The organism is Caballeronia sordidicola (assembly GCF_001544455.2).
Lineage (GTDB): Bacteria > Pseudomonadota > Gammaproteobacteria > Burkholderiales > Burkholderiaceae > Caballeronia > Caballeronia sordidicola.
In genome coordinates this window covers 1-57,671 of the sequence record NZ_FCOC02000023.1, presented here as the reverse complement: position 1 = coordinate 57,671, position 57,671 = coordinate 1, and the positions used below count along the sequence as shown (strand labels likewise).

Below are 57,671 nucleotides of genomic sequence, written 5' to 3'. Positions count from 1 at the left end.
CTTGATGATCTCGGCACCAAGATCGGCCAGATGCTGGGTGGCGAACGGACCCGCGCCATACTGTTCGACCGCGACAATACGCACGCCTGAGAGAGGCAAAGTCATACCGGATTCCTCGCGATCAGATTTTTGGCGATGATCATTCGCTGCATTTCATTGGTTCCTTCGCCAATACACAACAACGGTGCATCGCGATACAAACGCTCGACGTTGAACTCTTTCGAATAGCCATATGCGCCGTGAATCCGCATTGCTTCAATGCTGTTTTCGAGCGCCGCTTCGGTAGCAAAATATTTCGCCATGCCGGCTTCCATGTCGCAACGCTCGCCCCGGTCGTAAGCCACCGCGGCCGCTTCCGTCAACAGCCGCGCAGCCTGCAAACGCGTCGCCATTTCACCCAGCTTTAAGGCGATCGCCTGATGCTCGCAAATCGGCTTGCCGAAGGTCTTGCGTTGCTGCGAATAGGAAACGGATTCGTCGAGCGCCGCTTGAGCGATACCTACACCGCGCGCCGCCACGTTGATGCGTCCCAGTTCGAGGCCGCCCAGAATCTGCTTGAGCCCGAGTCCTTCCACGCCGCCAATGACTTGCGGCACCGGTACGCGAAAATCCGTGAACGTCAGTTCGCAGGTGTCGATGCCTTTGTAGCCCAGCTTTTCAAGCTTGCGGCTGACTTCGAATCCCGGGCCTTTTTCGACCAGCAACAGCGTCATGCCTTTGTGTCGCGGCTCGGCCTTCGGATCGGTTTTCACCAGCAGCGCAAGCACGTTGCCATGAAGACTGTTCGTGATCCACGTCTTGCTGCCGTTGACTACGTACTCGTCGCCTTCGCGGCGCGCGACCGTGCGGATTGCCTGCAAATCCGTGCCGCAATCCGGTTCCGTCAAGCCGATACCGCCACGCAATTCCCCCGTCGCCATGCGTGGAAGGTAAGTTTGTTTCTGTTCTTCGGTGCCGTTTCGCTGCACCGTCATTGCCATGATCAGGTGTGAGTTGATAATCCCGCTCACCGACATCCACACGGCCGAGATCCGGTCCACGATCTTCGCGTAGGTCGACGTGGAAAGACCCAGACCGCCGTATTCCTGATTGATCAGGCAGCCGAACAACCCCATGTCCTTCATCTTCTCGACGATTTCGTGCGGGTACTCATCCGCAGCTTCGAGCGCGTGGACGTACGGCTTCACCTCCGTCTTAAGAAACCGGTCGAGCATGTCGAGAATCAGTACCTCGTTTGCCTTCGCTTCTTCCGCTGTTTCTGCTGTTTCTGCTTTTTCTACATCGATAGTAGCCATGAAATCTCCTGCCCTGAAGGCGTGCAGCACATTAATTGATGCGGCGATTAAGCGGGACGACGCAATACGCTTCCCAGCGTTGACACCGGTGTCTGTTCGAGGCCAAGAATCGCGTCGCGGATTTGCGTGGCGCGTTCTTGCGTGAGCGCGCGTGCGGCGTTATCGAAGAACTTCGCGACGATGTCGTCGTTGCTCAGCGGCCTGTCCGAGGATCCGCGATTGATCGCTTCACGGTGCGCCAGACGCCGGCCATCGCGTGTAAAGACGATCACCTCGCCGGTGTAATGGCGCGGGAATGTGGACTCGTTATCGACTTCGTAGTCGACGCGTTGTGCCAGCGATAAAACCGCCGGATCGGCAAGCGCAGCGTCGTCCAGGTCGTCGAGCGTAAAACGTCCCTTGAGCAATCCCGTCGCGACGATGTACGGAATGCTGAACTGCGCGTCGTAGCTGTTCGCGGGCCGCTTCTTGTTCGATACCGGCTCGCAGACCACATCCACGGTCGGACCCGGCACGCGCACGATGACGTTCTCGATTTCATCGAGCGTCAGGCCGTGTTGTTTATGCAGCTCGACGGCGGCGTCCGACGACGCATGCGTGAAATGACAGGCGGGTATCGGCTTGAGCGCGACGTGATCGATTTCCCATTGATCGCCAAGTCCGGCCGTCGCGATGGAAAGATCAGGCGAAGCGGCGTCGTTCAGGTGCAGCGAATAGAGCCCGTAGCGGCCTTCATAGGGCGCGCCTGGTCCCACGAAGCCGTGCTTCGCAAGCGACGCCGCGATCGTGCCGCTGACAGCCGCCGAGCCGGGATGCAGCCGCTTGGTCCACGCGCCGTCCTGCAGGAATTCGAGACTCCCCGAGGCCATGGATAAGGCGATTCCTTGCGCGTGGGTCGCGCGTGCTGCGTCGAGGCCGAGCAGGCGAGCGGCCGCCAGCGTGCAGCCGAACGCGCCTGCGAGCCCCGTCGGATGGAAACCTGCCTTGTGAAAACCGCCTTGTGCAACTGCGCTCACCCGGGTGGACACTTCCATCGCGCAAAGATACGCGGTGAGCAGATCGGCGCCGCTTGCGCTCTCGCGCTCGCCGACGCCGAACACGCAAGGCAGCGCGCTTGCGGTCGAGTGGATCACGCCGCGTGCGTGGGTATCGTCGAAATCCAGGCCGTGGATCAGCAAGCCGTTGAAGAGCATTGCGTCGCGCATGGCAAGGCGTTCCGTGTGCGCGAATACCGACGCGTTGCCGCTGTCGAGTTCCTGCATGGCGGCGAGCGTTGCACGCGAATAATTGAATTCCGTGGTCGCGAACGCAAGGCCGATGCTATCCAGCATCAGGTGCTTGGCGCGCTCGCGAACCGCCTGGGGTACATCGGACAATTGCAGGTTTGTCGTGAAGCGCGCAAGCGTCGCGGAGATGGACATGGACATGGAGCTCATCGTGCAATTCCTCCTTGCTTGATATCCAGATGGGTATCGAGCGCGTCTTCGTCAGGCGATGCCGCTTCGAGCGAATATTGATTCGCATCGACCCCGAGTGACAAGACCGCCACGATCAACAGGATCAGGACGCCGGACACCATGCCGAGGACGCCGAACAATCCGAACTGGGCGTAGAGCAGCACGGCAACATATGACGTGGTCATCGATGCAAGCCGGCCGCACACGCCTGCAGCGCCCGTTCCCCGCAAGCGCAATGCCGTGGGAAACAACTCGGGCACGTAGCCAAAGAGGCCGAGCGTGACAATCGCGAAGATGCAACTCACGAGCACGAAGCCGACACACGCGATCGCGGCGTTGGCGACCATCTGCGGATAGATGAAGCCGAGGACAATTGTCATCGCCGAGAAGAAAACCAGACCCTTGGCGCGGCCGAGACGGTCCGCGCTCAGGAAACCGAGCACCGCGCCGAACGGTGCGCCGAACGACATCAGCGTAGTAAAGCCAAGCGAGGTCACCACATCCCGCCCTTCCTTCACGAAGAAGGTCGGCAGCCATGCAACGAAACCGTAGACCGCGACATTCACCGCTATAGCCGTCAGGGCTGCTGTCAGCGTACGGCCGATCATCCCGCGCCGGAACAACGCACTGAACGGCAGTTGCGGCACTTCGAGGTTCTGCGTGCGCGCGCATTCGGGCAACGGACCACGCTGCTTCGCAACCTCGGCCTCGATCGCGCTCACGGTACGTTCAGCTTCATCGAGACGTCCGACCGATTCAAGCCAGCGCGGCGACTCCGGCATGCTGTGGCGCAGCGCCCATACGATCATTGCGCCAATGCCCGCGATGGCGAACATCCAGCGCCATCCGAGCGTCGGAATCACGACATATCCCACGCTCGTTGCAATGACGAGCCCCGAATTGACGATGAGCCCAAGCAGCGCTATCCATCGTCCGCGATACGCCGGCGGGATGAACTCGCACAGCGTTCCGGCAGCAACGACCAGTTCGGCGCCAAGTCCGATGCCCATCAGGAAGCGACACGCGATCAACCAGTAGATGCTCGGCGCAAACGCGGCTGCAATCGACATCACGCCAAACAGCGCGAGGTTGAATTGATATGAAGAACGACGCCCGAAACGATCGCCGAGATAGCCGGACAAGCCCGCGCCGATCACCATCCCGAAGAATCCCGCCGATACGAACAGCGCGTTGAGATGAAGCGTCGAAAATCCTTGCTTCATCATCGCGGCCACGACGCCGCCGGCGAGATACACGTCGAACGCATCGAGGCACGCGCCCGCGCTGATGAGGCCAAGGATCTTCCAGTGGAAGTTCGCCATTGGCAATCTGTCGAGGCGCGCGCCTGAGCTTACGAGTTGGTTCACAGCTGTCTCCTTACTGTGAGGATGGAGTGAAATGCGTTCGTTCTTGGGCCGAATCAGCATTTCCTGCGGCGTGTCGAGCTGTGCTACTCGCGGGTGCCGTGGCCTTTCTTGGCGATCAACGCGGTGCGTACAAAGTCCATGACGGCGGTGCCGTCCTGCTTGAACGCGCGCGTATGGACCGTGACAATGCCTTGCGTGGGACGGGATTTCGATTCACGCGTTTGGAGCACTTCGGATTCCGCATACAGGGTATCGCCGCAAAACACGGGACCGGTGAGCTTGATTTCTTTCCAGCCGAGGTTGGCAATGGCCTTGCCGCTGACATCGTTGACAGACATGCCGAGCACAATTGCCACGGTCAGTCCGCTGTTCACCAGCAATTGCCCGAATTCGCTTTTCGCGGCATGTGCTGCGTCACAGTGCATTGGATGGAAATTCATCGTCAGCAATGAGAAATGGATGTTGTCCGCCTCGGTGATTGTGCGTCCCGGCCGATGCTCGTAGATATCGCCAACCGTGAACTCTTCAAAGTAGCGGCCATAGCTCGCTCGATAACGCTGCTTTCCCACTTCTTCAGCTTGCATGCTCGATACTCCCGTCTCATTTGTTTATTTGTACGGACAAAGTATCGGCCGGACGTTTCTTGTCGTCAATCGAGGGTATGTACCGAGACGTCCGGGAAATTGAGGACATCCGCTCCAGGGGTCGATGACAGCAACTCAAGACCCTTGCGCCGGGCACTCGCAAAGCTTACGGCGATTGCACCGCCCGGCCGATGCGACGTGGCAAGCGCTTCAACGTTTGATTCATTCAAGACATCGTGGCCGCTTTTTTTCGGGGGCTCACACCGCACCATCGCTACAGAAATTGCAGCACCGCTTTGAACGAGCCGCATCTTTGGATGGCACGTAGTCGTGACTTAGTAATGTGCCGGAATATTGGTTTTGACCTGTTAGGATGTCGCCGGACTAATCGCAACGGGTGTACCTGAAAGATCGTTTGCACTCCTTTAAGTGAAAATAGATACAGATGAATTTGTTATGCCGCGAACGCGGGCGAAGCTTCCGATGCGCTCCCGCGCTCAAGGTAGAAAAAACCACCCTCCGGCCTTGGCCGCCTCCGTTGAGAACGTAGCGCTGATATGACAACCGATCCGCAGGCCGACACAGGCACTGTCCAGAATATTTCTGATGCAATTCACGAAAATTTAGACAAGGTTTCTCGATTCGCTCAGCGCGAGGATGAGAAGCGCACTGCCGCGCATAGAGCGATCGAGCGCGTTCGCGTATTTTTTGGTGAGCCCGCTTTTTACCGAGCTTTTTGTGCGCAAGCGTGCCAAAAGCATGATGCTGCTTGAGGAGCTTCGACGCGATCTCCTAACGTACGGGACCGGCACGACGAGCGTGCGGAGACCCTGCAGGCGGCGACATCCAGATGCCGTTCTCGAGGCGATCGAACAACGAAAGGAGCAACCAAAGTAGAAAAAAGCACTTACCGGCTGCGGTCGGTAGCCTGTAGAAGTATAAGTCCCGGCATTCCGCTTTGATCGCGTCCGCTGCTTCCTCGACAAGACGGTTGCCTTGAAAGCGCGTGACTTTGGCGTCGGTGACTGCTTCGACGTGGGCGATGGCTGCTTCGACACTCGCTGGATCGTCCGGATCGAACTCGGCCTGATTACCTCATTCTCCAACGCCTTGAGCCCTTCGCCCGCTTTTTCAAGAATGCGCGCCATCTCGTCCGACAAGGCGGCCATCCGCCCCTCCGCTCATGTGGTAACCGGCATTATTAACCTTCCACCGGCGCTTAGGACCGGCTCCCCTTTCCCGCCCGAACCCACGGCAAACCCAGAAATTCTGTCCACGAAAACCTGGAAGGCGATCACCTTCGCGACTGGGTGGGAATCATCCTGGGTCCGATAATCAACCGCTGGGTTTGGCTGGTTTGTTCGCCGCTTGCATGAGCGGTGTTTAATAAGGCTTAGCCAAAGGCGCATCAAGTGTTGGCGACCGTGGTTTTTCCCCGCTATTGGTGGGGTCGCGGACGGGGGGCGCTGGCATAGGCGAAGAAGTCGCCGCAGCGGTATCACTCGACGCATCAACCGGCGGATGAGCCATGGCGCGCCTCTCCACGCCCCCTTTCGGCGCATTATCCGATTTCGGAGGTGCAGAGGGTTGAGCGATCGCATGCGCTGGGAGCCAAGCCATAGTAGCGATAACTGCCGCGTTGCCGATCGAAGACCGTAGAGTAGTTCTCATTTCGGCATCCATAGCGTAAGTAGATGGGGTGGGAACGTGTTTTGCGAGAAGTGATCCACACGATGCCGGCGAGAACTTATAGCAGTTACTGCGCCAACCGACGTACATACATTCAATGAATAGCAAATAGGGAGCACACACATGCCGTATCTTTTGGGTTGGTTGCTTGGGGTTCCAGTTATCGTGTTGGTGATCCTCTATCTAATTTTCCATTAATGTGACCGGTACGGGTCAATGAGTCTCGCTCAGCGCCAATATCTGTAGCCATGTTGCCAGCGGTGTTGCGCCTCGACTGCAATCCGACGCAGGCTACAGCCACACTGCCGGGCAGCCCTGCTAATAAGTTCGGGTGCCTGCCGTTTCATGCATCGAGCTTCCCGGCGTGGTTTCCACCGCACGGCCGGTGTTAATCGGGTCGCAGACTTCTTCGTCATGCCTGTCCTGTTTCGCGGGCGTCGTGATACGGCCCATACGCAAACATCGTCGACTAGGTGATGAGTCACCAAGCTTAGGTCCTTTGCAAAGGGCTCTTGAAGTCGTTCATGCCCTGCAAAAAATATGTACGCCCGCACGAATCCCGCCTTGCAGATGCTGGCTTGCATCCGCCGCGTGCGCACGGATTGCCTCTGGCATTCGTTTAGGCGGCCTAAAACTTGCATAATTGTCTGCTTGAACTTCACCGCTCTCAGCGTCTCAGCCGGGCATGTCCGAGAAGAAAATAACCTCACGTCGGGGACGGCATCTCAGGAGCCCGTTCTCGAAGCGGACAACTCACGCCGTCCGATTGATGGAAACATCCCTAAATCCCCTGCTTCACGAAATGAGGAATCGGGAGCAGCGGTTTTCGTCGCTCGATTTCCTCATCGCGGGCGGCGTGGCCCTAGTCGGTGCTGCAGCCGTGGTGATGGTCGCGCTGATTTGGGAACTTCGGCCAGCGTGGTGAGGCCGTGACTCGGCAGCGCGGCGGCTCCATCGGGGGCCGCTGACGGCCGCTCGTTACCGCCTTCCCAACCTTGCACGACCCAAAGAGCGCACAAAGGGTTATCACCGAAGCTCGTTAGCATCAAACTTGCTTTCTTTTTGTATACGAATTACGGATTTCGTATGGGCAACAATCGGGGAAGCGATGTTGATCAAGGTCATAGTGATACTCGGCGTCATAGTGCTTGCGACGTTTCTCGCCTGGTTGGTACCCAAACACGGCGCCGAAGCCGACCTCGACGACTACGAGTGGCACCACGATCCGTCGGGTTGGGGCCCCGACAAGCCACCATCGTCCCGCAGCGCTCGCCCCAAGGTGCCCCCTGATATGAGGCACGGCGCCTAAAGCACAAACGTTTTTCGCCGTTATCAACGCTAGAAGTCCAGGCTATTCACCACTTCGCGGCGAAGCCAGACCGCCAAATGAGCTTCATTCTTACAAAGCAGGTGAACAACTGCCATGGACTCCACATTAATTGGCTCTGACGAAGAAGCGAGACTTGCATCGCTTCGCGAATACTCGATCGACGCGACACTCGGCGACCCGGGCTTTGATCGCCTTGTTCACTTGGCCCAAAGCATCTTCCGCGTGCCGGTCGCGCTTGTCTCACTGGTTGATGCCCAGCGCCAGTTGTTCGCCGCGAGTGTGGGACTCAACGTATGCCAGACATCCCGCGACGTCTCGTTCTGCGCCCATGCGATCCTGCGCGACGAGATCATGGTCATCCTCGATGCCCAGAAGGATTCCCGCTTTTGTAATAATGCCCTGGTTACCGGTGAACCGCACATACGGTTTTACGCCGGTGCGCCGCTTCGCAACACGCTCGGCTATGCGCTGGGCACGCTCTGCCTGATCGACACCGAACCGAGAGACGCATTTAGTAATAGCGAGCGTCGCAATCTCTCAGAGCTCGCTGCGCTTGTGCTCGACAAGCTCGAGGTTCGCCGCCTGGAATTTGCCCGCCGCTCAAGTCAGTCCCGCTTTGAGAACATTGCCGCGACGTCTCCGGACGCGATTATCTGTGCGGATCAGCAGGGCTTGGTGACCTTCTGGAACCCCGCAGCCGATCGGTTGCTCGGCTATCGCGCGGAAAATATCCTCGGGCGCAGCATCGATCTCATCGCTCCCCAGGAATTGATTAATCGGGTACACGAATTAGCGACAGCGGGCGCGTCCTTGATCGAGGGACGCACCATCGAACTCAACGTTCATGCTGCGAGCGGCGCCAGTATTCCTGTCGAGTTGTCCGCCTCCATGTGGCGAGAGAACGGACGCCCGAGTTTCGGCGCGATCTTGCGCGACATTACCGAGCGCCGTACCAACGAAGAACGACTATTCCAGCTTGCCCACATCGACTCCTTGACTGGATTGGCCAACCGCACGATGTTCAGGTCTCGCGTGGAACAGACACTAAGCGATCAAAGCGCTGCTTGCGTCATGATGGTCGATCTTGACGGATTCAAGGATGTCAACGACAGCCTGGGCCACTCCGCGGGTGACGCCGTTTTAGTAACCGTGGCTCGTCGTCTGGAATCGTCGGTGCGGGCTCTTGATACGCTCGCGCGCATGGGCGGCGACGAATTCTCCATCCTCATTCCGGGTCTGGTCAGTGCCTCCCGTGCGGCCGAAATCGCCGACACCGTTATCGAATCTCTATCGCGCATCCTTACTGTTGATGGGCAGGCAATCAACATCGGTGCAAGCGTTGGCATTGCGATGTGTCCGGAGCATGGGTCGAGCGTGCGGGAGTTGCTGTCCAGTGCGGACTTGGCCCTCTACCAGGCCAAAGCCGAAGGCCGGCACTGCCACCGTTTCTATAAGACAGGACTGCGCGAAGCGGCGACCGACAAGCGAGCCTATCAGAGTGAGGTACTGAGGGCCTTCGAACACCATGAATTTGAGCTTTATTACCAGCCACAAGTTAGGCTCTCTGATGGCGCGCTAATCGGCGCTGAAGCGTTGCTGCGATGGCGTCACCCTGAAAAGGGGTTGCTCGGTCCCGGCGCGTTTCTTTCCGCCTTGGAGGCCGGGTATCTTGCTCCTCGAATGGGCGACTGGATCATTCGAACCGCGTGCAATCAAGCCGCTCGGTGGCGCGCACACGGCTCGCCTGAATTCCGAATGGGCGTCAATCTTTTTGGCGCCCAGTTTCGCACAGGCGATCTCGCCAGCAGGGTCCGCGCGGCGCTGATCGAAACGGGACTCCCCGCGTCAGCCTTGGAGCTGGAGATTACCGAAAACATCATCCTGCGTCACGACGACCAGATGATCGGACCCCTGCGGGAGCTTCGCGACGACGGGGTGGGGATTGCATTCGATGACTACGGGACGGGCTACGCTTCACTGAGCATGTTGAAGCGCTATCCCCTGACGAAGCTCAAGATCGATCAGACCTTCGTTCGGGGAATGTGCGAGTCGAGCGCCGACGCGGCGATCGTTCGAGCCATCCTTTATCTTGGCCACAGCTTTGGGTTGGAGGTCATCGCCGAGGGCGTGGAAACAGAAGAGCAAAGCGCGCGCTTGCGCAAGAAAGGCTGCGAAACGGCACAAGGCTATTTATTCGGTCGACCAATGCCAGCCTCGGAATTTGCCCGCCAATTCGGCCTTTCGGAATAACCACTTTCTCTCACGTATAAACTTTCGCTACATAACGCTCGACGCCTTTTAGCTCCGACGGTAGCTTTTACAGAAAAGCGTTCGTGATAAGTCCTCGTATTACTGCTTTCGCCACCGGACTAACGAGGACCATTGCGTGTCTGTAATCCACTACCGACCGAGCTGCGTCTCTTTCGGCATCCTGCGCTTTCGGACAAAAAAGATTACGGGTTAACACGTGTTGTGGATCTACCTACGGCAATGGATTTCGTCATTTAAATCATTTATAAATACATGAACTGAACCACACGTCAGATTAATGGAGGACGCCTATTGAAAACATTCAAAGTTACTGCACTCAAGATCTAACCGCAATTAGGCGGAACGATTTACGCATTTAATACCAGCGACAGAGTCGAGAACGGATTGGGACACGTCACTACCGTTAATCGACCAGTGAAATACCACGGCCATCTAAATAGAACATTCGAGGGTGTTATGAAGACCAAAGGCATGCAAAGGGGCGCGCTGCGCCTCACTATTGTAGCAACGAGCGTGGCTGCCCTTCTCGCGCTTGGCGCGTGTGGTGGCTCCGGGTCCACCAGCAGACAGATGGGCAGTTCGGGGGCAATCTCAACCGGTGACGGTACTGACACTGCGTCAGGCCCCTCTTCAAGCTCGGGCGGCACCAGCGGATCAGGCGCCGGCGCTGGGGGCGATACTTCAACGGCAAGCGGCGGCGGTGCTGCGGGTACGGGCAACGCGGGTACTTCGGGTGGAGCATCGGGAACAGGCGGCAGCACGGTCGCCGGGGGAGCGGCCGGAGCGGGTGGCAATGGAAATTCAGGAGGCGGCAGTGGCGGTGCCGCAGGGGGAAGCAACGGGGGCGGCAATACGCCAGGCGGCAGCGTGGTAACGCCTGTTGCCGCAGTCGCGCATTCTGCGGGCGGCATTGTCTCGTCAGTCGGTGACGCCGCAAGTGGCTTGGGCTCCGCGGTAGGCTCGACCACCCTTGCAGGCATTAATCCAACCACCACGCAAGCTGCGGGCGGCATAGTGAGCCACGCGGGCGCCGCTGTCTCGACGCTTGGCGACGGCGTGTCGCAAGGACTGGGTCAAATCGGCTCGACATCGAATCCGCTTGGTACCACCGTGGTAAGCACGAGTGGCGTCGTGCAGGACACGGGCCGTGCGGTGAGCAGCGCGGGGGATCTTGTCAGCAGCGTCGGGACGGGGACGCTTGCTCCTATTGCACCGATCACGACAGACACAGGCGGTGTAGTGAGTCAGCTCGGTCGGACCGTGACGCGTACCGGCGGGGCACTGGACCCGGTCCTATCGACGGGGCTTGTTCAAAATGTCACGCAGGGCGCGAGCAGTGCGATCACACCGATTACCTCGGTCGTCGGTTCCACTACGCAAACCGTTGGCGCTGCGACCGGCATAGGCGCGCCCGCAAACTACTTGTTGACAAGCCTCGGCGGCAGGTTGAATTCGGCCGGACAGACACTGTCGTCTACGGGCAATGGCGCTCTCACGACAGGCTTAGGCGGCGTATTCTCAAGCACCGGCACAACTATCGCCTCAACGGGCGGCCTGGTGAGCGGAACGCCCGGTACGACACCGCTCACGCCCGTCGCCGGCGTCCTTTCTGGCGTAACGAGTACACCGGGGGCAGGACCGCTCGCCCCCATCACAGGAGCGGTCGGAGGCGTTGCCAGCACGCTCGGTTCTGCCGGCGGGACGCAGGGACGTCCAGGACCGCTCGCGCCTGTTACAGGGGCCGTAGGTGGTTTGACAAGCGCAGTTGGCAGTGCGGCGGGCGGACTGTCAGGCACACCTACAAGCGCGGGTGGTGCGGCGCCTGGCGGGCTCACGGTCTTAGCCGGCCTCGGTACGCCGGCGACCGGACCGGTCGGTGTGGGCGTTGGGGCGGGCTCGCCCGGATCGGCGACCGGTGCGAGAACGCCAGTGGCAGGCGTAGGCGTCGGGGTGCCAGGCGTCGTTAGTATTGGCGCGGGCCTTGCCTCTAGCTCGGGGGGAAGCACACCGGGTTCGCAGCCAGGCGTCATTGGCTCGGTACTGGGCGGTGTCGGGTCGCTCCTCGGCGGGCGGGCTCACTAGAGCGCTCTAAGATACGCTCGTGCAGCGGCTGCTCGGAGTGAACGCCGTAAGACTTTCACCTTGCATGGGTGGAGTCTTGCGGATTCACTCTGAGTCGGCGTTTGTTCAAGCACCCGCTTATGCAAACCGACGTCTTTGTGTTGATGAACATTGACGACGAGTGCGGCGCTGCGCTCGCCCGTAGGCGCCCCTGCCGGGCGCAGTTCGTACAAAAAAAGAACCGTCTTCCCGAGGGGCCGTGCTTTGATTCGCAAAGAATTAACATGGGCATTGCTGTTCGCGGCAATGACCTTTCGTCCTGCGCACTCGCAAAATGCACCCCCCGTCCGTCCGCCAAGCGCAGGCAACCCGCTCGAAGCCTTGCCACAGGTGAATGCTCCTCGCGGCGCCCCAAGCGTGACTGTAGACGTGCAACCCCAAGCACCTCAACTTCAAGCTCTCCTTGAGCGTCCGATCACGCCGTCAAGGGTCCAGATCGAAGGCGTGCACGCTATCCCATTTGGTCAAGTTGCGCAGCGGTTCGCCCCCCTGGTTGGTCAAGCGATCAAAATCGTCGATCTGATCAAGGCCGCAGACGGCGTAACGAAACTGTACAAGCAAAAAGGCTACGCCCTCTCCTTTGCTTTCGTACCCGCGCAGACTTTCCAAAACGGCGTGGTGCGTATCACGGTGGTGGAAGGATACGTCGAACGCATTGAGATAAACGGTCAGCCTGGCGCGGCCGAAAAGCGCATTCGCGCGCTCGCCGAACGCATTCGCGCGGACCGCCCGCTTCGCCAGGCGAGCTTTGAACGCTATATCAATGTACTGGGACTCGTGCCTGGTGTAAAAATCGCCGCCACCGTTGCACCACCACAAAACACTGACGGGGCCGCAACACTCGCGCTCGATGTCGAACGCCAGCCCTTCACATTTGCCACCGGCATCGATCTGAACCACCCGGGCGTGCAAGGGATTGTCAGCGCAACGGAGAACGAGATGCTGGGCGTTGGAGAAACGCTTGGCGTCTCGGGACTCTTTCCGAAGGGCCGCGATGACCAGACGTATTACGCGGTGAGCGCCGCATTGCCGATTGGTACCGATGGTTTCATTGCCAAGGTTGATGCATCACATTACTACGGACACCCGTCGGATAACCCGGGCCTGCCATCTTATGTTGAGCGTACCGTTGTCAACGACAGGGCAAGCATATCGGCGTCGTACCCATTCATTCTGAGTAATTCAAGAAGCTTGATCGGCACGGCCAGCGCATATGCCTCGAGCAACGAGGATCGGTTCAAAAACACCATCACCGGTGCGCAAATCGACCAGCGATCCCAAGTACGCGTGAGTGCACTGCAGCTCGATTTCACCAGCGCGGAACCGGGTGTCGTCAGACGCGCAAGCTTAAACGTGGCAAAAGCGTTCAACGTGCTCGGTGCATCGAAGGCAGCTGACACCAACATTGCGGGCGTGCTTACCCAGAATCCGGTTTCGCTCACCTTCTTGCGTACGGGTGCAACGGCGTCGCAAAGCAACGAATGGCCGTTCAAAATCGGTACGGTCGTCGCTGCGACCGGTCAATATAGTGCTGACTCTTTGCCAACGTCGGAGCAGATTGCGTTTGGGGCGCAACGTTTTGCACTCGGATATCAGCCAGGCGAGGTGTCGGGCGACTCGGGCTGGGCTGTCTCGGCAGAGATCAACCGTCCTGTTCCCCTCGCATTCGCCTACCTCAAGACGATCACGCCATATCTCATCATTGATACCGCCCGCGTGTACCTGCATGGCACCACGGCGCAATCGAGCAGACTGGCATCGGTGGGCGCGGGATTTCGCATCTGTGATGCACGATATTACAGCCTGGATTTGTCCGTAGCCAAGCCCGTCGGCGCCGCTCCAATTGAAAGCGCATCGCGCAACCCTCGCATCAACGCAACGTTTTCTTATCAGTTTCAATAGTGGATCGGATGCTAAATTGCGATGCGACCAGCCCACTTCGTTTGATTGACGATCCGGAATGACGTAGGCGGCAACCACGCCAAGCGCGCAATTCGAGAGGAAGAGAAATCCCGATTTATCCATGAAGATGTTGAGGCCGTTAGCGATTCAGCTGGCTCACTCGTACACCAAATTAATAACTTCACCGTTGCGTCGATAATATCTTCACTCGCGACCATATGCGACACAAACTGGTCGCCGACGTCCGCGGCCTCCTTGCAGCAACGGTCACGCTTGCCATAGCCGGAGTACTTGCGATCGTCATGCTGGAAGCTTGGAACCTTCCAGTTACTCTAATCCTCTGTCTTCAGGAAATTATCATCGTAGTCGTGTTTGCGACGTGCACTTGGCTCATGTATGAACGCGGCGAGAAGAAGCTGCGCCTGTATTCATTCGAACCCGCCCAGCATACGATGACCAGCGAAATACATGCGCTCCTAAGCCGCCTGCCAGACGGCGCGGCTTATCAGCAAGCAATCGACGCCGAACAGCGCCCGTACACAACTGGCGAGCTTGAACAGATTCGCTCGCGCGTGAGGGCGTTTTCGCGAGCCGAATAAAACGGATCGTCTGCACCGCGCAAGACGTCCTGTCAAAGGCGCACTCGAAGTCGTGCGAGAGCACCGACGGCATCAGGTCCGCATGGCACGCACCGATAAATCCGCTTCCGGACCGGCCGGGCTGACCGACTAAGCGCCGGTAGTGCGTATTTCGGCGAACGTGATCACGCATTTCGGCGGATCGTGATCACGGATTCCGAATGATCGTGATCATCCGTTTCGGTTGATCGTGATCGCTGATCACAGGTTTCCGAAACGCGTGATCACGATGCCGGAATGAGCGATCACGGGACCGAAACGGGTGATCACGTAACCGGAACGTAATCCGGGTTTGAGTCTGGCGGTGGCGTTGCGCATGTATTCACCGGCGGCGTTAGCCTGCTCCCTTTTTTGCGGGAGAAGCGCTGATGCCGACACCTCGGATGAGCATGCGCAAATTGAAGGAAGTCCTGCGACTGAAGTGGGCGTGTGGTCTGACGCATCGTCAGATCAGCCGGGCCATTGGCATCAGCGTCGGAGCCGTGTCGAAGTTCGCTGCCCAGGCCCGCCAGGCGGGACTCGACTGGGCCGCAGCCGAAGCGCTGTCCGATGATGAACTGGAAGCACGCCTGAAGCCTGCGCCAACCGATGCCACGGCAACGACATCCCGGCGCATTGAGCCCGACTACGCGGCATTGCATCGCGAGCTGCGGCGCAAGGGCGTGACGCTGCAACTGCTGTGGGAAGAATACGCTGAAGCGAACCCCGGCCAGCGGACTTACCGCTACACGCAGTTCTGCCAGAAGTACAAGGACTGGGCGAAGTCGATCAAGCGCTCAATGCGCCAGCAGCACCGCGCCGGCGAGAAGCTGTTCGCCGACTTCGCGGGCCCCACCGTGCCGATCCTCGCACGCGATGGCGGCGTCGAGTTCGAGGCGCATGTGTTTGTGGCCGTCCTCGGTGCATCGAACTACACGTTCGCGTGCGCGACGCGCACCGAGACGATGGCGGACTGGATCGGCAGTCTGTGCGACGCGCTGGAGTTCATCGGCGGTGTGCCCGAACTGCTCGTACCCGACAACCCGAAGGCGCTGATCGCGCGGCCCGACCGTTACGAACCGGGACTCGGCACGACCACGCAGGACTTCGTGAACCACTATGGCACGGCAATGCTGCCAGCGCGTCCGCGCAAACCGCAGGACAAGGCCAAGGTCGAAGTCGGCGTGCAGATCGTCGAGCGCTGGGTGCTGGCCCGGCTGCGCCATTATCGCTTCTACAGTCTGGCCGAACTCAACAAGGCGATTGCAGGACTGGTCGCCGACCTGAACCAGCGCCCGTTCAAGCGGCTCGAAGGCAACCGTCGCGAATGGTTTGAACGGCTGGACCAGCCCGTACTGCGCGCGTTGCCCGTGCGGCGCTACGAGATCGCCACCTTCCAGAAGTGCCGTGTGAACATCGATTACCACGTCGATGTCGGCGGCCACTATTACAGCGTCCCGCACAGCCTCGCACGGCAGGAGGTCTGGGCGCGTATCACACGCCACGGCGTCGAGATCCTGCACGGCGGCAAGCGTGTCGCCGCGCACGCACGCTCGCGCCTCAAAGGCAAACACACAACCATCGCCGAACACATGCCGGCCGCGCATCGTGCGCACATGGAGTGGACTCCGGGCCGACTGCTCAACTGGGGCGCATCCGTCGGCCCCGGCGCCGAAGCTGTCGTGCGGCATCTGCTGACCAACAAACCCCACCCCGAGATGGGCTATCGCGCCTGTCTCGGTCTGCTCTCACTGGCGCGCAAGTACGGCAAACACCGCCTCGAAGCCGCGTGCCAGCGCGCATTAAAGATCGGCTCGCCCACGCGCCGCTCCGTGCTGTCGATCCTGGAGGCGGGGCTCGACCTGCAGCCCTCGCTCCCGACCGTGTCCACGGAATGGCGCTCGCCCGAGCACGAGAACGTACGCGGTCCCGACTACTACCACTGACCAGAAGGAGGTCACGATGTTGATGCAGCACACTCTTACCCAGCTGAAGGCGCTCAAACTGGACGGCATGGCCCGCGCGTTCGAGGAGCAGTCGACGCTCACGGCCAGCACCGGCCTGTCATTCGAGGAGCGCGTGGGCATGCTCGTCGATCGCGAACTGGCATGGCGTGATACGCGACGACTCGAACGGTTGCTGCGCGCCGCGAAGCTCAAGAATCCACAGGCCTGCGTCGAGGACATTGAATACCGGCAAAGCCGTGGGCTGGACCAGCGCATGGTCGCCACGCTCGCCGGCTGCGACTGGGTGCGCAATGCGCAGAACCTGATCCTGACCGGCCCCACGGGCGCGGGCAAGACGTGGCTCGCATGCGCGTTCGGCCAGCAGGCGTGCCGTCAGGGCTTCTCGGTGTTCTATGTGCGCGTCGCCCGGCTGTTCGAAGAACTGAAAATCGCGCACGGCGACGGCAGCTTCACACGCCGGCTCGCGCAACTCGCGAAGATCGATGTGCTGATCCTCGACGACTGGGGCTTGCAGGATCTCGATCAGGCCGCGCGCAACGATCTGCTCGAGGTACTTGATGATCGTGTCGGTACACGCTCGACTGTGATCACCAGCCAGATTTTACGGGCTCGAGCCCGTAACAACTGTAATGCGATGAACAACTTTATGCGGAGTTCGTCCGTACGAACCCCGCTGCCGTCAGCGTCCAGTGGCTTTCCGTCTATGCATAATACGTGCAGTGTTCAGCGACGCAATCAGCTTATCTGTGGCTTTGAAGCGCCCAGAACGCAGCTTCGGCGCCACGACGGATTCGAGCGCTTCCAGTTTCACGGAAGGGTCGATGCGAGTGTACATTTCGGTGGTCTGCATGCTCGCATGGCCAAGCCATAGAGAGACCTTGCGCAAGTCTTTGGTTGCTTGCAAGACCGTGAGCGCACAAGTATGTCTCAGCACATGCGGAGATACACGTTTGCTCAAGATGGATGGACAATCTGTCGAAGCGGCCTTGGTGTGCTTTCGCAATATATATTGGAACCCGGACCGCGTCATGGCCTCTCCGCGGGCATTGACGAACACTTCCGGGGTGGCAACGGCGCCTCTTATGGCTAACCACGCTTTCAATGCCGAAGCCGTCTCTTTCCACAAAGGCAAGCATCGTTGTCTGCGACCCTTGCCGTGAACGACTATGCTCGCATACGGTTGCATATTCAGATCACCAATGCACAATCCGACGAGTTCTGATGCGCGCAATGCACCGGCGAAACAAAGGTGGAGCATGGCACGGTCTCGAATTCCAAACCAGTCAGACGGCACTGGGGCATCCAATATCGCTTGCATTTCCTGCTGAGTCAGATGACTCACCAAACGGCTTTCCGTCCGCTTCATCGGTAGCGCCAAGACCCGACGAACCTGCTCCAGGGCGGAAGGTACCCGATACTCAACGAAGCGCATAAACGATTTGATTGCAGCGAGCCGCGTGTTCCGCGAACTTGCGCCGTTACGACGCGTAGTCTCGAGATGATCGAGAAAGGAGAGGATCATTGGTGCATCCATCTGCTCGAGAAACAACTGGGACGGTTGAGTCTTCAGACGTCGACTGGCAAACTCCAGCAGCAATTTAAAGGCATATGCATACGACTCGCACGTGTTGTCACTGGCTCCGCGCTCCAATGGCAGACGTTGCTGGAGGAATGCCGTGATATGCGGTGCAATCGGGGTCATGATATTGCTCCCACAAAGAACGATTCACAGCAGTCGGCGATACCCTTCAACAGTTCAGGTGTTGCCTCTAGATACCAATACGTATGATTGACGTTACCGTGACCGAGGTATGTGGACAATGCCACCATGTGTTTCGTGATGCGGTCCCGGCTATCCGGGCAGTTCTCGAGTGACCTCACTGCAAATGTGTGTCTCAATGACTGGGGCGTTGGCCGTGGTCGCGCAGGAGCACACGGCAAGCCAGCCGCCTTCGCGGCGGAGTCAAACGCTGTTTCGACTGCCTTTACGCCTAATGGTTTTCTCCACAAGGAAACAAAGATGTGCCTATCGAACGGAGCATAGGAACGCCGTTGCTCGATGTAGCGGTCCAGCGCTGACCGGCACGTTTTGTGGATCGGAATAAGGCGACTTTTTCTGAATTTTGTATTCCTAATCAGTAATCCATCCGGCGTGAGGTCCTCGTAGAGAAGCCGGAGGGCTTCCGAAACGCGAAGTCCCGTGCATGCCAACAGTGCGAACAGGGTACCGTACGTTCTCTGGCGCAAGGGATGCGTGCCTTGCAGGAATGCAGCATGGACAAGTCTTTGAACATCCCCTTCAGACAGGATATAGGGCACCGGTCTCGGCCCCTTTTCGCTCCCGAACACGGCCGCGGGAATCTCGTGACGTGCATCTTCAGCCCGAGCGTAGCGCGCGAAGCGCCTGACGTTGCCAAGCCTGCGCGCACGCTGCTGAACCGATTTCGCTTGCGCCGCCCACGCCAGAGCGGTCTCGTTGCAGACATGGTTCTTGGCCATGGAGTCCGAGAACGCCGCGAAGCTCCGCAGACAGCTGCCTTCTGACTTGAAGGCAAACCCGCACGCGCGACGCATCTCGATATACGAATCTATGAGGTCGGCTAGCATGATTGCACCTCAGGCCACGGCTGTGCGATCCTTTGCAACTCAGGTAGATCGACCTTCGCGTATATCTGCGTCGTGGCCGTCGAACGGTGTCTGAGAACGAGCGCAATGTCTTGCAGCGAAGTGCCATCACGCAGCATCGCGGTAGCCACCGAATGGCGAAGAACGTGAGCTGCACCGCCACTGGGACACGCGACACCTGACCGGCGCATTGCCCGTTCAACTATGGCGGAAACGGCACAGTGGTTCGCGAACTGGTGGAATGGAGCCCGGCAGCCGACGAATACCGCGTCGGTACTACCAGGTGGTCGTGCACGTTGGAAATAGTCTACGATCGCCCGACCGACTTCTCTGGTTAAAGGGAACTTCGTCGGGCGTCCGCTTTTTCCGGTAATGGATATTGACGCGCCTTTCCAGTCAATATCAGTTAGCCGCAAACGGACGATATCTCCGGCCCGCAAACCCAAACGGGCCAGCATCAGCACTATTGCATAATCCCGTATGCCGACCGGTATAGCGCGATCGCAAGAAGCGATAACCTTCTCAACGTCGTTTGCGAGAATGTAGCGAGGAAGCGACGACAACCCCCAATTGGCCACCTTAGGCACAGCGGCGTCGAGGTCAGGCCTGCATTTTCCTTCGGCTATCAGAAAGCGAAGAAACATGCGTAATGCCGTCGTACAGTTTTTCGTTGCTGCTAGTCCTTGCCTTGAGCTTTCATCGAGAACAAATTTTCGTAACCGAGGTGCCGTAAAGTTCGTTGGGTCAGTTCCCTCGTTTCTGAGCAGCTTCCCGATGGAGATGCCGTAAGTGGCCAGGGTCGAATCTTTCGTTCCTCGCCGCTCACGCATCCATCGACAGAATTCAACCAGCAGCTCCGGACCCAGTGTCGTGTCGCCGACATCGGATGTTGCCATGATTCCAGCTTCCCGAAGGTAGTCCGTGAAGAGGCGTACGCCATGCATCAAACCCTCGGGGTTTGCATGACCGTACCTTGAACAGGTACATTTTTTGAGGTGTTTTTTGAACCGTGCTATAGCATCTTGAGATAGGTCTGTATATGGAATTCGTTTCTTGTCAGTCCAATGAAGCAGATGCTCAGCTGCACGAATATGTCGGCGCGCGGTGATTTCCGCGAATCCGATTTCCCATAGCTTCGCCGCAAACCCATCAAGCAGGTAGCTTCCACCACTCCCGGAAAGCTCATCCACTCTCTGTTGAGATTCGAAGTACTTTGCAAACATGATGTCCTCCTGTTTCGCCGACGCGGCTAACGAAGACATCACTATTATGCATAGACGGAAAGCCACTGGACGCTGACGGCAGCGGGGTTCGTACGGACGAACTCCGCATAAAGTTGTTCATCGCATTACAGTTGCCGCTCGAACACTGGCACGCGTGGCTGCAGGACCCCACGCTCGCCGATGCGATTCTCGACCGGCTCGTGCATCAGGCCCACAAGCTTCCGGTCAAGGGCGACTCAATGAGAAAGAAAACGAAAACCGAAACCGCTGACGCCTGATCGTGATCGCCGCCGCTATAATCCATTGACCGCGCAACACCACCTTCCAGACCGATCACGTTCGCCGAAACGACTGATCACCATCACCGAAATTCGCACCGGTAGCGTCAGAGCCCTCGTCACGCTGGGCCGACAACAGCCTTTTACAGCAGAGCAACCTCTCGCGAATCCGGGCTTTAATCAGGGGATGGACAGCAACGAGCGCTGATCGATACTTCTTCAACGCCGGCGACTGCCGGGCGCCGGGCGCCGGCAAGGCTGTGCTTTTCATAGGCGACGAGATAGAGGAGTGTCTCGACTTCGATAAGGAAGATATCGATCGCGTCATTTAATGCGGCGCTGGGACGTTTCCCAGCCCGATGAGGTTCATTGAAAAGACAGACCCATTCTCGTTCCAGATCCTCAGCTAAATGCTGCTGCGAAGGCTCAGCCATGCGACTTATACCTCTCCCGTCGGAAAGAGTTGAACACTGTCAAGAAGCGAGCTCTGCGGTGAATTTCCACACATAACAAGGCGGGTGTTCGTACTTCTGCAGATGTCCGCGGCACGGCCATTGCGCACTCAAAGTTACAGGCTGAACCTATCAACCATTTCGGAGTTTCAATGACTATTGTTACGTCAAAGGGAATCGTCGCGCCCCGCGCACTGTCGCCGATTGGATTGCAGGTGCGCTGGTCACCGTTGGCGCACTTAATTGGGGTCTCGTAGGAATTTTCCGGTTCGATCTCGTTGCTGGGCTCCTGGGCGCCAACTCAATTCCAACAAGAGCGGTTTATGTCCTGGCTGCGTTAGCCGGGATCTATAGGTTGGCAAGGATCTTGACTTCTTCAAAACCCACAAGCTTGGCGCAGTCGTGACCGGTCAGGAAATGTCCGCAGCAGGGTTGCTTGGGACTCACTGGACGAGTCTGCGCGTACGCTGCACAAAGACGTAGGCACTCTGTTGTATCAAGCAGCCAAACAAGATGGGCAGTGCCCGGGCATCATCGTGTCCGGGATCGAATCGTCGTTTAAATCGTTTCAACGACAGTAAATGGAGTTAAAAAATGGCAGATCCTGATTCGTTTGACCCAGTGGAACATGCCGATGAGCGTCGCAAAGCCCTCGGCGACGGCGACGTTACTGAATATGCGGATGGCACGATCGAACAAAAGGAGCATGGAAGTATGGACGCCTCCCTTGTCCCGAAAGGCAAAGACCATCCGGAACAGGGGCCCTGTGTCCCGGAGCACGACCATCTTGATCCGGATGTTGAATCGCACCCAGGTTCGGAACATCCGAAGGGAAAAACGGGCTCAGAAGCGTGATCCGAACCCGCCCGGGTTGCTGCCGCTTGGGCGAGCGCGGCTAAACGAACCATGGCGTTAGCCCAAATCGCAGCGCAAAGCATCGGGACATTTAAGCTGCTGGCGCAATCCTTGATTTCACCCAACGGACGAGGAAGTGGCTGGTTGGGTCTTGAAAGCGCTCGCGCATCGGCCTTTTGCATAGCGACTACTACTGACGCGTTCCGCCCCACTTTGATCCACGACCCAATATATGAACCTGCCACTCACACCCTCCCCGCGCATCACAACGATGATCAAGCTCGATCACACCCATGTGTTGGCCGCGTTTCACCGTTACAGCACTGACGCTCCCAAATGGCGCAAGACGGCGCTGGGAATGCACTTTGTTTCGCACTTGAAATCCATGCGCAGCTTGAAAAAGAACTCTATCCGGCGCTTCGTGCCGCGAGACCCACCGCAATCGCTCTGGACAAGAGTGTCACGGAGCACAATGAGATGCGCGAGAGCATTGTGAAGCTCCGCACAATGGCTGCCGACACCCCCACTTATGACGATACAGTCATGGAGCTGATGCGCAAAATCATCCACCACGTCGCCGGTGAAGAAACCATACTGCTTCCCATGGCCGAGGATGTGCTTGCGGCTGACCTTCGCAACTTAGGCACACAAATGAACTTGCGTCGGCTCCAACTGGTTGCACATCGCCCTGCCGAGATTGCGATGAATAGTGCCGGTGCATTTCCGATCCTAACCTTTTCTATAGCGGGTCTCGCGGCGCTCGCCGTGCTGAAAATCTCCCGTACGTTGTCCCGCACCCCACGAGGCATGAGATGAAAACCGCTTTCGTATTTGATCTCGACGGAACGCTGATTGATAGTGTGTACCAACATGTTATCGCCTGGAACGAAGCGTTGACCAGCGAAGGGCTCAGCCTTCCAATTTCCAGAATCCACCGAAAGATCGGCATGAGTAGTGAGTTGTTCGCCAAACAAATCTTCAAGGAATTGCCAGGCAACGTCGCGCCCGACAGTATTGCTCGGGTGAAAAAACGTCAGGTTGAGGTGTTCAGTCGACAAGCACCGCATATCCAGCCCCTGCCGGGCGCAAGCGCGTTGTTGAAGGCGCTCTCGCATGCAGGCATTCCCTGGGCAATCGCAACAAGTGGAAGTCCCGAAGATACCGCGGCGAACCTGAAAAAGCTGGTTGTGGATGCAACGAAGGCGACGGTCCTTACGGGCGACGTCGTGCGGCAAGGCAAGCCTGAACCGGATGTGTTTCTGGCTGCCGCTGAGCGGTTAGGCGTGCCTATCGAGCGGGTGTATGTAGTCGGTGACAGTACATGGGACTTGCTCGGTGCACGGCGTTGCCACGCGCTGGGTCTCGGACTGAAATCGGGTGGGACGGGAGAAGAGGAGTTACAACGTGCCGGCGCCCTTCGTGTGTACGAGGATCCAGCGGATTTGCTCGACCACCTTGACGAGTTGGCGACACATCCGGAATAACACTACGCGTAGTTTGAGTGGAACTTCACTTAAGGCCGATCTGTTGTGAGTAAGTGGTATTGGGTCCAGGCGCGCTTTGGAGTGCTTTTTTTTGTTGAGTGACTTGACTTCACGCCGAACGGGCGACCCTGTCGACCAAGTATCGATGGCTGCTACGCGTGGCACTTGTTCCTCCTCTGAAACGCCGAAGAGCAGGTTGCGAGGGGCAAAAGATTAATCAGCATTTTCCGTCTGCTGGCACACGGTATGCGGGAAAGCATTGGCAGTTCTCATAAACGGCGATTTCGCCACGACGCCAGGGATGACCTCCCTGAGACCCGGGCAGCGGACCGTCCGCTCTCCGCCATCGCGTTATCGCATCGGTTTGCCCGAGTTACTTGGTCTGTCGCTTTCTGACTTAACCAAGCCCGTCCCTCATGGAGAAAACTTATGTTTGTACATAACAAACGTCTGCAATACACCGTCCGCGTTGGAACCCCCAATCCGGGCCTCGCGAATCTTCTTTTAGAACAGTTTGGCGGTCCACAGGGTGAGCTCGCTGCGGCGTGCCGCTACTTCACCCAAGCGGTGAGCGAAGATGATCCGGGCCGTAAAGATCTGCTGTTTGATATTGCAACGGAAGAACTGAGCCACCTTGAAATCATTGGTTCCATTGTTGCAATGCTGAACAAGGGAGCGAAGGGGCAGCTTGCCGAAGCAGTGGAATCGGAAGCCGAGTTGTACCGTTCGCTTACCGGTGGTGGTAATGACTCGCATACGACTGCACTGCTCTACGGTGGCGGTCCTGCGCTCACGAACTCCGCCGGCGTGCCGTGGACTGCGGCATATATCGATACGATCGGCGAACCCACCGCTGACCTGCGCTCGAACATTGCCGCAGAAGCACGCGCGAAAATCGTCTACGAACGGCTGATCAATGTGACGGACGATTCAGGTATCAAGGACGCGCTCGGTTTTCTCATGACACGCGAAATTGCGCACCAAAAGTCGTTCGAAAAGGCGTTACATTCCATTCAACCGAATTTCCCCCAAGGCAAGTTGCCCGGTATGCCGGAGTTCACCAGTGTCTATTTCAACATGTCCAAGGGCGAAGACGCACGTGGGCCGTGGAACGAAGGGGGCGACTGGAAATTCGTTGAGGACCCGCAGCCGGCAGTCGACGGTGGCGACGGCTTGGCAACGGTTGGTGTGAATGAAGCCGATGTTGCCGTATTACAGGCGATGGCTTCGCGTACCGCCTCAGATCTAGAAACCGATCCCGTAACAGGCGCAGACCTCGGCTCGGGTCAAGCGGTTAAGTAAAGTTAGCCGCGTATCAGGAGCCTGATGCGCGGCTTCCCGTTGATCCAAAGATCCAAAGGAAACTCAAATGGACAAAGATAAGGTAGAGGGCGTGAAGGAGCAGTTAAAAGGTATAGCAGACTTCACAATCGGCAAGTTCACCGGAAACAAAGATCTTGAACTCAAAGGGCAAGTCGAAATCACTAACGGATCGAACAAAAAAGACCTGGCGGATTTCAAGGACAACGTCAAGAAAGGGGTCGATGATCCTGACAATCCCTCGAATGAGTGATGCAGGGCGTGGAAAAGATGCCACGTCCGCATCTTATCTGCGCCATCTAAGTCGCCTTTGAGTTGCTTCTTCCGGTTCAAATCCTTTCTCTTTCAGCCATTTCGCTCGAGGTCTACCATGCGACTCGCTGGAAAAAAGCCAAAACTGATGTTTTCTCGAAACGACGCGTCGGTTTCTATCGATGTGAGTTCAAGCCACGATGATTTTGCGGTCTATGCTACATATCGGTTAATGAATGGTGCATTTTGGGGATCACTCAAAGTCGTTAGAAAAGCCGACAATCGCCTGTTGTTTCCTTTTGAAGGCGCTCCAGCAATCGGCCCTTTTGCGCATAAAGACGAGGCAATTCGCGCGGCCGAAAAGCTGGGCCTCCAGACTGTCGATGCCGACATTGTGCATCCAGAGGCTTGAGCCGCTGCGTTAACGCTTTGTCTCACACATATAAAGCGTAAGCGTTGGCGAATACTCCTAGCTAGTTTTTGTGTCGGTCCACGCGCGCAGTGCGTCAGGTGTGCGCATGTCCCGTGGAACCTCGAAGTCTGCTGCATTGCCGCGCGCACGGTCCAAACCGCGCGGGAAACCACTGCGGCCGCTGTAGTCGTACAAAGCTGATGCAGGGCCGCGTGGCGCCTTGTGTTCAAGGCCACGGGCAGCGTATAAATCAAGAGCTGTCACGCCCGCTACGCTCACGAGCGCTCCTAGAGTGCGGTTACGATCTGCCGCAGATGACGAGTCGGACCGCGCAATGATAGTACCGATGTCAAGCACATCCCCGCCGATGCGAGCCCACAAGAACGGTGCGACCTTAGCCGACGTGAGGATCCCTATGCCGCACGCAAGTTCTCTAAATCCATAAAGCCGGACAACTGATGCGTTGGCGTCAAGCCCTGCGGTACGCGAAACTGTGCGCGGCGCCAGTAACTCAGCCATGCCAAGCGCAATGCTGAACCAGCCGAGTCCGCGCGCCACGCTCTGCGCGGAAACGGTGGATGAAATGTTGCGAGTGCTCTGCCCCACACGTTGCTGCTTGGGATCAATACGGTCGACCATGATGTAGGCTCGGTGATGGTGATTGGACTACGGCTTAAGCACAACCTTTATGCAGCCGTCTTCTTTGTCGCGAAACGTCTTGTACATCCTAGGGCCCTCTTCAAGGGGCACCGTGTGCGTGATGACGAATGACGGATCGATCTCTCCTTCCTGAATCCGCCGCAGCAAATCGTCCGTCCAACGATTGACGTGCGTTTGTCCCATGCGCCAGGTGAGACCCTTGTTCATGGACGCGCCAAATGGGATTTTGTCGATCAGCCCGCCGTACACGCCCGGAACCGACAGGATTCCGGCGGGACGGCACACGTAGATCATCTCGCGAAGCACGTGCGGGCGGTCCGTTTCGAGCATGATGGCCTGCTTTACACGGTCATACATCGCGTCAACTGAACGCGTTGCGTGCGACTCCATGCCCACGGCATCGATGCATTTCTCTGGTCCTTTGCCGTTTGTCAGATCCTTAAGCCGCTCGATGACGCTCGCTTCCTTGAAGTCGATGGTCACGGCGCCGCCAGCACGAGCCATGGCCAGACGCTCGGGCACGCAATCGATCGAGATCACTTGTTTCGCGCCGAGCAGCACCGCGCTTCGGATCGCCATCTGACCCACCGGTCCAGCACCCCAGATTGCGACCGTGTCATCCGGACTGATATCGCACTGCACCGCCGCTTGCCAGCCGGTCGGGAAGATGTCGCCGAGGAAAAGCACCTCTTCGTCGGATAGGCCCTCCGGAATTTTGACGTGTGTTTTATCGGCGAAAGGAATACGCACGTATTCCGCCTGACCACCCGGATATCCGCCTGTGAGATGCGAGTAGCCGAAGAGCCCAGCGGACGTATGACCGAACACTTTATCGGCGGCATCCTTGTTCCGATTTGATCGCTCGCATACTGAGAAATTACCGCGTTTGCATTGATCACAATCGCCGCAAATAATGGTGAAAGGCACGACAACCCGGTCGCCCACCTTCAACGCTGCGTTACCGCGGCCCACCTCCACCACTTCGCCCATGAATTCGTGACCCATGATGTCACCTGACTTCATGCCCGGCATGAAACCATCAAAAAGGTGCAGATCAGACCCACAGATCGCACACGACGTCATCTTGATGATCGCATCGCGCGGCTCTTCGATTTCAGGATCAGGAACAGTGTCGTACCGAATATCGTGCTTGCCATGCCATCTAAGCGCTTTCATGGAATTCTCCGATTATGCGTGCCACTGCGCTCGAAGCCAAAATCAACGAGCAGCGCAACGAGTTCCGGATGACCCTCGTCCGGATCGTCCTCCTCCCGAACGTCAATGAACACGTACTCGCAGGCATTCGCTGCCGCGTAACGGAACGCCATTTTAAGGAACAGTTCTCTGATCTTGCGCCTGCGGACGAGTTCGCCGACCTTGAAGGTGCAAAGTTTCAGGGCCTGCCCGGCAGGCTCGTCGCCGGCGTCGTTGATGCTTCGTCTGTCTGCACGGCATAGATACAGATGGCAGACAAGTCATTTGCCGGTCCGTGCCGGTAGATCCATTCTGGATGAAATAGACGCGACTGGCGAGGTTCTGTGCCAGTGCTTTTCTGTGCAGCCCACGATCTTCTATTACCAGCACATGCGCCGCGTCGCGCTCCAACGCGAAAAGGATAGTGTCGTCACACTTGTCGTTTTCCGACGTCCCCGGCACATTCCAGGGACACGCGGGCCCCTCCGGCAACTCCCTATACAGGTCCTGCCGCCTCAAGGTGCAAGCGCGCCTCGCAGCGTCGTTGTCGCGCTGGATGTCCCGGCGGGAAGCCGGATGGTAGAGAAGTTCGTGCCGCCCGTTGCATAGTTGATGCACGTGCGCCAGGTTCAGCTGTAGCACGACAAACGAATCCTGAAGTGATATCGGGAATTAGGTGTCCAGCAAGATGCGCAGTCGTAAAGCCACGTGCACCTCTCAGAACATTTTTATTGCTCCGATGCCCATCCGGAGTGTTAGACCGCTCAAAACAAAAACGCCACCTTTTGGTGGCGCCGTGTTCGGGCAGAAAAAGCTTCGAACCGGTTACGACTCCGGGTCCGCAGTGCGCCGCGTCCTCACTCGCACCGTGGTGCGATACGTTTCACGCGCCTTCTTTTCTTGTTTCTGCGGCACCTTGCGGGCTTCGGCGACGTACCGTTCAGAGAATTGGTTCTTGTATGCGTCGTGCCGAACGAGGTACACCTTCGTCTCCGGATAGAGCTTGAGCACGAAGAACCGCCTCGCGCCGCGGATGACGGACTCAAGCAGCTTCGACCACCCCTCGCGCGCCTCAGGCACCTTCAGGCGGACAAGGGCGACGTAACTAACGGGTTGCGTCACTGTAAGTTTCGCGACGACCTCACCGTTCTGTTCGATCAGAAGATCCTCGTGCGTCTCTAAAACTTGTCGCACCAGCTTGCCGAGCCCGGTGCGGGCCTCCGAGGATTTAACCGCTTTCGTCAGTTCCTCCATCGCTCACGTCCTTACATTTCGACACGTCGATTTGTAGGTCATATGGTCAGGGCGAATTGACTGTTTGTAAAGAGGATCGGGCGCAGCTGCGCACTTCTTCAGTTGACTCGACGAAAAGTCCTTTCGCGCGGTTGGTCGTGACGCGACGCTGGGCTTGTCATTGCGCGGAGGAGCCCACCATGTTCATCCAGTCCATTTTCAATTGCCGGTCGTCGCCGTCCGGGTCACGGCGTTCTGTCAGACGTTCAGCAACTCGGTATTGGAAATTCGGCCACCTTGGTCCAGCGCGATTACAGCTGCTCGCGCGAGGACACCTGCGAACGCCGTGTAACGGCCGCGTGCCGTGTCCGGCAGCTGAACGGACGATGCAGCCCGTCGTGAAGCAGCGGCGGACGATTGGAAAAGGGCGCGAAAACGCGTGTTTTCCGCCCTCTTCCGGATGTGCCGAAATGAAGGGGTAGATAGCTCCAACTATCATCCCCTTCGTATTTCACATAGTGCGCGATTAGCGCCTATATATCTTTGTAATAGCCCAAACCACTCTTTTCTCGCATATGTATGCTAGCTTTAGAAGCGGATATAGAATTTGTCATTTTGTTGTTTAATAACCTTATGTAAAATTAATACGTCGTGAATTGACCGAGCCTACGGTCGAACACCGCGCACGGTCGGATATCCGGTTCTTTGTTTGCCCGACGCCAACTACCGTTCATACATAGTCTATGCGCACCGAAGCCGTAGCAGTTACTTTGTATCGGCCGCGTCATACACAGTATCATTTTGTCAAAATTTGCCAAAGCGTGCTAGAGTTGTTTCATGACGACTATGAACATTTCCCTACCGGATTCGCTGAAGGTCTACGTCGACGAACAGGTTGGCGAGGGCGGTTACGGCACGAGTAGCGAATACATCCGCGAACTAATCCGAAAAGACCAAGATCGCAAGCGTCTGCGCGCAATAATCCTGCAGGGCGCAACGTCCGGCCTCGCCGCCCCTGTTGACGCCGACTACTTCGAGTCACTGCGCGCTCGCGTGCGTACTTCTCGAAAATGAGGGCTAAGCCCGTCATACCGACAAGGCTAGCCAGGCAGGATGTGGAGGACGAGGTGACGTACTACCTCGTAGACGAAGGCTCGGAGCAGGCTGCGCTCGGATTCATCGCGGAGATCGAGCAGGCTTACCAGCGTCTCTCCAAACACCCGAACATCGGGTCTCCCCGTTACGCGTACGAGCTGGGTATCCCGGACCTGCGGTCGTGGCAACTGGATCGCTATCCGCACCTAATTTTCTATATTGAGCGCGAGGCTCATGTGCAAGTCTGGCGCGTGCTCAACGGCAAGCGCGATATTCCGGCTTGGCTAGAGAGCAACGACGATGAGACTCATTGATAGCCTCTACACGACACCAGGTCCGTGAGGAGCATTCACGCATTTCCCCCTTTTGCCGCCCCATCGCGCACGGACATTGCATTTAACCAGCAGCCCTCCCCGCCATGCGCGGACTGTCACCTCGCACCTTGGAGGATTCTGTTGCAGTAAGGAAATTAGGTGGGGGTGAGACAGAACGAATAGGAATGCTTATTTCGCGAGATCGTAGAATTGCTCGGCAACTGAACGATACCGCCCATCGTCACTTTTCATCTGCCCTTTCGCTATCATGTGCATGAGCTCGATGCCGCCTAAAATGATGCGAGCACAACGAAAACTCTTGAATCCTAGCATTGGTCGTACGATGCGTTTGATCGCTCGATGGTCCTGCTCCACCACGTTGTTCACATACTTCGATTGTCGAATTTTGATCTGCACTTCGCGATCAGCATTGATCGCATTTAGCCCTGCAACATTCGCCCCGCTCGTGTCAAACGTCACCGTCTGCGGTACGCCGTTTCCAGAAATCGCCTTTTCAAAATAGCGCCGGGCAGCGGCCTTGTCCCGCTTGGCGCGGAACAGAAAGTCAACCGTGTCGCCGGCCTTTTCAACGGCCCGATACAGGTACTTCCATTTGCCCTTGACCTTGATGTAGGTCTCATCCATTCGCCAACTTCGACCGACCTTTTTCTCGCGCGGTCCGAATGCCTTACCGAGCGCAGGCAGCAACTTGATAGTCCATCGGTGCACCGTCGAATGATCGACCGACACTGCCCGCTCGGACATCAATTCTTCCAGATGACGGCATTGTCAACTTGCCGAGGGTTGAGGCATCACGACGGCAGGTGTGACGGCGATCAGAAAGCAGTCGACGGAGTTTGGGAGTGTTCGGTGAATTCGCGCCATGCAACAAACCGGACTGCGAGTTGTTTTCGATAAAGTGAAGCGCGCAGCAGATGCCGCTTGAACGCGAAATGTTGGCGGATCGGCCCAAAGCAAGAGAGAAATTTCTGTGTACGTTTCGGGTCGCGAAAGCCGCGCATGCGACGCTCTCGTTCGCGTGTCGGCTGAACTGGCGTTGTCGGCCTCGGCGTTGACGCGGCGCATCAAACGACTTGAAGACGCGCTCGATGTCGCACTGTTCGAGCGCACAACGCGCAGCGTCGCGCTTACCGCGTCGGGCGAGGTGTTCCTGCCTCGCGCGCAACAAGTGCTACAGGACCTCGACGCTTCCATCCGGCTCCTCACCGAGTCCATGCACGACCGAACCGGAACGCTGACCATCGCGTGCATTCCAACGGTCGCAAAACATATGCTGCCGGGCATCGTCGGCGAATATCACCGGCGGCGCCCAGAGGTGCGCCTGCGGTTAATCGAAGCGAGCCTCGCCGCCGTCATGGAGCGAGTGGCTGCAGGCGACGCGGAATTCGGCATTGCGTTCTTGGTGAATGAAACACCGGAACTCACGATCGATGATCTTGTGGTCGATCCTTACGTGCTGGCTTGCCCGAAAGATCATCCGCTCGCCGCGCGCGAGACGGTGGCATGGCGGGAATTGCGACCGTGGCCGCTGATCGTGTCGGGAAGCGCAAGCGGCAACCGGCGCATGCTCGACGCCGCGTTGCGCGACATCGACTGGCGTCCTGACCGGTTGATCGAAATCGAACATCTGACCACGTCGTTGGGACTGGTAGAAGCCGGGCTGGGCATTTCAATCATTCCACAATGCGCCGTGCCACGCAACGCGGAGGCGCGGATTTCCGTGCGTCCACTAATCGACCCGACGGTCGCGCGTACGCTCGGCCTGATTCGGCGTCGTGGAACAAAATTGTCCGCCGTGGCGCGCGATTTCCGGGTAACGCTGCGGCGGATAACGCCGTTCAGTCTTGCGTCGGCGTCAGTTTTTGAGCTTTGCAAAAAATGAAAGGAACAGTTTATTCAAAACAGAGCAAGGGACTGCAAAAGTACTTCGAAGATTCCGTCACGTTGTTACTGACCGGAGTTCGAGTCGCAAACTTGCGCCGGCTCCTTAGGAGCTAGCATGCAGCGCATCGCTGCACCGTTGCCAGATGCGTCCAACGAGCGGGCTTTGATAATTTAGCCCTAACTCGTTCGTGAACAACGCAAATGCATCGGACTGACGTACTCCGCCAGAAGCAGCCAGGTGCTCGCGGGATAACTTTAACGCCAACTGTACGAGCATCAGGCGGTCCAGCCAACTGGCCGACATCCTGTTTCTAGCCAACCAGATGCGTACCGATTCAACGATGTGTTCGACGCGCCATGTTTCCGTCAAAGAATGGGTTGCGAGCGCACTCGCCACCAAGTAGCACAGTAGATGGGTTCGCGCCGTTGAGTCCAGTGACCGTTTTGAAGGTGGCATGTTTGTTGTTTTACACTCCATCCAGTGAAAGTCTTCTGATGCGGCAGGCGCATGTTATCCGTACTCTCGCGCGCAATCCACGACGGCCCGCGAAACAGCGACAACCAAAAACTGAATTTATCTGTTTACTCCTGTACTCCCGACAATTCCCGTTCAACGGCCTCCTCGCAAAAATGTCCCGACCGCGTTCCGATTCGGTGAGGAGAACAGGCAGGACCTGAGCGTTCGTTCGTGGCCGAGTCACGACGCCCGTGCGATCTGCATCACCCTACCTGTAGATGACCTTGTGCGCCGTTAAGCGGATACTCTTAGCGAATACATCGACTGGCTTATTGCTAGTGGCTGTTCACCACATCCTTGAACGCCCTGCCGGCGGTAAATTTCACCGTCTTCGAAGCCGGAATCTTCAATTCGCGCCGGTAGCCGGATTGCGCCCGTTGCGCGCGGCCCGGGCACCTACTCCGAACGAGCCGAAGCCAATCAGTTGGACGCTGCCTCCCTTCACGAGCGCAGTGGTGATTGTCCCGATCAGCGCGTCGACTGATTCTCCTGTTGCCGCCTTGCTCGTTCCGGTCGACGCCGCAACAGCATCAATCAACTCTTGTTTGTTCATGGCATCCCTCTTGGATGATCGTTACAGAATGTCAGCGTGCCCGAAGTCCCCGATTCTTTGGCGACCGCTCCCAGACCTCTCAATAGCGACGTCTCGACACTTACGGTACCCGATCGGATGCACGTGGTGCAGGCGGATACACGTGGTGCAGGCGGATACACGAGTTGGAACTGTCGCGCGCCAACCCGCAGTCGCTTCTTGGGCGGAGCTTTTCGTACAGCCGGACGCGGACTAGACGGCTTCGGAAAAAGGTCATCTCGAAGCCAGGGGAGCAAAGTCTGCAGACCTATAGCCTGAGACCGGATGAACTCGGCGTCAGGATCTTCGATCCCGTGAACAAGTTGATTTCTAAATCTCCGCAGGCGTTCGGACGCCTCCAATACTTGAGGCGCACGATTGTCGGGCGTTCGGAGCAGCCTAGACTTTGGCGCGCCAACCCTGTCTATCCCTTTCAACCCTGCAATCCTCCTGATCAACTTTTGATACTCGATCCACATAGCAATGAAATGGCCGATGGCATCCGACTGGGGTGTGTGCCGTGCTTCGTTGCCGGTACCAGAAACCAAAACCGGAACATCGTACGTCTGTACGGCTCAAATGCACTATAGCGCTGAGCATCTTCCGACAAGACATGATCGATGACTTGCTCAGCAATTGGGCTGCGTTAAAATTCCGAATGGATTGGCGAAATGCACTTCCGAGGATTTTCAGGAGTATTTAAGTGAACAATAATGATTTTGCGATAATCGGTAAGAAATCGCGAAATAGCGTCACGATGGGGGTTGTCAGTAAGTGAGATAAATAAGGCGGAAGTTTGAAAGTTACCCGCTCGCGTTCGCGCTCCGCGCATCGAAGTCCATGCGGAGCAGTGAATGACGGATCCTACCGGCCACGATTTTCGAGACGGCGCACGCGAATTATTCAAAGTGCATCCTCGATCACCGAACAATGGTCGCCGCCCCGCATGGGCAAGGCAAAAATATCCTTGACAGAGAACAACAGCGGGCCAGCGTTGCTACACTAAACCGAGCTGCCGATGGCACCCTTCATCTCGTCGCGAAGGCGTGGCTTGAATTCAAGCGAAAGAGCGGGCGGATAAGACGTACCGCAAGGCCTAATGTGTCCTGCCCGACTATCTGACGCCGACGCTACGGAACAAATCAGCCTCGACGTTGTCCATTGTCAGGTCAAGCTTGTCCTTGAGACAATCAAGCATATCGCTTGGCGGTAGCAAAACTCGCCTACTCGTTTGTAAGTCGTTGAATATCTCCACATCAAATCCTTATTGCACGAATGACGTCTTTACTGAGCCGCTCGGCCCGTAAATACGATCCTTGAGACGATTGTCGGCATCCCATCGATCGAGTGGCATCTGGCGGAACGCCGAGAGCATTTTTGTCGCTTTATGCAATCTTACACAAACTGTACGGATTCCAAGCCTGGTCGGCTACGCGCAATCGTAGGGAACGCGAAGCCGTCGAGCTGTTATTCAGCATGCCTTCTCTCATAAACCGCGTCAATGCGTCAACGATGCGACGGTAGACCTGTCGCTTCGGATCTTTAAATTGCGAAAACCTCGCTGCTTTTGTTAGTCGGCGTCGTATAAGCGAAAATAATGTGTCATTGCGGATGTTCGTATAGCTGCGCATTGTGCAAACACGCTGTCGCCTCAAGCGGTTAACGTGCCGCTATAATTCCAGCAACACATATTGCCGTGTCTGTCACTGTAAGCAACCGCGCCGTTGTGCTATCCGTTGCATATTCGTCGGCACCGCTTGCTTGGATACCCCTACACAGCAAGCCGTCGGTCTCGCCTCTTTCTCATACCGTACAACCAGAAGAACAATTGCAAGGTAACAAGAAGGATCGAGCAAACCAAGAAGAAGGCGCTGATTGGGCGGGCGAGAAAGACTGTTGGGTCTCCATGAGAAAGAAGAAGCGCGCGTCGGCAATACTCTTCAATCATCGGCCCCAGTACGTAACCAAGCAAAATTGGTGCGACCTGAAAGTCGAGTACAGCAAAAATTGCGCCGGCAATGCCAAAGACTAAGACTTCGCCGACTTCAAAGAGGCTGTTATTCGTGCTGTATACGCCTACTGCGATGAAAAAGAGCGCAGAAGGGTAGAGATACTTGTACGGCACGCGTAGCAGTTTCACCCAAACGCCGATCAACGGCACATTGAGCACAACAAGGAGGACATTTCCAATCCAGAAGCTTGCTATAAGTCCCCAGAAAAGATCAGCGTGCTGGGCAATAAGCAAAGGTCCTGGCTGGATTCCATGGATGAGTAGCGCGCCTAGGATCAGGGCCATAACCGCGTCGCCCGGAATACCCAGACTCATCGTCGGAATGAAATCGATTTGTGTCTTCGCGTGTGACGATGCTTCAGGTGCCGCAACGCCTTCCAACGCCCCTTGGCCAAATCGTTCCGGCGTCCTGGAGATCTTTTTTTCGAGAGCATACGCGAGGAAAGTCGTGATGGTGGGCCCGGTGCCTGGCATCGCGCCGAACAACGTGCCAATGAAAGTTCCGCGCACCATGGGCATAAAAGCCTGCTTGATCTCCGCACCGCTTGGTCGCATATCGCGCAGCCTCACGTGCATGCCGCTTCCGACGGAGTCGAGCCTGTTCACGTTGCGGAGGAACTCTGCCAACCCGAACAAACCAAGTGCCAGTGCAACCAACTCGACTTTATCCGATAACTCGGTCAGACCGGCGGTGAAGCGCATTATTCCGCTGTTGACATCGGTGCCGACGAGACCAATCAACAGTCCCACCAGTGTCATTGCGATTCCTTTCAATGCAGAGCCGCGTGACATCGTGCCTCCGGCAATTAGCCCGAGCAACATGATCGAGAAAAGCTCAGCCGGTCCGAATTTGAATGCAGCCTTCACCAGCAGCGGCGAGGCGAAAATCATGACGATGATGCCTACTGACGCCGCGAAGAACGAAGCCATCATGGTGATTCCCAGCGCAGTTCCACCCTTGCCTTTGCGGGTCATCGGATAGCCATCGAGACATGTGACTGCGTGCGGGGGATGACAAGGCAGGTTCAGCAAGATTGCCCCGATGGCTCCGCCGTACTGCGATCCATAGAAAATCCCCGCGAGCATAAGGATGGCAGGAATGGGGTGCATCGCGTAGGTCAGCGGTAGCAGCATGGAAATCGCGGATAGTGCGCCCATACCTGGAAGTACGCCAATCAAATTTCCTACCAGAACACCTACAAATGACCACATGAGGTTGTGAAGTTCGAGCGCAACTGCAAAGCCGCTCATGAGGTCCGATAAAGATTGGCCAATCATATTCTCAACCCCAAGTGAGCAGCGGGAACTGCAGTTGCAGCGCCCAGTAAAACACAACGCCTGCAACCACCGTCATGGCTACGCCAAGAACAAGCGCACTGATCCAGGTATTGTCCCGATCTCCGAGGGCTGAAATAAAGACTATGGCAAATGTCGCTGGTAACAGTCCACCCCATCGACCGAGCACAACGAACGCGGCGATGCCAACACAAATAAAGATCCAGGCACGCCACTCCGGCGGCCTTTTCTCCTCGATTGGCGGCGTTACGTCCGGCTCTTTTGCCGACAACATGATGGCGATGCCCACCAGGACAAGAAGGCCGCCAACGGTCACAGGAAAGAATCCTGGACCCATACGACTCAACGTGCCGATTTTGTATTGGGATCCGGCGAACGCAGCGCCGGCGCCGAGCACGCTCGTCAAAACACCGCCGTAAAGGTCTTTTCCGTACCGCTTAAAAAAATCCAAATGTCGCCCCGCATTGATGCCCATTGAGACTGTCTCCTAGAAAGGCGGCTTCGGCCGTCTAATGTTCGGTAGCTGTTTTTGTTTGTATGGTGGATCTACTCGGACGAGATCAACCTTCAAACTTTTTCGACTACGACAGCGATGCCTTGCCCTACGCCGATGCACATCGTACACAGTGCGTAGCGGCCGCCATTGCGTTGCAACTGGTTGGTCGCCGTCGTCACCAGCCGCGCGCCCGAGGCGCCTAGCGGATGCCCGAGCGCGATTGCCCCGCCGTTCGGATTCACGCGCGCGTCGTCATCGGCGACGCCGAGCATGCGTAGTGTCGCGAGCGCTTGCGAGGCGAACGCTTCGTTCAGTTCGATCACATCCATCTGATCGATGGTCATACCGAGACGCGCTAGCAGTTTCTGCGACGCGGGCCCGGGCCCGATACCCATCACGCGCGGCGGCACTCCCGCGGTCGCCATGCCGAGAATGCGTGCGCGCGGGGTGAGGCCATTTCGCTTTGCGCTGTCTTCATCGGCGATCAGCATGGCGACCGCTCCGTCGTTCACGCCCGACGCGTTGCCCGCTGTCACGCTACCATCCGGACGCACGACGCTCTTGAGCTTCGCGAGTGCTTCGAGAGTCGTCTCTCGCGGATGCTCATCGCAATCGACGACGATGGCATCACCCTTTTTCTGCGGAATCGTCACCGCGACGATCTCCTGCGCCAGCGTGCCGTCCTTCTGTGCGCGCGCCGCCTTTTGCTGCGAACGCACCGCGAAGGCATCCTGATCCGCGCGGCTAATGTTGTAGTCTTCCGCGACGTTCTCGGCAGTTTCCGGCATCGAATCGACGCCATACAGCTTCTTCATCAGTGGATTGATGAAACGCCAGCCGATGGTCGTATCGTGAATCTCGGCCTGACGCGAGAATGCGCGCGTCGCCTTGCCCATCACAAGCGGCGCGCGACTCATGCTCTCGACGCCGCCCGCGATCAACAGCCGCGCTTCGCCCGACTTGATGGCGCGCGCCGCGATGCCGATTGCATCCATGCCGGAACCGCACAAGCGGTTCACTGTCGTGCCCGGCACTCCGACCGGCAAACCCGCGAGCAGCGTGGACATGCGCGCGACGTTACGATTGTCGTCGCCCGCCTGATTCGAACAGCCGTAGATCACTTCCTCGACCGCTTCCCAGTCCACTTCCTTGTTACGCTCGACCAACGTGCGCAGCGGCACCGCGCCAAGGTCGTCGGCACGGATTGAAGACAGTGCGCCGCCGTATCGGCCAAATGGTGTGCGAAGGGCATCGCAGATGAAAGCTTGAGGAGATATGGTCATTGTGATTATCTCGTCGAACGTATGTGGTCAGTCTTCGGATACGAGAAGCAGCGGCGTCAGATCGGCGAGTACAAAACCATATCCGGCGTCTTCGGCAAGTTGCTTGAGCTCGGCCTCAATAACGACACGATCCTGCTGTCGCGCCCAAAATACGGGGCCGCCTTCCCAGCGCGGAAAGCCATAACCTTGCACAAGAACAACATCGACGTCGCTCGGTCTTGCTGCGACGCCTTCTGCCATGAGACGAGCCGCCTCGTTTACCATAGCCAGGAGTGCGCGCCGCTGAATCTCATAGGCTGTCAATGGCTTGCGTAGAATTCCGCGCCGCGCGCTGGCTTGTTCGATCAATCCGCGCACGACCGCATCAGTGGTCTCGACTCGCTTGCCGTCCGTATAACGGTAATAACCGGCACCAGCCTTGCGCCCGAGCCGATCCATCGCGCAAAGTTGATCGAGGATGTCCACATAACGTTCGCGAGGATCACGAGGCGGAGTCTGTGCCCGACGCATGCGCCATGCGATATCCAGCCCCGACAAGTCGGCAACAGCAAATGGACCCATGGAAAAGCCAAAACTCGTCAAGGCACCGTCAACATCCTCTGGCCACGCACCGTCCTCGAGCATGAATTCGCACTGTCGGCGATACGCGTTGTAAATGCGATTGCCGACAAATCCGAACGCATTCTTCGTAAGGACAGGCGTCTTCTGAAGTCGCGTCCCCAACGCCATACCGGTGGCGATAACGTCCGGCGCGGTCCGTGCGCCACGCACCACTTCGAGAAGCTTCATGACGTTGGCCGGGCTGAAAAAGTGTAGCCCCAGCACGTCCTGCGCTCGCGATGTGGCAGAAGCAACCGCATCCACATCGAGATAGGAGGTGTTGGTCGCCAGAACCGCACCGGGCCTCGCTTGAGAATCGATCTTCTTAAATACGCTTTGCTTGATTTCAAGATCCTCGAAAACAGCCTCAATGATGAGATCGGCTTCCTGTAGCCTCGCCCAGTCCAAAGTACTGGACAAACGTGTCCGTCTTGCCGCGGCCTCACTCGTGCCGATCTTGCCGGCTACCAACTGCTTCTCGTAATGCTTGACGATCCGCTGCTGACCGCGCTCGAGTGCAGCCTTGTCTTGCTCTATCAGAAAGCATGACAGTCCCGCGTCGATTGCCGCAATCGCAATTCCGGTCCCCATCGTACCGGCACCGATAATAGCCACGGTATGAACCGCACGCGCTGACCCAACTGCATCTTTTGGCACCTTGACCGCTTCGCGTTCAGCTTTGAATTGATAGCGCAACGCATGCGAGGCCGTTGTTGTCAAAAGGGAGATGAAACGTTCCCTTTCTTTCTTCATGCCTTCGTCGAACGGCAGTGCGACCGCCGCGAGAGCATCGAGCAACGCCCCGTAGGCCGGCTGGAGTTTTTGGCGCGCAGTCAGCGCGTCTCTCTGCAAAGCGACTTCGCCTCGCACATGCTCAGCATCGAGAAACAGATCACGGGCACGAGCATATGGTGCACCTCGAGCAATCAGAGTCTTGGTGTATCCGATGGCGGCATCCAGCACGCCATCTCGTACGATCGAATCGAAAAGACGAGTGCCATGAAATTGGCTCGCCATCCGTGGCTGAGCGCTAGTCATCATCGCGTATGCCGCGGTAATACCAATCAACCGGGGGAGACGTTGGGTGCCCCCGGACCCGGGGATCAACCCAAAGGTCACTTCGGGGAGGCCTACTCGCGCGGACGCCAACGCTACGCGGCCGTGACATGCGAGCGCGAGTTCGAGACCACCCCCAAGCGCCACACCTTCGATGGCGGCAACTACGGGCTTGTCGCAAGCTTCGATTTCGCTAAGCACAATGCGCAGGATCGGCTCCTGCAAATGGCGGGAGGTCACAAACTCAGTAATATCTGCGCCCGCTGAAAATGCTTTGCCGGTCCCGGCCAGCACGATTCCCTGTACGCGGGCGTCGGATTGCGCTGCTTGCAGCGACAATACTATTTCCTGTCGCAATGCATGACCTAGGCTGTTGACTGGCGGATTATCGAGAGTGATGACGGCGACGCCGTCGAAAACGCTCAATTTGGTCACGTTCGTGGCCATGTTGCATGTCTCCTTGCACCATCCAATTGAGGGTGTTGTCGATTTGCCTGACGCGTTTGCGTACCAGCTTCTGTTCTTCTATGGTCACCTAGTTTAGAACCGGTCGTAACATTGCGTACCTGCTCATTTCCATCTAGTGGAAATAGTACGGCACCCGTTCGCCCGCGATTGCCGTCGATTTATGACGACGGTTCGAGCGATATAGATGATCAATGGGCGCAATGGTGATGCGACAGGAACAAGTCGCTGTAAATCGCCTTGAAAACAAATGACCATCCCAAATACCTAAAACCGAACGCTCCCGGGAAGACTTGTCCGTACACTGCATGTCCAGCAGATCGAGCCGTCTGTCAGGCATCGGCAGCGAGCATCGCGGCTCGCGCTTCCGCACACAGCGTGAGCAGTGGCCTACATAGTTGTTTCTCTGTTGCCACGATGCCGGTCGTGGTTCGGACGCTGACGTTCAATATGTATATGGGGCGCTCCGGGAGGACAAGTGGGGAAGCAATAGCAACCACTTCCGGCTGCCATGAAGCAGAACAGTATTTGTTTCTGTCGATGCTGACTTTTGCTGCGTCCAGCTCGTCTCGCAAGCGTGCCCAGTCAGCAGGGCGCCGGTCTCGAAAGTGCTGCAGGAGTGTGCGTCGCTCTTCGCTGCTCACCACCGCCAAGTATGCCCGACCGAGCGAGGTGAGTTCCATCGGCACACGCTGTCCGGCAACAACGCTGCGCAATGCCACTTTGCGATTGAAGCGGAACGAATCCAAATAAACCATCTCGTCGCGATCTGCGGTTGCGATGCCGACGTTGATCCGCAACTTCTCGGCTAAGGCGCGCATTAGCGGAGCGACTGCGCTGAGCACCGGTGATCCAGCATGCATTGCATGCGCAAAGCTCAAGACGGGCGGTGCCAACCGGTAGGTACGCCGAGCTCGATCATGCTCCAGCAACCCGCATTCGACCAACGTCTGTGTGAGGCGGCTGACAGTGGCACGAGAAAGATGGGTACGTTCCGCTATTTCTCCATTACCCAACTGATCCGCCCCCGGCCTGAAAGCGCGCAGTATCTCGACGCCACGTACAAGTGAGCGATTCAAGGCAGGATCTTCGTGATGTTGGCGGCGTCGCGCCTGCTCTGCGGTGATTGACATGAAACAGCCTGTGGAAATAATTCTTGCAGCCTAGCACTATTTCCACGGAATGGAATTCGGGACATCCGCAACGCAGTGTGTGACCCTACACTAGTTCGCCTAGTCGAGATGGCACGCCCTGCGCTAGCCAGGCCAGACGCTTTCAATATCAAAAAACCGATTGGAGGAAAGAGGCAATATGACCGCGAATTTAATCAAACTAGACGTGAAGGATGGCATCGCGACGCTCTTGCTCAACCGTCCAGAAAAGCGCAATGCGATGAGTGACGATATGCGCCGCGATTTCATCGAAGCGCTGGAGCGTATCAGCGCTGACAAGTCCATTGGCGCACTGGTACTCAGCGGAAACGGAAAAGGCTTTTGCGCCGGCGGCGACATCTCCGGTATGGAGCAGCGCATGAAAGCACCGACAGGCGAAATCGGATTTAACGGATGGCACCGTCAGCAGCGAGTGCACTATACACAATCACTGCTGCACACCATGCCAAAGCCGACCATCGCCGCAGTCAATGGCGCGGCGTCGGGATTGGGAGCCGATATCGCGCTTGCCTGTGACTTTATTATCGCCAGTGACACTGCCAGTTTCGCCTGGTCCTATATCAATCGAGGAATCGTGCCGGACGGTGGCGGAATGTATTTCCTTCCTCGCCGCGTAGGTTTGTCGAAAGCTAAAGAGTTGATCTTCACCGGACACAAGGTCGAAGTCGAAGAGGCGCAGCAGTTAGGGCTCATTGATCGGCGCACGAATGTGGAAAGGCTGGTGGTCGACGCGCAACTCTGGGCCGCCGAACTCTGCGCAGGCTCGAGCACCGCGCTTGCACTGGGCAAGACCATCCTCAACCAGAGCTTTGAGATGTCCGCCGAACAGGTATTTGCGCAAGGCAGTCAAGCACAGGGAATCTGCTACACAAGCACGGAACACCGCGAAGCAGTGATGGCCTTTCTGACCAAAAGCGCTGATAAGCATATCACACGCACTAACAAAGAGTAATGACCTTGGACGCTATCTCCCGACTTCTCAAGCCACGTAGCGTGGCGGTCATCGGTGCCTCCGCTGACACTAAAAAAACCGCTGGTCGTCCTGTCGCCTATCTGCGGAAGCACGGTTTCACCGGCGACATCTATCCGGTCAATCCGCGCGTTGACAATATCGACGGCTTGCCCTGCTATGCAGATATCGCATCGCTGCCTGCGGTGCCCGACGTCGGAATCGTGCTTTTGAGCGCGGAGCGGGCACATCTTGCCGTGCGTGAGCTCGCTCAACGTGGCACTGCGTCCGCAATAGTATTGGCCAGTGGCTTTACGGAGATCGGCGCTGAAGGTGCACGCCGTCAGGCGCAACTCATCGAAGCTGCAGGTGACATGCGCCTTCTCGGGCCGAACACTATCGGCTTGGTCAACCTGACGGACAACATCGTGTTATCGGCCAGCGGCGCACTGGAGATGGACCATTTTCCGGTCGGGTCGATTGGAGTGGTGTCTCAGAGCGGAGGCATTCTTGGGGCCCTGCTTTCTCGCGCGGCGCCACGTGGTATCGGTTTGTCCAAGTTGATTTCGACGAGCAATGAGGTGGATCTAGACTTGGCTGACTTCATTGATTACCTAGCTGATGACGAAGCGACTAAAGTCATCGCCCTCTATGTCGAGAGCGTGCGAAATCCGGATAAATTCCGTGCAGCGGCCCTGAAGGCCGCACGTGCCGGCAAGCCAGTTGTCGCATTTAAGATCGGGCGTTCCGAGGCAGGCGCGAAGGCCGCCGTATCCCACACCGGTGCGCTGGCTGGCGCCGATCGTATGTACGATGCGCTGTTCAGACAGGTGGGCATTATCCGCGCTCAGAGCTTCGGCGATCTTCTCGATATCCCCGCTGCTCTCGCCACAGGGCGTGTGCTTAGAGGAAACCGCGTTGCGATTTTGACCTCAACCGGCGGCGCTGGCACACTGGTGTCCGATAGCCTTGGCGTTTCCGGCTTCGAGACGCCTACACCTGACGCTGAAACGGCTGCACGATTGCGTGCTTTGCAGACCGGCGATCATGCCGCGCTCGACCGCAATCCGATTGACGTCACCCTCGCCGGCCTGCAGCCAGATCTACTGCGGGGCGCTATTTGCGCGTTGCTTGCCAGTCCCAGCTACGATGCGCTGACGATCATCATTGGCTCGTCCAGCCTCGCCATGCCCGAATTGATGGCCGGTGCTATCCAAGACTGTCTACCCGGAAGCGACAAACCTGTGATCGCATTCGTGAGCCCGCATGCGCCCTCGGTCGCAGCCTTGTTGACTCAGCGCGGCGTGCCCGCGTTTTCGGCAGCTGAAAGCTGCACCGTGGCGTTGGCAGGCATGCTCCAACACACGGACTGGAAAGAACCCGTGAGTTCGCCGCTAGGCGCCCCCATTGAACTGGCTGATCTACCCGAGGGCTCACTGGACGAAGCGCAAGCCAAGCAGTTGTTTGCGTGCTTCGGAGTGCCCTGCACGCGCGAAAGCATCGTCACGACGTCAACCGACGCCGAGCAGGCGGCCCATGCTTTTGGCGGACGTGTCGTGCTCAAGGTTTTGTCGGGTGAGATAACTCACAAGAGCGATGTGGGCGGTGTTGCCGTGAACCTGACGCCCGACCAGATAGGCCCAAGACTGCAGGCGATGACGACTGAAGTTAAGGCAAAGACGGGCGTCTCGCCGCAACGGTTCCTCATACAGGAGATGGTATCAGGCGGCACAGAGGTAATTGTGGGCATGCACCGTGACCCGCTTGGCACGGCGATACTCGTTGGCATGGGCGGAGTTACAGCCGAATTATATAAGGACACGACGATGCGCCTGCTGCCGTCGGGCGGTTACGCTCTGAACGAAGAAGAAGCGCTTGCCATGGTCCGCGAACTGAAAAGCTGGCCTTTGCTCGACGGTTACCGTGGGCGGCCGAAGGCTGACCTGCAAGCCCTGGCGTCTGCCATCGTAGCGTTCTCGCGTATGGCGGCACAACTCGGCGAGCGATTGACCGAAGCCGAGATCAATCCGGTATTCGTGCTGCCGGCCGGCCACGGAGTACGCGCGGCGGATGGCGTTGTTGTACTCGCGTCAACTTCATGAGGTAAACAATGTCTTTTCTCGTTCACGTCTCCTCTTCCGAGAGCAGGCAGATTCATGCATTTGTGCTCGATGCCGAGACAGGCGCCCTCAGATCGCTGGAAGTAATTGATGTGCCAGGTTCGGGTGCGCCGACACGTGGCAATATCCCGCTTACGTGGTCTCGCGACGGCAAGGTGCTGTATGCACAGATTCGTATCGCGCCCTATCCCCTGTCAGCATTTGTCATCGATCCCACGTCGGGCAAATTGCGGCTGCTCCAGACAGTCGCCCTGCCGGCTCCGATGGCCTATCTCTCGGTTACGCGTAACGGGAGGTTCTTGCTCGCTGCCTCTTACGACGATGCTTTGCTGACTGTGAACCGCCTTGAAGCATCCGGGCGCGTTTCCGTCCCCGGCTTGCAGACCCTGACCACGCCGCCGAAAGCGCACTGCATCGTTGAAGCGCCGTTCGGCCCCTTCGTCTATGCCACGTCTGTGGATGGCGAGGCCATTCTTGTGTATCGGCTGAACGAGGCGTCCGGCCATCTCGAAGATTTAGCTCCCAGCACGACCGTCACACGCCCCCACTCCGGCCCACGGCATCTGGTCTTTCACCCCACGCTCGATCGCTTGTACTGTGTCAACGAACACGCAGGTTCTGTGGCCGCTTATAGCGTCGAGCGAGAGTCTGGGATGCTGAAGGAGCTGCAATATGAGTCGATTGTGCCAGCGGATTTTTCGGGCCGAGCGCTGGGAGCCGACATCCATCTCACACGTGATGGCGCACTACTCTACGCAAGCGTTCGGAAGACTAACTCCATTTCGGCCTTTCACATCGATCCGGCGACAGGGGCATTGTTGCGAGCGGGCGAGTTCGACGTCGAAGCATATCCGCGGGGTTTTGCTATCGAACCTAATGGCAGGTTTCTGCTCTGCGCTGGCCAACAAAGTAATCATCTCGCCGTCTATGCAATCAAACTAGCCACTGGCGCTTTGTCGCAGGTCGGTCGCTATCCTGTAGGCATGCGTCCAAGCTGGATCGAGATCGTTCCAGCGCCTGCCGGGTGATGATATTTCTGCCACGGAGCCAGCTATCGGGAGGAAAGCACAAGTTGATCAATTTCCAAAGTGTGGAAATTGAATCGTGACGAAAGACTGGCCCAGTTCTAACCTAGCGAACAACACCATAAAGCCCGCATCTGCCGGACAGCTGGTCATAAATCCCAAGTTGAAGCATCAGAGGAACAAAAGAGGAAACAATGGATCAAGCCCTTGAACAGATCACCGACTTCACCGTCAGCGTCCGGCCCGAGACAGTCCCTGATAACGTCATCGAGCACGTGACAGGCATCTTCGTGGACTCCATCGCGTGCGCAATGGCCGCGCGAGATTGCCCGGGTGCGCTCGCCGCGGCCAAAATCCCGGCGCTGCCTCGAGGCGACGGAGGCACGGTAATCGGCAGTTCTGCGGTCGCCACGCTAGACATGGCCGCCTTTTGGAACACTTCGATGATTCGCTATCTCGACTATAACGATACTTTCACCGGCGGCCACCCCAGCGATATTATCGGCGCGCTCATTGCCGTCGCCGGCGCACACCGGCTGGCGGGGCGCGGCTTTCTGAGCGGTATTGCCATTTCCTACGAAGTGTTTCATCGCATCTCGTTGCGCCATCGGTCCTATCGCAAAGACCACGGCGCTATCGTCGATTATCTTTCTATCGATCAAGGCTTCGCGGTTGCAATCGCCACGGCGGCGGGTATCGCGCATATGCTCGACTACGATCGCGCGAAGACGCGCACGGCGGTCTCGCTTTCCGCAACAAATGGATTGCCGCTGCGGGCGAGCCGAGCCGGCGAACTGTCCCACTACAAAGGCGTCGCGACTGCGGCGAGCACGCGTCAGGCGGTCTTCGCCTGTCAGCTCGCCGAATACGGCCTGACTGGTCCGTCTGACCCTTTCGAAGGCAGACACGGGTTCATCGAAGTCATGGAAGGCAAAGCCGGCTCAATGAATCTCGAGCCCTTTGGCGAATGGGCTGTCTTACGTTCAGGGCTGAAATACTTTCCCGCAACAGCCAACTCTCAGATTGGCGTTTGGGCTGCGCTGAAGTTGCGTGAGGGGCTCGATCTAGAAAAGGTTAGCGAAATCGTGCTACACACGTCCCGTTTCTTGCGTCACGAGTCGGGCAGCGAGCCTGCGAAGTGGGCGCCGACGACTCGCGAGACCGCAGACCACAGCCTTCCATACATCGTCGCGGTCGCGCTGCTGGATGGTGGTGTGACACTCAGCTCCTATACGGAAGAAATGCTGTCGAGCCCAAAGGTCCGGGGACTGATGAAAAAGATCAAGGTCGAGGTTGATGAAAAGATCGAATCCGAATGGCCTGGCACGATTCAGATTCGAGCGACCGCAAAGATGGCCGATGGCAGCATGAACGAGGTCCAAGCGAGCGACCCCAAGGGCACTTACCGCAATCCGATGAATCGCGAGGACATCAAGATCAAGTTCCGGCAACTCGTGGAACCGGTGCTCGCATCCAGGACAGACAGCGTGTTCGATTCTGCCTGGAACATCGTTGCAAGCGACGACTGCCAGAAGGTATTCGATCAACTGGTGGTCGAATAAGTCATGTCGCACGATCACAACTTATCCATTACACGCGGCGTCTCCGAATACGTTGCTACGGCCAATCTACAGACGTTCCCTTCCACAGCCATAGAAGCTGCAAAGGTAGTGATCCTTGATGGACTCGGTTGTCTAGCTGCCGGGAGCCTTGAGTCGGCGCCGACGCTTGCCCGCAAGGCGTTGAACGATGCGCCATCAGGCTCTTGCACGGTGATCGGAACAAGTATCTTAGCAAGCCCCGCGACCGCAGCGCTCCTCAATGGAATTGCGCTGCATGCATTGGACTACGAAGTTCAAGGGATGCCGCCTGCTCACGGCACATCCTCCCTGTTGCCCGGCATACTCGCCCTCTCAGAGCGGTACGCCGCGGCGCCGGAGCGTGCCATACTGGCCTTCATTGTTGGCTGGCAGGTTCAGCAGACGGTGCGGACGGCCGCGCGGGACTGCGCCTTTCGGGGCTTTCACCCGCCCGGCGTCGTCGGCCCGCTCGGCGCAGTCGCAGCTTGTTCGGTCATCCTTGGCTTGTCAGCCGACCAAGTTGCGGGAGCGATCGGTCTGGCGGCGTCGCGTACAGGCGGGCTATTTGCGAACAACGGCACGATGGCCAAGCCAACCCATCCCGGCAATGCGTCGCGTTCGGGCCTCGAGTCAGCATTACTGGCCAAGGCTGGAATGTTTGGCAACAAGCAAATTCTCGAAATGCCCGGAGGGCACTTCGAGACTTTCTTTGATGATCGGTTTTGCCCGACAGACATAATGAGCGGTCTGTCAAATTGTGCAATCGTTAATCCCGGATTCACGATAAAGCGCTACCCCTCCGAAATATACATGCAATGGGTAATCGAGGCTTGTCAACAATTGCGGCTCAGGACAGGCTTCGACGCGAGCGCCATAGTCGAAGTGGTCGTCGAACCGCCCGTGTTCAGGAAGACGCTATCGCGACCTCAGCCAGTCTCGGGACTTGATGGGAAATTCAGCTATGAGTATGCGGCAGCGGTGGGCCTCAGCCAAGACAACGTAGTCATTGCGAGTTTCGACGACGGTACTGCATTTAGCGCGCCAGTTCAGAAATTGCTTCCTTTAGTACGACTAATACATAACGAGGAAATTCCTCAAACCTTGGATGCGATGTGGGCCCGAGTCAGAGTCAAGTTGGCGGACGGAACCGAATTTACCGAAAGATGCGACCGCTTTCCCGGTTGCCCGGAAAGTCCAATGAGCCGCGATCAGCGCCATCGCAAAGTAGCGGATTGTCTGGCAACGGCTGGTCTGCCTGTCGATGAAGTCAATAGCCTCATCGAGAAGACCGAGAGCCTCGAGAAGCTGCCGTCTTGGGCTCCGATCCTCGACACGCTTTCCAGAATTGCCCGAACCGTTGCATGAAATAATAATCGGTGAGCTTGCCAAGATGGCCGCCAAGCGTTGCTTCGAGACGTTCGGCGGCCATTTTTTTGTTGCTGATAAGAATGCCCGGAGACGAAATGAAAATCTTCCGCTTTTCCCTTCTATTGCTAAGTTGCGTCGTAGCGAACTTTGCCAACGCGCAAGACTATCCGACTCGTCAAATCCGCATGTTTATACCTGCTTCACCCGGTGGTGGTGTTGATTTGGGGAGCCGCATTATCGCGGCGCGCTTGTCGGAAACCTTGGGTAAGCCCGTTGTCGCAGAAAATCACGACGGCGCTGGGACCATTCTCGCGACTGAATTGCTTGCACATTCGAAGCCGGACGGCTACACCATTCTGATGGTTACGAGTAGTTTCGCCGTCAACCCTGCCGTGCGCAAGATGCTACCGTTCGATCCAAACACAGACTTTACGGCGGTCGCTCAGTACGCTTACACGCCCGATCTGCTCGTCGTTAACGCGCAGTCCAATCTACATTCCGTGGCAGACGTCATCGCCGAGGCCAAGAAGAAGCCTGGTGATTTGGCCTTTAGTACCTCTGGGTCTGGGACACTGTCCGAACTGGAGCCGACGCAACTAAAAACATATGCTGGCATTGACATGCTCGATGTCCCCTACCGCGGAGGTATTCCTGCTGTGACCGGTCTGATGGGCAATCAGACCAACATGTTGTTCTTGGGCGTGGTGGGCGTCGCACCTCTGGTCAAAGCCGGCAAGCTCCGGGCGATCGCCGCGACTGGCAAGAGCCGCGCTCGTCAATTTCCCGACGTTCCTACCATGGCCGAGTCGGGCTTCCCTGATTGGGACACTGGTACGTGGTATGGAGTGCTTGTACCGGCGAAAACCCCACCCGCGATCGTCGCCCTGCTTAACAAGCAGATAAACGACGCACTTCGGCAGCCGGACGTTCGCACCAAGCTAGCCAAGATTGGTCTTGAACCGCGGGGAGGCACTCCTGAACAGTTCTCTTCGCTAATCAGATCGGATATGGCGCGCTGGCAACAACTTGTTCTTAAAAACCCTCAATTGCGGTCGGAGGACTAGACCGGATGTTTTTTAAAGAGTCGGACGGAGCGCCGCGTGCCCACGAAACCTTAGGTATACAAACAGTATCGTGGGCTATTTTCCTGATATATGTGTGGACGTGCAAATCTCTCCTTTCGTTGTAAAGCAAAGAGGTCGTGGGCATCTCGGGCGGTGGCTCCCACTAATCCGCCGTCTGACTATTCACCATTAGAACTTGTGACGCAAAGAAATTCGAATATAGGTCTGTTTGTCACTGCTCGATGCCGTCAAACTGTTGAGCGCAGCAACAGCAGCGACACCCTGCGAATTGGTTCCCACCGCGCGCTGATAAACCGCAAGGAAGTAAATGTCAGTTCGTTTTGATAAAAAGTAGTCCAAGCCGACAGCCGCCGTATGATAATGTGACCTGCCAATGCCGCTTTCATTCGTATAGTCGTATGCGGCATTTCCAAAAAATGCGGGGGTGAATTGATACATCAGACTGCTTTCGATGTTGTTGAAAGTTCCACTCGTCCCGGGTGTCGCGTTTTTACCGCTTGCAAGTTTGATAGGTCCGGCCGTCGGATTTCCCAATCCGGAAAACTTGATTCGACTGTAGACTAGTCCAAACGTAGTGGCACGATACACGTATGCGAGCGCAGTGGAAAACGTCTGCTGAGTACTGGCCGATGCATAGCCCGAGAAGATCGGATCTGCCATGTTTGTAACGACGCCAGTGCTGATCCCATTTGGGTTACTGCCAAAATAGGAAATATTGGGGTCACGGATATTCAAATAAGCGGCGGCAAATCGAAATGATCCGCTTACATAATGCAGCCCTCCGGAGAAGATCTGATTACGGGAAACACTTCCTGCTACTCCACCAAAACTGTACATTCCCCCAAATGCCAGTCCGTTTAACTCCGGACTTGTGTATTTGATAGCGTTATTTGTGCGAGCATTATTATTTTCGTTATCCAAATCGCCTGCATGGGCGAAAACACCTCCCGCCCACTGGTCCGGTGCCGCGAAAGGCGCAACATACTCAGCAACGGAATCATATTGGCGCCCTAGGGTTACCGTGCCATATCGATTATTTGATAATCCTACAAACGCCTGTCGACCCCAAAGCGCTCCACCTTGCCCGAATGCTCCATTGTTGGCTGTGAATCCGTTCTCGAGCAAAAATATTGCTTTCAGACCGCCTCCAAGGTCCTCTAAGCCTTTCAATCCGAAACGACTCCCCTGTTGCTCTCCACTCGACATATTAAACTGGGGTTTTCCACCGGAATTACTGGTGTAATTTACACCGAGGTCGAACAGACCATAGAGCGTCACACTGCTTTGAGCGTGTGCAACTCCTATTGATGCACCTAAAACCGCAAGTGCAATTATTTTCTTTTGCATCGTCTCCCCTCATTGATTGATATAAATATAAAGTGCGTTTAATGAAAATGTTCTCTTATGCTCGGCGCATGTGAGGCAAAAGAGGCTCGCTAATTTCCCTAAAAAAACGCGTTTGCTGGCCTGCTGTGTAGGGTCTTAGAGTCACATTTTTTTGCTCGCTGACAGTTCCTACGCGGAAAACTTTCTCCGGATCTAATACCATTGGCAAATATCGACATAGTCATCTTTTTAACAAGAGATGACGCTTACAATTCGATGATCGTGTAGAGGCAGGCGATACACTTGCACGTGACTACGACATGCGGAATGTCGCTTTCTGACCAGCAGAATCGACGGATAAAGAAGATGCAATTCAGACGTGTCTTGTTGCTTAAGACTGGGTGTGTGCGAGCGTGTCCGGCAACGCCGCCGTATTTTTAAAGCAACGAAATAGATAAACTTACCGTAAAGTGTTCGCGCTACGTTCAACAGCGAATGAGAATCAAAGTCGATTTATGATCCGGGTGTCAACATTCCCGAAGTCAGCAAGGGGTCAAGCTTCTTTTGTTCACGTGCGACGATATCGCTCGCCTCTTTCAAATTCCCGGGCGCTACCGATGCGCCCACACTGGCAAGCTGCTTCTGTACCGTGGGATCCGCAATAGCCTTGTTCAAAGCTGAATTCAACTTCTCCAGAACGTTTGTGGGCGTTCCCTTAGGCGCCATCAAAGCGGAATACGAAGCCATTTCGAAGTCGGGCTTCCCCAGTTCGGCAAAAGTCGGCACGTTGGGCAGACTTGGGACGCGCTTGGCAGAAGTGATCGCTAACGCGACAAGAGTGCCCTGCTGAATTTGCGGTTGCGAGGTCGTTAGTTGATCGATCATGGCATCAATCTGGCCGCCGAGTAGGTCGCTAAGCACCAGAGCAGAGCCTTTATAGGGGATTGGATTGATCTGGATACCGAAATCGCGTTGAATTTCAAGCTCGACAATTTGATTCATCGTGCCGTTGCCGCCATGCCCGACAGAAAGATCATCAGGATGTGCGCGAGCATGCGCGAGAAAGTCGGCGAAGTTTCTTATCCCATACTTATTGTCGGCTTTGACTTCCAGCAAACATGGCACCGAAGCGAGCAGGCCAATTGTTAGGAAATCGTTCTGGCGAATCTTGATGTCTGGGATGATTACGGGGTTGACTACAAGTGGAAGGACGGTTGTTGACAGCAAAGTATAACCATCCGCCCGAGTCCGCAGCACGCTCCCTGCTCCTATCGAACCAGCTGCGCCGGGCATGTTCACAACCACTAACGGCTGCCCGAGCTCGTGAGACATTCTTGCTAAAACAGCTCGAGTAGTCAGATCGACGTTACCCCCAGCGGGAAACGCGACGATGACTCTGATAGGCCGGTCAGGATATGCGGCCTGCACTGTAGGCCCAGTGACCGTACACAAAACTGCCGCGCTATTGAGCACGATTATCTTAAGGAGGTCGCGAAGCTTGCTCATACCATTCCTGACTTGGGGTTGTCGATGTCAGTTTGAAACCGACGCCGTGGCAATAATTCATCGTTTCAGATGGGGCCGTCTGTGAAGCAAAACTTCTAATCCAGACAGGAAAACGCCCTTGCCCGAACGCAGATTTATCTGCGAATTAACGAATGGATGTGAAACTCTATGCCCGTTTCGCCTACGCAAAATTAATCATGCACCACGCCGCAGCGCATTGAATAGCCGCTCCAACGAGCTCGCATGATCGAGTTCGTCGATCGCGGAAATGATTTCCTCGATCGCAACCTCGGAAATGCTCCCCTTCGTGAGTTTGCGAAACTTTGCGCGAATCTCCTCTGCCGAGCAAGGGTCTGCCGGGGTGCCATGTGCATCCCATACGGAGCGCTCAAATTGGCGGCCGTCGTTTGCGGTCACAATCACTTTTGCAGGAAAGCTATCTGGATAAGCGGCGTCGACTTCGTCGTCCACGAATAGTTCGATACGCTTCATCATGTCGCGCACGGCAGGTGCGTGCAATTGAGGCGGTAGGAATGCGTTCGGGTCTCGCGCGTCGCCTGTTAGGGCCAACGCTGCGTTGAACGGAATGCTATATTGAGCGGTCATTGGCTCTTGCGGGTTCATGTCATTATTCTGAATGACACAACGCTTGCTCGTGCCTACTCGAACAGAGTTGATATCGTTCGGAGTCAGCTGCGATTCAGCACGGATTTGCTCGAGAGCTTCTGCTGCTGTATGAATCAATGCACAACATGGAAAGGCTTTGATCCAATTACGGGTAATTGCCCAGTTCTCGTCTAGGCCGCGTGAAAGAACTCCGTCGTTCCGTGACTTTCCTCCGAAGACGGCCATCACGCCGAATTGCCCATCGATTGCCTGGCGCGGACCCGAAAAGCCGCGTGACGCCAGTTGCCAGGCGAGTACACCGTTACTTGCGCCCAGACCACCATGTAATCGCTTCACCATGCCTCCCGATCCTTGCTGGAAAGCTTTGAGACCCGATGAGGTTGATGCTGCGATACCCAGCGCAGACGCAACAGTGTCTTCCGACTCGCCAGAAACAACGCAAGCCGCTAACGCGGCAGCGAGCGGGCCAGCTACGCTCGTGGTGTGGAAGCCGAGCCCGATCGGAGCCGTACCTAAAGCGGCGCCAAGGCGCGCATCTAACTCATACCCTGCGACAATTCCAGCAAGCAGCGACATCGGGCTGCTTTTTGCAACTTCTGCTGCTGCCAATACCGCAGGAATCACGGCAGCGCCGGCATGAGTAAGCGAGCCCAGGATCACATCATCAAGTTCGAACGAATGAATCGCGGTACCATTTGCCAGAGCCGCCGCAACGGGAGACGCGCTGCGCCCGTTACCCAGCAATGTTACCGGCCCGTCGCCTGCTTCTTGTGCGACGCTCGCGGTCATCTTCGCCCAATCGAACTGTGAACCGAAAATGGCGCATGCGATGCTGTCCAGAAGAGCGAGTTTAGCGCTTTCCTCTAGCGCAGCGGACAATCTCACATCTCGGAGGTCAGTCAGATGTTTAATTAGTCGGCGTGCATGTGAACTGTCAATGATGCTTTCAATGGTATCGTTCATAGTTTTACCCTTAACCCATACGTTCTGAGAGTTGATACGAATGGTTCAATGCAACCGAAGCGTTTGCGCGCACTTGCAAGCGCATTGAAAAGAAGCCTTGACTTTCCCTGCACAAACCGTGGCCCGTGCGGTCATCCCGACGAAGTTTGATTTGCCCGTCGAGGCCACGGGCATTCGCTGCCGAAGCCGGGCTGCGAGCCAGCACATACAGCCATTCGAGGAAACGCGCTTAGGTCGCGTGTGCATCGCGATCACAGTGGCTCGGGGAAATCCGCAATGTCGATAATTTAATCTTTCGACCTTCTGAGCGGCAATGTCAGAAAACTCAAGCGACCGTTGAAAAAAATTAAACCCTCTGTGGACGCTTGAGAAATGCTGGCGAGCGTCGTGCGAATGCCCGCGAATTGCCGAACCTCGTCGACGAGAGGCGAGAAAGATAGGCACCGATGAGCAGCCGTCTACAGAGCTGACCCGTCAATGTACTTCGAAGTAACGGGTAGGGAGATCTTGGATCAGCATGCTTCGCTTTTCCGTTTCGGAAATTTTAACTAACAACCAATCTTTAAACGACGTGATGTGCGGGTTCGTGGCATCCCGCTTTGCATATACCAGATAGAACGGCAATCGACTGCGGATTCCTTGATGGAACGGAGCGAGCAGCCGTCCTTCCAAAAAATCATCCACGAGGTAATGACGCTGGCCGAGCGCAATGCCGGCACCCTCACGTGCAGCCTGGAAGGCGAGCGACGCATTGTCGAACCAGACGTGCTTTTCTGAGTCGATATTGCCCACTCCATTGCTGTCCAACCATGTCCGCCAGTTTCCCTGCTGCTGAACAGTGTTCAAAAGGGGATATAGACGTATATCTTCGGGTGCACGCAACAGCGTACCGCCTCGAATTAAAGTCGGACTGCATACTGGGTAATATTCCGCGTGATACAGAGGAATGGCATCCATGTCTGGGCCAATTGGGCCTCGCCTAATCGCGATATCGACATCGTCCCGATCGATATCACTCGGGCTTAATGACGAACTAAGGCGAAAATCGATCTCTGGATGCTTGGTGAGGAACTCAGGCAGACGAGGAACCAACCATTCCGACGCAAATGTGGTGAACACGCGCACGGACAGTTTGTCGCGCTTCGGCATTCCAAGTAAGCGATTTGTTGCGCAATCCAACTGGTCGAAGCAATGGCCAACAGAGCGAAGGTACACCGCTCCGTCATCCGTTAATGTCAGTCCGCGTGCATGCCGCAGGAACAGTTTGAAGCCGACGAACTCCTCGAGGATGCCAATGTGCCGACTTACAGCACCTACGGTGACACACAACTCATCGGCCGCATCGGCGAGTTTGCCGTGACGACCGAGCGCTTCAAAAGCGCGGAGAGAGTTCAATGGGGGCAGCCGGCGGCGCATCTACAAGAAAGTCGAGAATCTTTACCCCATGAAGCATTCCATGGGCCTCTGCATATAAGAATTCGTGGGAACCCTATGTGCTTGGGCCCGCAAAGTCTTTGCTTGACGCTCCGGCGCTGAAATGCCTGAACGGATGGCTCGCTAGGTTTGTAATGCGATGCACCGGCCCCGCCGGGTTCAGGAGCCTGGACTCGAAACACGCGCCGAGGGATTGTCGAGCTCGGCGGCGGACGGCAAGCGCGTGAACGCTCTGGCAAAGACGCGCGCGGCGAGCGTGCTTTATCGCGAAGCCAATCTGCAAGCCATCGGTTTTCGACGAATGCCGCCCGATTGGCGTCGACGTGCCGTTCGAGTTTTCCGTCTCGGGTTCCGACGAAATTCCGCGTCGTCGACTCAAACGGATCGAGAGAAGTATGCGTCTATTGAAAACCTCGCTTTGTGCCTACCTTAAAGAAGGCGAGGTGCCTTTTCCTTTCCTCAAGCGCACATGTAAGCGCACGTAACAAATGACGGTTTAGTAATCGGGAACATCGAATCCAAAAGCCGGTCTTTGAGGTTGAGCCCAGCATCACGCGTATTCGCGCTTGGCCCGACTCACCACACACCTATTGAGGATCAAATGGATCACGCACTATCCAACGTTCTCTACGAATACGATGTCTTGCTTGCTGAGGAGCAGAAGAAGCGAGAGAGTGGCGGGTTAATGCCCAAAGAAGGGCAACGAGACGAACGGTTCCTCGCGGTTGGGCCGCAAACGGGCCAACTCATCAATCTGCTGGCACGCAGTCTCGAAAAGCCAACGATCCTCGAACTCGGGACATCTTATGGCTATTCAACTATATGGCTCGCGGATGCAGCACGGGCCAGTAGCGGTAAGGTTCTCACGATGGAACTTGCCGACTACAAATCCGTGTTTGCACGAGACATGGTCACGAAGGCCGGTCTGGCTTGCTATGTCGACTATCGAGTCGGCGACGCAGTGGCGATGATTGCTGACGTGGAGGAGCGTGTCGACTTCGTTCTGCTGGATCTGTGGAAAGATCTGTACGTTCCGTGTCTTTCCGCTTTTGTTCCAAAGCTTAATGAAGGTGCAATCATCGTGGCTGACAATATCTCTCGCAACCGCGAACATGCTGCTAAATACTGTCAAGCGGTTCGCTCAATCCCGGGAATGTCCAGTTTTTCAGTTCCCGTCGGCCAAGGCTTGGAGTTGAGCCGGTACAAAGCCTTTTGAGGCGGTGCATCGCCTAGTCGGTGGAAGTGTCGGAACGGATTTCGAAGATTGGAAGACATCCGCAAGCACGATGCTAGCTTGGCTGATCTGTAGTGCTACCTAAATTAGCACGTCTTGGACGTTGGGCATGATTGCTCCGCGAACCGTAAATCAAGATACCAAGACGGCGTCGACGATCCGTGTCATGCTTTTCGAGCGTACTGAGACGTAAAGCTTCGCGCTAACCGATGGCGATCGCTGAATGCGTCCGTAGCTGAGCAACGCAATTCCGGCGACGATTACGAGCCTGCCGAGCACAACAAAACCCGACATGTACCCTCCCGTCGAGCGATACAGCAACCCGACGAGGAACCCTGCAAGGGCGCCCCCCGCCTCCCGCGCCGATCCCGTTGATGATGTCCGATGTGGGGCCTATGGCGTGCGGTTCGATCGGCGATTGAAGAATCGACCAGCCATTCGGCGTGTAACTGCTTGCATAGGATCTGAGGGCAACTCGGATGTCCCATTGACCTGAACAGCATTCGTTCGCTACCCCTCGGCCGGGAGCAAGACGTTCTGCCTGTAGTCGCTCGAAAAGTCGAAGACGCGCTGAGGTACCTTCAAATCGAGGAACCCGGCCTTGCGACTTTTAGTCATGTCCGTCACGAAAAATCAAGCCTACACGACAAGCCCTTAAAGAATGCCTCAAAGGCGGTTCTCAAATCCTAATAGACGTGTTGAACAACTGGCAGCCCCGCGAGACCAGAGTAGCAAACCATTAACGCCCGGATGGTCACTTCAAATTCCCCCACTTATGGTCGCGCAAACTCCTCCACCTAAAAGCAGGACAAAGATGGTTTTTTAGCTCGCTTTGGATTTGCGCGCAAGGGTTTCCGCAGCTTCTTTCAAGCGATAGCTTCGGCCGTCGAATTCGAGTGAATGGCAGTGATGCATGAGGCGGTCCAGAATCGTGCTGCTCATGGTGTTGTCGCCGAGGTAGGCGCCCCAGTCTTGAACGACGCGGTTTGACGTGACCATGACGCTACGGGGGTGCGGCTAAAATCTTGGACTGGTTATGCCGCAATTCTAAGACTTTCCCGGTATTCGAGGGGACTGAGAGAGCC

At 56.8% G+C, this 57,671-nt stretch carries 49 protein-coding genes and 6 pseudogenes (1 of these 55 running past the window's edge); 28 read left to right on the top strand and 27 right to left on the bottom strand.

Going from position 1 to position 57,671, the window contains the following annotated elements; all coding sequences use genetic code 11:
* The 6 genes from AWB64_RS25980 to AWB64_RS31730 form a co-directional block, all read right to left on the bottom strand.
* Window positions 1-105 carry the beginning of a CaiB/BaiF CoA transferase family protein gene (locus AWB64_RS25980; RefSeq protein WP_060858289.1) on the bottom strand. It extends 1,086 nt beyond the left edge of the window, so 105 of the gene's 1,191 nt are visible here — the first part of the coding sequence; it begins with the start codon at window positions 103-105; the stop codon falls past the left edge of the window.
* Window positions 102-1,295: an acyl-CoA dehydrogenase family protein gene (locus AWB64_RS25975; protein ID WP_060858288.1), complete on the bottom strand. Its 1,194-nt coding sequence runs from the start codon at window positions 1,293-1,295 to the stop codon at window positions 102-104. The genes AWB64_RS25980 and AWB64_RS25975 overlap by 4 nt, the downstream gene beginning before the upstream one ends.
* A 47-nt stretch (window positions 1,296-1,342) precedes the next feature.
* On the bottom strand, window positions 1,343-2,731 hold the full coding sequence (locus tag AWB64_RS25970; RefSeq protein WP_060858287.1) for an MmgE/PrpD family protein: 1,389 nt from the start codon (window positions 2,729-2,731) through the stop codon (window positions 1,343-1,345).
* The gene (locus AWB64_RS25965; protein ID WP_060858286.1) at window positions 2,728-4,074 is read right to left on the bottom strand and encodes an MFS transporter; all 1,347 of its coding nucleotides are present in this window, start codon (window positions 4,072-4,074) and stop codon (window positions 2,728-2,730) included. Before AWB64_RS25965 ends, AWB64_RS25970 begins: the two co-directional genes overlap by 4 nt.
* Before the next feature lie 128 nt (window positions 4,075-4,202).
* Window positions 4,203-4,703 (bottom strand): MaoC family dehydratase, encoded by a 501-nt coding sequence (locus AWB64_RS25960; protein WP_060858285.1) that lies wholly within the window; start codon window positions 4,701-4,703, stop codon window positions 4,203-4,205.
* Between the two features lie 65 nt (window positions 4,704-4,768).
* Window positions 4,769-4,933 carry a hypothetical protein gene (locus tag AWB64_RS31730; RefSeq protein ID WP_157766707.1) on the bottom strand — a complete coding sequence of 55 codons (165 nt, stop codon included), beginning with the start codon at window positions 4,931-4,933 and terminating at the stop codon, window positions 4,769-4,771.
* A 327-nt stretch (window positions 4,934-5,260) separates the two neighbouring features.
* On the opposite strand from AWB64_RS31730, the gene AWB64_RS31725 reads away from it, so the two are divergent.
* Window positions 5,261-5,476, top strand: coding sequence for a hypothetical protein (locus tag AWB64_RS31725; RefSeq protein WP_157766706.1), 216 nt, complete (start codon window positions 5,261-5,263; stop codon window positions 5,474-5,476).
* 19 nt (window positions 5,477-5,495) lie between these two features.
* Here the strand turns inward: AWB64_RS31725 and AWB64_RS32805 are convergent, their stop codons facing one another.
* Window positions 5,496-5,747, bottom strand: a complete 252-nt coding sequence (locus AWB64_RS32805; RefSeq protein ID WP_510183557.1) for a hypothetical protein — start codon at window positions 5,745-5,747, stop codon at window positions 5,496-5,498.
* On the opposite strand from AWB64_RS32805, the gene AWB64_RS31720 reads away from it, so the two are divergent.
* The 8 genes and pseudogenes from AWB64_RS31720 to istB form a co-directional block, all read left to right on the top strand.
* Entirely contained in the window at window positions 5,700-6,038 is a 339-nt protein-coding gene (locus AWB64_RS31720; RefSeq protein WP_157766705.1) for a hypothetical protein, read from the top strand. The genes AWB64_RS32805 and AWB64_RS31720 overlap by 48 nt on opposite strands.
* A 1,123-nt stretch (window positions 6,039-7,161) precedes the next feature.
* A complete protein-coding gene (locus AWB64_RS31715; protein WP_157766704.1) occupies window positions 7,162-7,317 on the top strand; it encodes a hypothetical protein in 156 nt (51 codons plus the stop codon).
* A gap of 498 nt (window positions 7,318-7,815) precedes the next feature.
* Window positions 7,816-9,972 carry a putative bifunctional diguanylate cyclase/phosphodiesterase gene (locus tag AWB64_RS25950; RefSeq protein ID WP_060858283.1) on the top strand — a complete coding sequence of 719 codons (2,157 nt, stop codon included), beginning with the start codon at window positions 7,816-7,818 and terminating at the stop codon, window positions 9,970-9,972.
* A 477-nt stretch (window positions 9,973-10,449) separates the two neighbouring features.
* Entirely contained in the window at window positions 10,450-12,075 is a 1,626-nt protein-coding gene (locus AWB64_RS25945) for a collagen-like triple helix repeat-containing protein (RefSeq protein ID WP_063493285.1), read from the top strand.
* A gap of 285 nt (window positions 12,076-12,360) precedes the next feature.
* A complete protein-coding gene (locus tag AWB64_RS25940; protein WP_060858326.1) occupies window positions 12,361-14,016 on the top strand; it encodes a ShlB/FhaC/HecB family hemolysin secretion/activation protein in 1,656 nt (551 codons plus the stop codon).
* 218 nt (window positions 14,017-14,234) lie between these two features.
* Window positions 14,235-14,615 carry a hypothetical protein gene (locus AWB64_RS25935; RefSeq protein WP_060858281.1) on the top strand — a complete coding sequence of 127 codons (381 nt, stop codon included), beginning with the start codon at window positions 14,235-14,237 and terminating at the stop codon, window positions 14,613-14,615.
* A gap of 407 nt (window positions 14,616-15,022) precedes the next feature.
* Window positions 15,023-16,579 (top strand): IS21 family transposase, encoded by a 1,557-nt coding sequence (gene istA, locus AWB64_RS25930; protein ID WP_060858280.1) that lies wholly within the window; start codon window positions 15,023-15,025, stop codon window positions 16,577-16,579.
* Between the two features lie 16 nt (window positions 16,580-16,595).
* A pseudogene (gene istB, locus AWB64_RS25925) lies at window positions 16,596-17,201 on the top strand (IS21-like element IS408 family helper ATPase IstB); the annotation flags it as partial.
* Window positions 17,202-17,279: 78 nt separating this feature from the next.
* Here istB and AWB64_RS31150 read toward each other — a convergent pair.
* Genes AWB64_RS31150 through AWB64_RS25915 form a run of 3 tightly spaced genes read right to left on the bottom strand, consistent with a single transcriptional unit; the run spans window position 17,280 to window position 20,448 of the window.
* Window positions 17,280-18,302 (bottom strand): tyrosine-type recombinase/integrase, encoded by a 1,023-nt coding sequence (locus AWB64_RS31150; protein ID WP_075643355.1) that lies wholly within the window; start codon window positions 18,300-18,302, stop codon window positions 17,280-17,282.
* Entirely contained in the window at window positions 18,299-19,207 is a 909-nt protein-coding gene (locus AWB64_RS25920) for a tyrosine-type recombinase/integrase (RefSeq protein ID WP_060858279.1), read from the bottom strand. The genes AWB64_RS31150 and AWB64_RS25920 overlap by 4 nt, the downstream gene beginning before the upstream one ends.
* A complete protein-coding gene (locus AWB64_RS25915; protein WP_157766703.1) occupies window positions 19,201-20,448 on the bottom strand; it encodes a site-specific integrase in 1,248 nt (415 codons plus the stop codon). Before AWB64_RS25915 ends, AWB64_RS25920 begins: the two co-directional genes overlap by 7 nt.
* A 119-nt stretch (window positions 20,449-20,567) precedes the next feature.
* On the opposite strand from AWB64_RS25915, the pseudogene AWB64_RS31145 reads away from it, so the two are divergent.
* A pseudogene (locus AWB64_RS31145) lies at window positions 20,568-20,726 on the top strand (ATP-binding protein); the annotation flags it as partial.
* Window positions 20,727-20,902: 176 nt separating this feature from the next.
* Here AWB64_RS31145 and AWB64_RS31710 read toward each other — a convergent pair.
* Window positions 20,903-21,160 (bottom strand): hypothetical protein, encoded by a 258-nt coding sequence (locus tag AWB64_RS31710; RefSeq protein WP_157766702.1) that lies wholly within the window; start codon window positions 21,158-21,160, stop codon window positions 20,903-20,905.
* A 226-nt stretch (window positions 21,161-21,386) separates the two neighbouring features.
* Between AWB64_RS31710 and AWB64_RS31140 the strand changes: the two genes are divergently transcribed.
* The 7 genes from AWB64_RS31140 (at window position 21,387) to AWB64_RS31130 (ending at window position 25,501) form a co-directional block, all read left to right on the top strand.
* The gene (locus AWB64_RS31140; protein WP_075643359.1) at window positions 21,387-21,584 is read left to right on the top strand and encodes a DUF378 domain-containing protein; all 198 of its coding nucleotides are present in this window, start codon (window positions 21,387-21,389) and stop codon (window positions 21,582-21,584) included.
* Window positions 21,585-21,772: 188 nt separating this feature from the next.
* Entirely contained in the window at window positions 21,773-22,033 is a 261-nt protein-coding gene (locus AWB64_RS31135; protein WP_075643353.1) for a hypothetical protein, read from the top strand.
* Window positions 22,034-22,369: 336 nt separating this feature from the next.
* Window positions 22,370-22,849 carry a hemerythrin domain-containing protein gene (locus tag AWB64_RS25905; protein ID WP_244164207.1) on the top strand — a complete coding sequence of 160 codons (480 nt, stop codon included), beginning with the start codon at window positions 22,370-22,372 and terminating at the stop codon, window positions 22,847-22,849.
* Window positions 22,846-23,517 (top strand): HAD family hydrolase, encoded by a 672-nt coding sequence (locus AWB64_RS25900; RefSeq protein ID WP_060858276.1) that lies wholly within the window; start codon window positions 22,846-22,848, stop codon window positions 23,515-23,517. Before AWB64_RS25905 ends, AWB64_RS25900 begins: the two co-directional genes overlap by 4 nt.
* A gap of 429 nt (window positions 23,518-23,946) precedes the next feature.
* Complete coding sequence (locus AWB64_RS25895; protein ID WP_060858275.1) at window positions 23,947-24,819, top strand: manganese catalase family protein; 873 nt, start codon at window positions 23,947-23,949, stop codon at window positions 24,817-24,819.
* 67 nt (window positions 24,820-24,886) lie between these two features.
* Window positions 24,887-25,090 (top strand): CsbD family protein, encoded by a 204-nt coding sequence (locus tag AWB64_RS25890; RefSeq protein ID WP_060858274.1) that lies wholly within the window; start codon window positions 24,887-24,889, stop codon window positions 25,088-25,090.
* Window positions 25,091-25,207: 117 nt separating this feature from the next.
* A complete protein-coding gene (locus tag AWB64_RS31130) occupies window positions 25,208-25,501 on the top strand; it encodes a DUF6723 family protein (protein WP_244164206.1) in 294 nt (97 codons plus the stop codon).
* A 57-nt stretch (window positions 25,502-25,558) separates the two neighbouring features.
* Here AWB64_RS31130 and AWB64_RS25885 read toward each other — a convergent pair whose 3' ends face one another.
* Both AWB64_RS25885 and AWB64_RS25880 read right to left on the bottom strand, forming a co-directional pair.
* Entirely contained in the window at window positions 25,559-26,140 is a 582-nt protein-coding gene (locus AWB64_RS25885) for a hypothetical protein (RefSeq protein WP_060858273.1), read from the bottom strand.
* A gap of 27 nt (window positions 26,141-26,167) precedes the next feature.
* On the bottom strand, window positions 26,168-27,337 hold the full coding sequence (locus AWB64_RS25880; protein WP_060858272.1) for a zinc-dependent alcohol dehydrogenase: 1,170 nt from the start codon (window positions 27,335-27,337) through the stop codon (window positions 26,168-26,170).
* Between the two features lie 14 nt (window positions 27,338-27,351).
* Between AWB64_RS25880 and AWB64_RS25875 the strand changes: the two genes are divergently transcribed.
* A complete protein-coding gene (locus AWB64_RS25875) occupies window positions 27,352-27,618 on the top strand; it encodes a hypothetical protein (protein WP_060858271.1) in 267 nt (88 codons plus the stop codon).
* 562 nt (window positions 27,619-28,180) lie between these two features.
* On the opposite strand, the gene AWB64_RS25870 is transcribed toward AWB64_RS25875, so the two are convergent.
* Window positions 28,181-28,609, bottom strand: a complete 429-nt coding sequence (locus tag AWB64_RS25870; RefSeq protein ID WP_060858270.1) for a type II toxin-antitoxin system Phd/YefM family antitoxin — start codon at window positions 28,607-28,609, stop codon at window positions 28,181-28,183.
* An 816-nt stretch (window positions 28,610-29,425) separates the two neighbouring features.
* Here AWB64_RS25870 and AWB64_RS25865 point away from each other — a divergent pair.
* Both AWB64_RS25865 and AWB64_RS25860 read left to right on the top strand, forming a co-directional pair.
* Window positions 29,426-29,662, top strand: a complete 237-nt coding sequence (locus AWB64_RS25865; RefSeq protein WP_060858269.1) for a type II toxin-antitoxin system ParD family antitoxin — start codon at window positions 29,426-29,428, stop codon at window positions 29,660-29,662.
* On the top strand, window positions 29,659-29,997 hold the full coding sequence (locus AWB64_RS25860; protein WP_060858268.1) for a type II toxin-antitoxin system RelE/ParE family toxin: 339 nt from the start codon (window positions 29,659-29,661) through the stop codon (window positions 29,995-29,997). Before AWB64_RS25865 ends, AWB64_RS25860 begins: the two co-directional genes overlap by 4 nt.
* A gap of 189 nt (window positions 29,998-30,186) precedes the next feature.
* On the opposite strand, the pseudogene AWB64_RS25855 reads toward AWB64_RS25860, so the two are convergent.
* Window positions 30,187-30,780 (bottom strand): annotated as a pseudogene (locus tag AWB64_RS25855) (IS6 family transposase); the annotation flags it as partial.
* Window positions 30,781-30,833: 53 nt separating this feature from the next.
* Window positions 30,834-31,077, bottom strand: a pseudogene (locus tag AWB64_RS31125) (IS6 family transposase); the annotation flags it as partial.
* Between AWB64_RS31125 and AWB64_RS25850 the strand changes: the two are divergent.
* Complete coding sequence (locus tag AWB64_RS25850; protein WP_445343914.1) at window positions 31,055-31,900, top strand: LysR substrate-binding domain-containing protein; 846 nt, start codon at window positions 31,055-31,057, stop codon at window positions 31,898-31,900. The pseudogene AWB64_RS31125 and the gene AWB64_RS25850 sit on opposite strands and share 23 nt — an antisense overlap.
* A 794-nt stretch (window positions 31,901-32,694) precedes the next feature.
* On the opposite strand, the pseudogene AWB64_RS25845 reads toward AWB64_RS25850, so the two are convergent.
* From AWB64_RS25845 to AWB64_RS25820, 6 genes and pseudogenes are all read right to left on the bottom strand, one after another.
* A pseudogene (locus AWB64_RS25845) lies at window positions 32,695-32,972 on the bottom strand (HU family DNA-binding protein).
* 1,789 nt (window positions 32,973-34,761) lie between these two features.
* Complete coding sequence (locus tag AWB64_RS25840) at window positions 34,762-36,279, bottom strand: tripartite tricarboxylate transporter permease (RefSeq protein WP_060858266.1); 1,518 nt, start codon at window positions 36,277-36,279, stop codon at window positions 34,762-34,764.
* Window positions 36,280-36,283: 4 nt separating this feature from the next.
* Complete coding sequence (locus AWB64_RS25835; RefSeq protein WP_060858265.1) at window positions 36,284-36,772, bottom strand: tripartite tricarboxylate transporter TctB family protein; 489 nt, start codon at window positions 36,770-36,772, stop codon at window positions 36,284-36,286.
* 92 nt (window positions 36,773-36,864) lie between these two features.
* Window positions 36,865-38,076 (bottom strand): 3-oxoadipyl-CoA thiolase, encoded by a 1,212-nt coding sequence (gene pcaF / locus AWB64_RS25830; protein WP_060858264.1) that lies wholly within the window; start codon window positions 38,074-38,076, stop codon window positions 36,865-36,867.
* 27 nt (window positions 38,077-38,103) lie between these two features.
* Window positions 38,104-40,179 (bottom strand): 3-hydroxyacyl-CoA dehydrogenase NAD-binding domain-containing protein, encoded by a 2,076-nt coding sequence (locus tag AWB64_RS25825; protein ID WP_060858263.1) that lies wholly within the window; start codon window positions 40,177-40,179, stop codon window positions 38,104-38,106.
* Window positions 40,180-40,529: 350 nt separating this feature from the next.
* Window positions 40,530-41,330, bottom strand: a complete 801-nt coding sequence (locus AWB64_RS25820; RefSeq protein ID WP_060858262.1) for an IclR family transcriptional regulator — start codon at window positions 41,328-41,330, stop codon at window positions 40,530-40,532.
* A gap of 178 nt (window positions 41,331-41,508) precedes the next feature.
* Here AWB64_RS25820 and AWB64_RS25815 point away from each other — a divergent pair, with 178 nt between their 5' ends.
* From AWB64_RS25815 to AWB64_RS25790, 6 genes are all read left to right on the top strand, one after another.
* Entirely contained in the window at window positions 41,509-42,321 is an 813-nt protein-coding gene (locus AWB64_RS25815; RefSeq protein ID WP_060858261.1) for an enoyl-CoA hydratase/isomerase family protein, read from the top strand.
* The gene (locus AWB64_RS25810; protein WP_060858260.1) at window positions 42,321-44,420 is read left to right on the top strand and encodes an acetate--CoA ligase family protein; all 2,100 of its coding nucleotides are present in this window, start codon (window positions 42,321-42,323) and stop codon (window positions 44,418-44,420) included. Before AWB64_RS25815 ends, AWB64_RS25810 begins: the two co-directional genes overlap by 1 nt.
* 8 nt (window positions 44,421-44,428) lie before the next feature.
* The gene (locus AWB64_RS25805) at window positions 44,429-45,466 is read left to right on the top strand and encodes a lactonase family protein (RefSeq protein WP_060858259.1); all 1,038 of its coding nucleotides are present in this window, start codon (window positions 44,429-44,431) and stop codon (window positions 45,464-45,466) included.
* Window positions 45,467-45,657: 191 nt separating this feature from the next.
* The gene (locus tag AWB64_RS25800; RefSeq protein WP_060858258.1) at window positions 45,658-47,025 is read left to right on the top strand and encodes an MmgE/PrpD family protein; all 1,368 of its coding nucleotides are present in this window, start codon (window positions 45,658-45,660) and stop codon (window positions 47,023-47,025) included.
* 3 nt (window positions 47,026-47,028) lie between these two features.
* Entirely contained in the window at window positions 47,029-48,408 is a 1,380-nt protein-coding gene (locus AWB64_RS25795; RefSeq protein WP_060858257.1) for an MmgE/PrpD family protein, read from the top strand.
* A gap of 98 nt (window positions 48,409-48,506) precedes the next feature.
* Window positions 48,507-49,475, top strand: a complete 969-nt coding sequence (locus tag AWB64_RS25790) for a Bug family tripartite tricarboxylate transporter substrate binding protein (RefSeq protein ID WP_060858256.1) — start codon at window positions 48,507-48,509, stop codon at window positions 49,473-49,475.
* Window positions 49,476-49,664: 189 nt separating this feature from the next.
* Here AWB64_RS25790 and AWB64_RS25785 read toward each other — a convergent pair whose 3' ends face one another.
* The 4 genes from AWB64_RS25785 to gcvA form a co-directional block, all read right to left on the bottom strand.
* A complete protein-coding gene (locus AWB64_RS25785) occupies window positions 49,665-50,843 on the bottom strand; it encodes a porin (RefSeq protein ID WP_060858255.1) in 1,179 nt (392 codons plus the stop codon).
* A 492-nt stretch (window positions 50,844-51,335) separates the two neighbouring features.
* Complete coding sequence (locus AWB64_RS25780; RefSeq protein ID WP_060858254.1) at window positions 51,336-52,328, bottom strand: Bug family tripartite tricarboxylate transporter substrate binding protein; 993 nt, start codon at window positions 52,326-52,328, stop codon at window positions 51,336-51,338.
* A 195-nt stretch (window positions 52,329-52,523) separates the two neighbouring features.
* Window positions 52,524-53,918: an MmgE/PrpD family protein gene (locus AWB64_RS25775; RefSeq protein WP_075643351.1), complete on the bottom strand. Its 1,395-nt coding sequence runs from the start codon at window positions 53,916-53,918 to the stop codon at window positions 52,524-52,526.
* 474 nt (window positions 53,919-54,392) lie between these two features.
* Complete coding sequence (gene gcvA, locus AWB64_RS25770) at window positions 54,393-55,334, bottom strand: transcriptional regulator GcvA (RefSeq protein ID WP_060858252.1); 942 nt, start codon at window positions 55,332-55,334, stop codon at window positions 54,393-54,395.
* A 619-nt stretch (window positions 55,335-55,953) separates the two neighbouring features.
* On the opposite strand from gcvA, the gene AWB64_RS25765 reads away from it, so the two are divergent.
* On the top strand, window positions 55,954-56,568 hold the full coding sequence (locus AWB64_RS25765) for an O-methyltransferase (RefSeq protein ID WP_060858251.1): 615 nt from the start codon (window positions 55,954-55,956) through the stop codon (window positions 56,566-56,568).
* Between the two features lie 840 nt (window positions 56,569-57,408).
* Here AWB64_RS25765 and AWB64_RS31115 read toward each other — a convergent pair.
* Window positions 57,409-57,594, bottom strand: a pseudogene (locus AWB64_RS31115) (ATP-binding protein); the annotation flags it as partial.
* Between the last annotated feature and the right edge of the window lie 77 nt (window positions 57,595-57,671).

Coding starts and splice junctions, on each gene's coding strand:
- AWB64_RS25965 (WP_060858286.1), bottom strand. CDS start 4,074: ATGGCGAACTTCCACTGGAAGATCCTTGGCCTCATCAGCGCGGGCGCG.
- AWB64_RS25795 (WP_060858257.1), top strand. CDS start 47,029: ATGTCGCACGATCACAACTTATCCATTACACGCGGCGTCTCCGAATAC.
- AWB64_RS31715 (WP_157766704.1), top strand. CDS start 7,162: ATGGAAACATCCCTAAATCCCCTGCTTCACGAAATGAGGAATCGGGAG.
- AWB64_RS25780 (WP_060858254.1), bottom strand. CDS start 52,328: ATGAGCAAGCTTCGCGACCTCCTTAAGATAATCGTGCTCAATAGCGCG.
- AWB64_RS25785 (WP_060858255.1), bottom strand. CDS start 50,843: ATGCAAAAGAAAATAATTGCACTTGCGGTTTTAGGTGCATCAATAGGA.
- AWB64_RS25840 (WP_060858266.1), bottom strand. CDS start 36,279: ATGATTGGCCAATCTTTATCGGACCTCATGAGCGGCTTTGCAGTTGCG.
- AWB64_RS25945 (WP_063493285.1), top strand. CDS start 10,450: ATGAAGACCAAAGGCATGCAAAGGGGCGCGCTGCGCCTCACTATTGTA.
- AWB64_RS25825 (WP_060858263.1), bottom strand. CDS start 40,179: ATGGCCACGAACGTGACCAAATTGAGCGTTTTCGACGGCGTCGCCGTC.
- AWB64_RS31130 (WP_244164206.1), top strand. CDS start 25,208: ATGCGACTCGCTGGAAAAAAGCCAAAACTGATGTTTTCTCGAAACGAC.
- AWB64_RS25915 (WP_157766703.1), bottom strand. CDS start 20,448: ATGTTTGCAAAGTACTTCGAATCTCAACAGAGAGTGGATGAGCTTTCC.
- AWB64_RS31725 (WP_157766706.1), top strand. CDS start 5,261: ATGACAACCGATCCGCAGGCCGACACAGGCACTGTCCAGAATATTTCT.
- AWB64_RS25790 (WP_060858256.1), top strand. CDS start 48,507: ATGAAAATCTTCCGCTTTTCCCTTCTATTGCTAAGTTGCGTCGTAGCG.
- AWB64_RS25975 (WP_060858288.1), bottom strand. CDS start 1,295: ATGGCTACTATCGATGTAGAAAAAGCAGAAACAGCAGAAACAGCGGAA.
- AWB64_RS25940 (WP_060858326.1), top strand. CDS start 12,361: ATGACCTTTCGTCCTGCGCACTCGCAAAATGCACCCCCCGTCCGTCCG.
- AWB64_RS25880 (WP_060858272.1), bottom strand. CDS start 27,337: ATGAAAGCGCTTAGATGGCATGGCAAGCACGATATTCGGTACGACACT.
- AWB64_RS25970 (WP_060858287.1), bottom strand. CDS start 2,731: ATGAGCTCCATGTCCATGTCCATCTCCGCGACGCTTGCGCGCTTCACG.
- AWB64_RS25820 (WP_060858262.1), bottom strand. CDS start 41,330: ATGTCAATCACCGCAGAGCAGGCGCGACGCCGCCAACATCACGAAGAT.
- AWB64_RS25895 (WP_060858275.1), top strand. CDS start 23,947: ATGTTTGTACATAACAAACGTCTGCAATACACCGTCCGCGTTGGAACC.
- AWB64_RS25885 (WP_060858273.1), bottom strand. CDS start 26,140: ATGGTCGACCGTATTGATCCCAAGCAGCAACGTGTGGGGCAGAGCACT.
- AWB64_RS25905 (WP_244164207.1), top strand. CDS start 22,370: ATGGCGCAAGACGGCGCTGGGAATGCACTTTGTTTCGCACTTGAAATC.
- AWB64_RS25920 (WP_060858279.1), bottom strand. CDS start 19,207: ATGCTAGCCGACCTCATAGATTCGTATATCGAGATGCGTCGCGCGTGC.
- AWB64_RS25765 (WP_060858251.1), top strand. CDS start 55,954: ATGGATCACGCACTATCCAACGTTCTCTACGAATACGATGTCTTGCTT.
- AWB64_RS25875 (WP_060858271.1), top strand. CDS start 27,352: ATGCGTGCCACTGCGCTCGAAGCCAAAATCAACGAGCAGCGCAACGAG.
- istA (WP_060858280.1), top strand. CDS start 15,023: ATGCCGACACCTCGGATGAGCATGCGCAAATTGAAGGAAGTCCTGCGA.
- AWB64_RS25810 (WP_060858260.1), top strand. CDS start 42,321: ATGACCTTGGACGCTATCTCCCGACTTCTCAAGCCACGTAGCGTGGCG.
- AWB64_RS25805 (WP_060858259.1), top strand. CDS start 44,429: ATGTCTTTTCTCGTTCACGTCTCCTCTTCCGAGAGCAGGCAGATTCAT.
- AWB64_RS25935 (WP_060858281.1), top strand. CDS start 14,235: ATGCGACACAAACTGGTCGCCGACGTCCGCGGCCTCCTTGCAGCAACG.
- AWB64_RS25815 (WP_060858261.1), top strand. CDS start 41,509: ATGACCGCGAATTTAATCAAACTAGACGTGAAGGATGGCATCGCGACG.
- AWB64_RS25860 (WP_060858268.1), top strand. CDS start 29,659: ATGAGGGCTAAGCCCGTCATACCGACAAGGCTAGCCAGGCAGGATGTG.
- AWB64_RS25870 (WP_060858270.1), bottom strand. CDS start 28,609: ATGGAGGAACTGACGAAAGCGGTTAAATCCTCGGAGGCCCGCACCGGG.
- AWB64_RS25775 (WP_075643351.1), bottom strand. CDS start 53,918: ATGAACGATACCATTGAAAGCATCATTGACAGTTCACATGCACGCCGA.
- gcvA (WP_060858252.1), bottom strand. CDS start 55,334: ATGCGCCGCCGGCTGCCCCCATTGAACTCTCTCCGCGCTTTTGAAGCG.
- AWB64_RS25960 (WP_060858285.1), bottom strand. CDS start 4,703: ATGCAAGCTGAAGAAGTGGGAAAGCAGCGTTATCGAGCGAGCTATGGC.
- AWB64_RS31710 (WP_157766702.1), bottom strand. CDS start 21,160: ATGGCTGAGCCTTCGCAGCAGCATTTAGCTGAGGATCTGGAACGAGAA.
- AWB64_RS25835 (WP_060858265.1), bottom strand. CDS start 36,772: ATGGGCATCAATGCGGGGCGACATTTGGATTTTTTTAAGCGGTACGGA.
- AWB64_RS25800 (WP_060858258.1), top strand. CDS start 45,658: ATGGATCAAGCCCTTGAACAGATCACCGACTTCACCGTCAGCGTCCGG.
- AWB64_RS25865 (WP_060858269.1), top strand. CDS start 29,426: ATGACGACTATGAACATTTCCCTACCGGATTCGCTGAAGGTCTACGTC.
- AWB64_RS25890 (WP_060858274.1), top strand. CDS start 24,887: ATGGACAAAGATAAGGTAGAGGGCGTGAAGGAGCAGTTAAAAGGTATA.
- pcaF (WP_060858264.1), bottom strand. CDS start 38,076: ATGACCATATCTCCTCAAGCTTTCATCTGCGATGCCCTTCGCACACCA.
- AWB64_RS25900 (WP_060858276.1), top strand. CDS start 22,846: ATGAAAACCGCTTTCGTATTTGATCTCGACGGAACGCTGATTGATAGT.
- AWB64_RS25950 (WP_060858283.1), top strand. CDS start 7,816: ATGGACTCCACATTAATTGGCTCTGACGAAGAAGCGAGACTTGCATCG.
- AWB64_RS31150 (WP_075643355.1), bottom strand. CDS start 18,302: ATGACCCCGATTGCACCGCATATCACGGCATTCCTCCAGCAACGTCTG.
- AWB64_RS31135 (WP_075643353.1), top strand. CDS start 21,773: ATGGCAGATCCTGATTCGTTTGACCCAGTGGAACATGCCGATGAGCGT.